This is a genomic window from Legionella resiliens (assembly GCF_021344005.1).
Classification (GTDB): Bacteria; Pseudomonadota; Gammaproteobacteria; order Legionellales; family Legionellaceae; genus Legionella; species Legionella resiliens.
On record NZ_JAJTND010000006.1, the window covers coordinates 1 to 57,671 of the forward strand.

Here is a 57,671-nt window from a genome sequence, read left to right on the forward strand (position 1 = left end):
TCCTCCTCCTCCGCCACCACCTCCTCCTGTATTGCCTTTAATTGCAGCTGGTGATTATCGCTTTACCGATGTGGAATCTGCTTTTCCGCTTTTAGCCGCGAGTATTGATGGGTTAAATTGGTTTTACCGTATTACAAGCCAATTCCCTATGCCTCCAATAGATTCGATAAATCAATTTACCCGATTGACAAGTGCAAGCTGTAACCTCAATGTATGTATTGCGGGAGGCCTCTATTTTTCTGATGTCACAAATTTTCCTTTATTGGCTCTAAGTACTGATAAGGGTGTTACTTGGTCCTATAAAATAACAAGTTCTTCTCCTGCCTTACCCGCAGGGACTCTCTCAGGAAGTTTTGCAGATGTAAGCTGTAATAGTAGCGTGTGTATTGCTGGTGGCAGATACTCCAGTACTGCAGAGTATCCTCTTCTGGCAACAAGTCTTGATAATGGGGCAACATGGCAATATACGCTTTCGGAGAATACTCCTAGTGCACCGAGTGACTTTAGTAATGGTCAGTTTAGTAGTGTTAGTTGCAGCGGGGGGACAACCAATAATGTTTGCGTAGCAGCTGGAAGTTATACTAACGCTGGATTTACAAGATTTCCTTTAATAGCAACAAGTATAAACCGTGGGCAGTCTTGGACTTATACAGTTTCGAGCAGCACCCCAACTTTACCTGAAAACACGGATGAAGCATTTTTTAATAGTGTTAGCTGTTATGGAACAACGTGCATTGCGGCAGGGCAACACTTTAATGGTGTAGAAGGTGTTGGATACCCATTACTTGCTTCAAGTACAAATGGAGGTTTAACCTGGACTTATAGAATTTTTAATGGTACACCCACCTTACCAAGTGATTTTACTAGTAGCGGTATATTTACAGACACCAGCTGCAGTGCAACTACTTGTGTGGCGTCGGGGCGATATATCAATACGGGAGGCAATTTAATACCTTTATTGGCTACCAGTACAAACAATGGTGTGACTTGGTCCTTTCGAATTTCCAGTAGTTCGCCAGCTTTACCTGCTGATTTCGCATCAGGATCACTTTCATCGGTAACCTGCTTGTCTAATAATTGTATTGCAGCAGGTAATTATACCGATATTGGCGCTGCTTTTTTACCTGAGCACTTTTATCCTTTATTAGCAGCAAGTAGCGATAATGGGCTTACCTGGACCTACAGAATTACTAGCAGTACACCAGGCTTACCCGCAGGATATATTGATGCTGCTTTTTTAAATAGTGTAAGTTGTAATGAACAAAATTGTATTGCTGCTGGTACTTATGGGAGTCTTGACGAACCAATATATCCTTTGGTAGCTGTAAGTAAAAATAGGGGAACTAACTGGACTTATGTCATTAATAGAGACTCCCCTACACTTCCTGGTGATTTTATCTCAGGTGGATTCGAAGCATCTGCAGCAGCAAAAATATCACCCATTATCCGTTCTTTATTAAGAAGTAGGTGAGCTCTAGATTAAAAAATCTCTGACCACTCTTTTAACTCAAGCAATCCTAAGTTAAAAGAGTGGTTTTTAATTGATCAGAAACATTGAGTTTGAAAAAGTTTTCCACAGATTGGATAGCCAATTAGATATCTTTATTTACAAAAAAATTTGTAGGAGCAGCCCTCACTTGCCTACAATAATATGTGGGCTTTTGAATCTAATGAAGCAGATTCAAAAAGACTTCAGTTCAATCGCACCATCGTTAATTTAGCAAATGCAACATTATCGAGTGAACAATCGTTTAGGTGGCCTTTTCAAGAATTACTGAAAAATTGCCACCAGTTGAAGTCTTAACTATTCAAAAAGAAAAGTAGAAAAGACACCAAGGAGGCTCGCACCCATATCAAATCAATAGGTGGAAAGTATAATTTTTTGTGGGTGCTGATAAGCACAGTGACAAAGGAGGTTTTTGAGAAATATAAGGCAAATTTTTTGAGGCACCCTGCTCCGCGACCAGGAATTTTGGATGTCCTCTTTGGGCGTGATAGTATTGCTACATTTAATCGAATACTTAATGAAATAATCAGTAATTCACTAAAAGAAGAGCATGACTTATTATAGGGGGAATCAACAGGCTCTAAGCTTTACCATGAATCAAATTGCCGCAAATAATATAATTAAATAGGGACTCTTCGTCCCCAACAACTGTGCTCAAATAACACAAAAACTCGACGTATATTTTACTTTTTTGCACTCTATGAAATATTAACTACACTTTAATTGATTTTCATAAACTAAAGGGAGATAGTTATGTTTAAAAAAATATTAGTCACATTCATGATAGTCGCTAGTTTTTCCTTGATGTCTTCGGCTTTTGCTGAGGTAGTAGAAGTAACGTGGCGTGATTCATTGAATTACGATCAGAAAAAGTTTGAAACCTGGTATGCAGAGCCTGGGAATGCAAAATTATGGAGTACTTGGTATACTCAATATCATACCGAACCAGAATTCGTCACATTTTGTAAACAAACATGGACTGGTACCTATTGTAAATAAAAACCAGCTTACCCACTAAGACTGCATTTTTAGTCTTGGTGGGCATTATGTACCCCTATTCTTTAATTATTAATCATTAAGAAACTCGCAAAGCAATCGTTGAAAATGATGGGTTCCCTGTTCTTTTGTAGGAGAAAACCGACCTGTCTCATAAAAACGAGAGCGAATTCCACGTTGAACCGACTCCACTACGGCTTCATCTTCACGTTCCACTTTATCCAAATCACCACCCGCCCCTTTACCTAACTTGGTTTCATCAAGCACATAGGTTAAAAATGAAACTTTTGTTAATCCAGGTCCTAATGGCTTCACAACATTTACAGAACATCCCCAAGGATAAAAATTAAGCATTGTATTTGGAAAAATCCAATAATAATAAGCCGCTACCTGTTTGCCATAGTCAGGAGAGTCTTTAGGTAAAATAAAGCTCTCTTCTCCATCACTGGCTAGAGCCAATTGCAAATTACAATAACGATAAAGTTCTGTGGTATAGGTGGTACAATCAATCACTTTTCTTAATGAATGATGAACAAAAGGGATGTGCAATGCTTCAAGATAATTTTCGCAATACAACGCCCAATGCGCTTTAACTAAATAGTCGCGTGAGCGATTAAGATCGAGACGCATTTTTTCCATGGGTAACCAGAAAAGGCGTTCTTTAATATCAGCAAACACTTCCTTAAAGGGTACTTGAGGTGATAAGGATGCGAAAAGAAATGGCTCAAGACAATCAAATGGAATTTGCGGCAAATTGTCCTTTGCGGTTGGAAAGTTGCAGGTCTTTTCAAATTCGGGCATATGTAGGAATTCACCGCAAAGATTAAATCGGCGTCCATGGTAGGAGCACTTAATTTTCTCAGCAGTACACGGTGCTTCAATCAAGATATTACCTCTATGGGTACATACATTGCTGAGGCAACGAAAGCGATCTTGTTCATCACGAACAAATAATAAAGGTTCATCCAACAATCCCGGCAATAAGGTAAAAGGCACCAACTGTCCATCCAACCGCAAGCTTTCTGTACTGCAACAAAACTGCCAAGTCCTGGCAAATATTTTTTCTTTTACGTGTTCAAAACACTCCAGAGACGTATAAAAATGAGCAGGTAAAGTGGAGGCTTTTGCTATATCGGGATCTACATAAAACTTATTCATGATCAACTTCCTTTTAAATATTCCTGCCATGCTTATTGGGCAGAACAACTTTGGCGATATTAAATCACCAATCATTCTTGTTATCCATATATCTTGTATATTCAGGAGCAAAACACTACTGACAAAAACTGTCAGCATGATCTTTTAAACTCAAATCTCCGTTAAATAAAAGGAGTTCTTTATGTATCTTGATCCCAATTTAATTATTTTTTATGTCGATGATCCTCGGGTTAGTACATCGTTTTATGAGCAATTACTTAACAGCCAACCTATTGAATCGTCGCCTACTTTTGTCATGTTTTTATTAAAATCCGGTATGCGTCTTGGTCTATGGTCAAAGCACTCAGTTGAACCTCGTGCAACCGCACTTGGTAACGGAGGTGAGCTTTCATTGCAAGTACGAGATGATCTCGTGATTGATGAACTTTATACGCTCTGGCATCAACAGGGGATCCAGATTGCCCAACCCCCGACGATGATGGATTTTGGTTATACCTTTGTGGCCCTTGATCCAGATCATCATCGTCTTCGTATTTTTTCATTGAATTCAGAGAAAAGTGTCTCTTAATCCAAGAGCGGAGCGCAGTGAAACCGGGGGTTCTAGCGATTATTTTATCGAAACTCCCAAGTTCCACTGCGATTAAGATTGATAAGCCTTACTCTTCGACTGTGATATCAATTTTTTTCTCAACTGCCATTTCCTTTTTAGGAATCGAAATTTCCAACACTCCTTGCTTGTATTTAGCACTTATTTTTGTATCGTCAGCAGTTTGCGGTAAGCTAAAGCGACGATAAAACTGACCTTGTGAACGCTCTATACGCGTGTAACCATTTTTGTTTTCTGTTTTTTCGAAGTGACGCTCTCCGCGAAGTGTTAAGATATTATGTTCCAAGGATATTTGAATGTCATCCTTAATCACACCAGGAATATCTGCAAGTACTAAAAAGCGCTCTTTTTCTTCTTTAATATCTACAGGAGTCGTCCATGTACTTGTATCTACTATAGAAGAATCTGATGATTGTCCTCTGAAAAAATTATCTAAAAATGAACCAAGTTCATTGTATACAGGAAAATAATCGCGTCTTACGATACTCATAACCACCTCCTAATCATTGTTTTACATACATATAAATAGAGGCACTTTATTAAAATTCAAGGAAATAGTGTATGAATTGTAAGATTAAGTTATCATCAATAAAAAGGAATGATTTTTTTATTTAAACAACGGAGCATCATAATGCAGCATCTGATAAAAATTTTGGCTTTAACATTCGGTTTTACTTGTTCATTTACTGGCTTTGCAAGTTCATCTACTACAGAGATGCCAATTTTAGGCAAAACATTAACTCAAGCAAAACAACAAAAAATGACTCCAAAACAGGCCTTGCAACGCTTGAAAGAGGGAAACCAGCGTTTTTTAACCAATACGCAAATGTCCAGAGATTATTTAGCCCAAGCACATCAATCTTCTTATGGGCAATATCCATTTGCAGTGGTCCTCAATTGTATGGATTCACGTAGTGTCCCTGAATTCATTTTTGATCAAGGTTTAGCTGATTTATTCACCTTGCGTGTGGCTGGAAATGTACTCAATGATGATATTTTGGGTAGCATGGAATATGCAACTAAAGTAACCGGAGCCCGGCTTATTGTAATCTTGGCACATACCTCGTGTGGCGCTGTAGCAGGTGCATGTGATGGGGTTCAACTCGGGCATTTGACTGATGTTTTAGATAAAATTAAGCCTGTTGTGCAAACAAGTATGCAAGAGCAAGGAACAAAAAATTGTACTGACCATAAATTAATTGATGCCATCGCCAAAGCCAATGCTTTAAGAGTTGTCAAAGAAATACAAGAAAGAAGCCCAATACTCAAAGATTTAATTAGTAAACAACAAATAGGAGTTGTGGCCGGCGTACATGATATCAAGACAGGTAAGGTACAGTTTTTTGAAGAGAAACGTTCTATTCCCAATTAAATAAAATGGAACCTGGGGGTAGCCGTAGCGGACCTTAAGCGATGCCCGCATTAGTTTTTACTCTCGACTGACAGGGAAAGTCTGCAAAAACCGGCATAAATTTTTTTAGCCCTACGTACCGCGCTTTATGCGCGGTATCCAAAGATCCTATTTAAAAAGAACCTAAAGCCGTGAATTAATTACTACAATTTTGGACCCATCTGCGGTCATCATGACTTCAACATGAAAAATACAATTATAATCTTCAGCTTCAATTACGTTTCTCTTCGAGCCATTGTATCGATTGTTTTCTAATATCTTTGAAATCTTTTTGGGCAGTGTAAAGTGCTTCGAGTGTATCATACAGAGGCTGTTTTTGATCTTTCTCGTTGATCAACCAAAACCCTTGGTGTTCATTATTTTCCACTTCATTGTTATACATTTCCCAATAAAGTATAAAAGGAACATTGGTTTGCAAAAACTTTATAAAGATATCACGATTCACCTTTTCATGTTTTTGGGGATTAAAACCAACAAGCTTCGCTTGAATACCACATTCACCTATAAAGACCCTGCGTCCGTTAATACCTGTCTTTTTAGGTAATTTATCTTCAATATAATTAAGCGTTTGTTTTATCACATCTACAGGTTCTTGTTGTACATCGTAGCTTGAATAAGAAACATAATCCACATTAGTCTTGGGCAATACTTTATTAACCACACGAGCTTTGTTAAAAACCATTGCATCTCGCACCCGATTTACCTCAGCATACAGGTAAACCTTTGCTAAGCTATTTGCCCCCACATCCTTGCGAGCATCTTCAACTGCTTTCTGTCTTATATTAAACCAATCAATCATTCCTTGTATTTTCTTTTGACTGGGTTCTATTTGATTTTTAGGGTCTATCAGATACCAATCCCCCTCCCAATTACCTAAATAGAATGTTCGCTCAAGCTGGGCATTACGAGTAAGCAATTTTTTGGCGAAACTATAAGTTTCTTTATATTCCTTTGCCTTATCAGGTGCAGATAAACCATTCTCCCAGATTTTCCCATCAGAGCGCCACCAGAAGAAATAAGTGTCAAAAGGCATATCCAAAATAGCATCGAGTACAGGTCCCTCTTTAGCTGATATTTTGATCATTTTAGAACCCATATCCAGAATTCTTTTCGCCTGCTCGACTACTGGATCATCGCTGGTAAAATGATATTTTGCGCCAATAGCTTGTGTACCAATAATTTGTTGTTTTAACAAGGAGTCCGAATCATTCGGAACTGCCTGGCTGTTAAATGATAATAATCCTAGCCACAATAAGAATACATATCCCGACTTGCTCATATAACTCTCCCCAGTTTAGAGGTTTTTAACGCATGATATAAAAATTAACCGTCAACAATTCCCTGCGTTAGCTTCGAGAAAAATAGAATAGGGTGTGATTAAGAGTAACTGATGAAGTTTTATCACATCGCTGAATTAAAAGTTCCATCAAGGTCCAACCCAGCCTCTCCCTAATCCTTTATCTCAGCGACTAACCTGTTTAATAATTTTTAACTAGGTTGCTGAACCAGCTCTCCAAATTATCCTGTGGAGAAGATAAGTCGCGAATATTGCTATCACTATAACCCAAATGATCAACAATCAGGCAAATATAGGTGTGATTTTAACTATTTGCAAGTGACACTTTGGGTTGATTGTGTGCTCATAGCATACTTCTAATGATATGCTATTTTTATCTTGGGAAAAGCGCTAATAAAAAAGATACAACCCCTTTTACTCCTGAGTTCATGATGAAGCCTCTGTTTCCACATAGAGTTTTTTAACAGTCAATACTGCAATAAAACAAAGAATTGCACTGAGGGTTAGATAAAAGCTGGGAGCAAGGTTGTTGTCTAATGCCTCAATTAAATAAGTAACAATAAACGGAGTTAAACCTCCGAAAAAAGCAAATGCGAGATTATAAGAAATAGCAATTCCAGTGTAACGGATAGATACCGGAAATAGTTCAACCAGTAAGCTGGGATAAACCATGATGGCACTGCTCAAAATAGCAAAAATAAATAAGGCAACAATAAGTGATAAAGTCGTTTGTCTGGATAAGGTAACGAATAAAATATAACTTAATAATATAAAACCCACTGCCCCAATTAAAAGAACCAACTTACGACCCAAACGATCAGCACACCAGCAAAAAAATATAAGTAACAAGGAATAAAAACCCAAATTAATCGTATTGAATAAAGTCGCTTGCTGTTTTGGATAAGCAAGAATCGTTGAAAGATACGTAGGCATATATAAAAATAATAGATTAATCATTACAGAGCCCAAACACGTTAAACCAATACCTTGTAAAATCTTTCGCCAGTATAAAGTGATTGCTTCGACAAAGGGCATTCGTGTATTTTCTGTTGAATTCTTAAATGCGAGAAATAAGGGACTCTCAGCCAATTGTTTACGAATGTAGAAACTGAATATCCCAAGTAATCCCCCAAGTATAAATGGAATACGCCAACCGAAACTCAATAATTGTGCGTTTGAAAGTTCATTCGTTAGAATTAAACTAATCATTGCGCCCAGAAAAATACCTAAATTGAGACAAGCAAAAATAACGCCGCAAGCAAGTGCCCTGGAGCGAGGATTTACGTGTTCGCAAGTAAAAGTTAATGCTCCTGGAATTTCCCCTCCAATCGATAATCCTTGCAATAACCGTAAAAAAATCAAAAGAATACTCGAAAAAATTCCTATGTGTTGATACGTTGGTAAAACGCCAATAAGAACTGTTGGAACAGCCATTAAGATGACCGAAAAAATAAACGTTTTTTTACGGCCGTATTTATCTCCAAAATGACTAAAAGCGACACCTCCTAAGGGACGGATCAAATAGCCAATGGCGAAAACGGCATATACACTCATCAATGAAGCCAATTTGTCGGTTTCTGGGAAAAAAATCTGACTGATTATCGGTGCGAAAATAACGTAAATTACAAAATCATAAAATTCCAATGCCCCCCCCAAAGAAGCAAGAAAAATAATTTTTCGTTCACTGGGTTTTAATTTTAACTCATGCACCTGCAAATCCTTTTTCATGGCAAAGCTGTAAAATAGCATAACTTTTAATTACGCTCATGATTTTTTTAAATCAGGAGCTTGTAGCTATCTTATTTCCCAATGGCTCTTTATCTTGAGTTTTAGTAACATCAATGAAAACTCATATTTCACCCAAGATGAAAAACCATTCTATTTCAGAGCAGATTATTCAGCGTGTGGAGGCAGCTCTTACTCAAGTGCAAATTGATGCTTATAAAAAAGTGGGCGCGGTGTGTATTCGCCAAATTCTAAGTCCTATAGAAATAGAACTACTTCAAACCGGCATTGAGCTTAACCTGAAATCCCCTAGTCCTAGAGTTAAAATTGCAAGTAAAAATGATGATCCGGGGCGATTCATTGAAGATTTTTGTACTTGGCAAACGAATCCTCATTATCAACAATTTATTTTTGAATCACCAGTTAGCCTCATTGCTGGTAAACTCATGCAGAGTAAAGAAACAAGACTTTATCATGATCATCTTCTGGTTAAAGAGCCAGGTACGCGGCAACGAACCCCATGGCACCAGGATCAACCCTATTACAATATTGCAGGAATACAAAATTGCAGTTTATGGATACCTGTTGATCCAGTACCTCATGCATCCACTTTGGAGTTTATCGCAGGCTCTCATTTGGGACCCTGGCTCATGCCTCGTTCTTTTATGGATAACCAGGCAAAATGGTTTCCGGAAGGAAGTCTCGCTGATCTTCCTGATATTGACTCAAAACGGGAAAACTACCCCATTATTGGCTGGGAAATAACTCCTGGTGACGTAGTTTGTTTTCATATGCTCACGCTTCATTCTGCAAGTGGAGTGAGCTGTAATCAACGACGAAGAGTATTCTCTGTACGTTTTCTTGGTGACGACATCACTCATGCACCACGAAAATGGATAACATCTCCCGATTTCCCAGGATTGAGCGAGCAGCTTCCAGCAGGAGCACCAATGGAGCACCCTTTATTTCCTGTCATTTGGGAGTATTGATCCGAGATTGATGAATGGGTCGTGCACATCCGTCCCTAAGCTGACGTTATCAGGAAGTAATAAAGATCTCATGTATAAACCTTGCACCAGAAGCCCTGGTGCAATAATTATTCAGGAGATGCTGTCCTTTAATCCCGAGCTTCTTTAGACAGCGCACCAGTTGCTGCATCAATTTTTATTTCAAACTCCTTACCCTGAGTGTCTCTCCCTGAAACTTCCCATTGGCCATCCTCTAACTCAATTTCTCGAATATCTGTATATCCTGCTTTTTCAGCTGCAGAAAGCGCCTGTTGAATGCTCACCTTAGGTGGAGTTGAATCAGCAAAAACAGTTGAATAGGCCAAGACCATTGATGTTAGAAGAATTGTTTTTGTTTTCATTTTCATTCCCTTAAAAAATGTTCACTGTTAAGAATTTATTTTTTTAATATAACATGTGGAATTTTCAATTCCAGTCAAACTATAGTAATCCAGCAATGTAAGCAAACTAGTTCGGCATATGAATTACATAAGTAACTATACCCCAAATCACTAAATCCTGCTCATCTTTTGGATTTCCAGAAAAAGCGGTACATGATCCCCTATCTTAGATAACCCTTCTAGATAACCCTTCACAGTCAACATTCCATCGAGTGCGGACTCTATTTTTTTGATCCGCCTTACACGATAGGAAAAAGGTATACTTAAAGAGTTGTAAATTTTTGCAATAAAAATTCTGTTTTTTTTCTTAAAAATGAGCAATACTTCTTTCTGAATAAATCGTGGTAAAACCTATGGTTAAAATAAGACCTTTTCTTAAATGGGCAGGTAGTAAATACAACTGTCTGGAAAAGATTATTCCCTTTCTTCCTCCGGGTAAACGCCTCATTGAGCCTTTTGCCGGCTCAGGTGTCGTTTTTATGAATACGAATTATTCTTCCTATCTGTTGGCTGAAAGCAATTTTGATTTAATCCATCTTTTTACTACATTACAAGGAAATGGAGACGCATTCATTAAGCATTGTGAAACCTATTTTAGCCCAGAATTCAACCGTAAAGAAAAATATTACCAACTCCGATCTAATTTTAATATATCGTCTCACTCACCAGAAAAATCTGCACTTTTTCTTTACCTAAATCGACACGGTTATAATGGATTATGTCGATATAACTCCAAAGGAATTTATAACGTTCCTTTTGGACTTTATAGTAAACCTTATTTTCCACATAAAGAAATGAAACTTTTTCATTTAAAAAGCCAACAGACAGAATTCATCCATAATGATTTCAGAAAAACGTTTGAGTATGCAGAGCGGGGGGATGTGATTTATTGTGACCCACCTTATGTACTTCTTTCAGAGAAATCACATCATTTACCCTACACCAAAAAATTGTTTACAACAGAAGATCAAATCGAGTTAACGGAGTTGGCCAAAGAAACAGCCGCTAAGGGTATTCCAGTTATTCTCTCTAACCATGATACTGAGTTTACTCGATACCACTATAGAAAAGCAGAAATTAAAAGTTTTCCAGTATCGCGTTTTATTAATTGTCAGGGATCGCTACGCCGGCCGGTAAAAGAGTTAATTGCAATATTTAATTAGGGCATGTTGACAATTCATCCCCACTGCCTACGTGCCGCGACTTGTTCGCGGCATCCAGCCCGATCTTGATCAACTGCAAATTTCTTCATATAGATCACGCTATTCTGGATTAAGATCCTCAATCAAATTTAACTTCCACTGCCTGCACCAATTTTTGAAATGTTTTTCCACGCCGAGCAGCTTCTACATACCGGCCGGTAAAAGAGTTAATTGCAATATTTAATTAGGGCATGTTGACAATTCATCCCCACTGCCTACGTGCCGCGACTTGTTCGCGGCATCCAGCCCGATCTTGATCAACTGCAAATTTCTTCATATAGATCACGCTATTCTGGATTAAGATCCTCAATCAAATTTAACTTCCACTGCCTGCACCAATTTTTGAAATGTTTTTCCACGCCGAGCAGCTTCTACATAGGTTTCATGAACCTCATAATAAACCAATTTAGGCCAGTTTTAGAGTTGTTCTTCCGAGGGATAATTGAGTAGATGATTTTTGTCTAATCAGTTCTCGAATTTCCTCACTATCATAAACTTTGTCTGTAATGGCGTAATCAAATTTAGGAGTTTTCAATGAGATTAGGAGTTGCTTTAGCATCATATACTTCACCGCCAGTCAATTCAAATCCAATCGGAAAGCCGCAAGCCTCAACTGCCATATGGATTTTTGTTGTATTGCCCACCAACGGATTTCCTAATGGCTTGATTTTCCTCTCCGACAGAATCCGAACTATTCGATGTCGCGAACAAGTCGCGGCACGTAGGCGGTGGGGATGAATTGTCAACATGCCCTAGTAGCCATTGATTAGGAGTTGCTTTAGCATCATATACTTCACCGCCAGTCAATTCAAATCCAATCGGAAAGCCGCAAGCCTCAACTGCCATATGGATTTTTGTTGTATTGCCCACCAACGGATTTCCTAATGGCTTGATTTTCCTCTCCGACAGAATCCGAACTATTCGATGTCGCGAACAAGTCGCGGCACGTAGGCGATGGGGATGAATTGTCAACATGCCCTAGTAGCCATTGTTCAGAGTTATCGTTGAATCCTGGAAAACTGCAGAGCGAAACGTTTTACAATTAATATAGCCTGGGGTCAGCCAGGCTACACTTTTGTATTAATGAATTGGCTGATCTTTATGGTCATGATCTTTGATAAAGAAAGCAAGAATAGTAACGAGTAATAATGAAAGTGGTAATATCGATAAAGCAACCTGATAATCGACTACTGTATAAATATGCTCTCCCTTTACAATACCACTATCACCAAAAGTATCCAGTAACTTACCAACAAGCGGTTGGAAAATAACACCCCCAAGGGTTACTATCATATTTGTTGCTGCAAATACCGTACCTGATAATTGAGCACCACTGCATTCCTTAGCCATGATAAATACGATAATTTCCGTTGCACTAAATACGCCATACAAAAACAATAAGACATTCAAGCTAACATAGGAAAGGCCAGGCCAATATAATACGATGCTAATGCAAATCAAGGCTAAAATTGCACCTAAGACCAAAGGCAGCAAACGTCTTCCTGTATGATCGGATAAATATCCGGCAATAGGAGCACCCACTGCCCAACCCAAAAAAACTGCAGAGACAGTTCTGGCAGCCTCAACTTTAGTCAAATTGTGGGCTTGCTCCAAATACGTTTTTCCCCATAACTCCCCAAATACAGACAATGAGGTATATAAACAAGCTCCGACAAAACCAATCACCCAAACCTCTGGAGCCATTAACACTTTAAGAACATTTCTAAAGAATTCAGGTAAAGGATGTTTATTTGACTGATGCCCTTCAGGACCATCACGAACCACAAGAAATATCAATACACTTAATCCACAACCTACAATGGCAATAAAGAATAATACATACTCCCAACCGATGCTCTCAGACCATTCAGTAATTTTCACTTCGCCATAAACAAGCCCTAACATTCCTAGGGTAGTCATGAGCCCCGCGACTAAAGAAAAATAGCGTCTGGGCAACCAATGTAACGCAAGAGACAATACACCGACAAAAGCAAAGGAAGAGCCAAAGCCTACTAAAAAGCGCCCTGCCCCTACCAAAAACATGGATGAAGTCAGGCTAAACATCCAGGAACCAACGGTACAACATATACAGGCAAATGTTAAAAGCCGTCTGGGACCAAACCGATCCATGAGCATTCCTACAGGCATTTGCATCGGTGAGTAGGCAAAATAATATAAGGCAGATATTTGGCCAAAAGTAGTCGCTGAAATATGCCCCAACGCAATACTCAGTTCGGTCTGTAAAACCCCAGGAATAATACGTAAAATAAACTCATAGCAATAAAAAATAGCCCCAACAAAGCATATAAATATGCCAAAAAGCAATTGTTTCCTTGAAACGGTATCATTTAGGCGCATGAGCGTGAGTTTCCCTTAAAAAGAAGGTTAATAAAGCAGCAATAAACATACTGATTGGTATAAAAGCCAGAGCAATACGGTAATCAGTCATGTTGTATAATTTATTAACATTATCCACAACCAACCCTGAAGGAAGTGAAGAATCACTACGTAAGGAATAACTGAAGTCTAATAGATGCCCTACTAAAGGTTGCAGCAACATACCACCTAGCATGACGATCATGTTGGTAAACGCTATTGCTGTACCTGCTGCTTCACCAGGACTTAACTCCCTTCCAACAGCGAATACAATCGCTTGCGCACTATAAAATAACCCCAGGAAAAACATGAGTATCTGTACATTAGTTTCACTTAAACCAGGGAAATACAGGATAACCAACATGAGTATAGTTGCAACACTGGCGCCTAAAAACATAGGAAGCTTTCTGCGCGCTATTCTGTCAGAGAAATACCCCATCAGTGGAGCGCCTACAGTAAAACCTAAGAAAAGTAATGAATTCGCTAAGCCCGCACCATGTGCTGATAGGCCATGAGCATTTCTCAAATAGGGAATTCCCCACAATTCAGCAAAAACAGTTGTAGGGAGATAAACCATACAGCCGTACAATCCATTAATCCATATTTGTCTGTTACTGATTATTATATTTAAATCAATAAAACCTGTTTTAAAATTGGAAACCGTACCGCTTTGTCTGTATCGCCCTTTTTTATCATGAATTCCTAACCATAATAAAAAGGTTAATACGATCCCAAAAAACGCAGTCATGTTTAAGGTTTTAATCCATCCTATTTGGGTAACAAAGAGCTCTAAAAAATTATCCCCTAGCATGGCACCTACTGTTCCTAATGCTGAAGTGATACCCGAAACCATAGCGAGCTTATTCTCAGGCAACCAGATTGTGGCAAGCTTTAATACTCCCACAAATGCAAATGCAGAGCCTAATCCGACTAAAAATCGTCCTGAAGCTGCAACCCAAAAAGAGGTCGTCCCGGTGAATAAAAAAGTTCCAATGACGCAAATCATGCAGGCAAAAGTTAATAATCTTCGAGGACCATATCGATCCATCATTATCCCTACAGGTAATTGCATGGGAACATAGGCATAATAATATATAGATGAAATATGCCCAAAACCGGTTGCTGACAAATTAAAATGCTCACGCAGAGCAGTTTCCATCGCACTGGGCGCTATTCGAAGCAAATATTCATAACTGTAAAACACGGCTCCAAGACCACAAATAAGCCATCCAATTAATGCGTAATTTCTCCGGTTTTCAGAAAGCAAAGTAATCTCCTTAACTATTTGGTTAAGCAAGGGCACACACTGTCTTCAATTCAACAGTTAAAGCCCTTAGCTGCATAATTCACCGATTATCCTGAACGCAACCCGATACATCTCATACGGCATACTGCTACACCTTGAGCCCTGCATTCAGGATGCTGCTTTATTCTAAATTACTACTTACTTGATTTGCGCCGCTTGCTATTGCAGCCTGAGCTACAGCAGCAGGCACTCGTTCTCTTAAACGAGGATCTATAGGCTTGGGAATAATATAGTTAGGACCAAAATCCCAATACGTTACACCTGGGTAATTATCCTTCACTACCTGGGGGACGGGCTCATGCACCAGTTGACGAATTGCTTCAACCGCAGCAATTTGCATTGATTGATTAATACACTTGGCACGTACATCCAACGCACCACGAAAAATATAAGGAAAACATAACACATTATTGACTTGATTAGGATAATCGCTACGTCCAGTAGCAATGACCAAATCATCACGTACTTGAAAAGCCAATTCAGGCCTAATCTCAGGATCAGGGTTCGATAAAGCAAAAATAACAGGCCTGGATGCCATTAATTTCAATAGATCGGCATCTAATAAATTAGGCTTGGCAACCCCAATAAAAACATCAGCATCAACCAGTGCATCTGCTAAAGTCCTACATTCAGTAGTACGTGCAAAAGCAAATTTATAAGCATTTAAATCAACTCGTCCCGAATGAATAACACCTTTGGTATCCAAAAGTAACATATTTTCTTTATGGGCACCCAAAGCTACAAGCAATCGCATGGAAGCAATTCCTGCTGCTCCTGCTCCAATACACACAATTTTTGCTTCAGATAATTTTTTTTGTTGTAATTCAAGAGCATTAAGCAAAGCTGCCGCAACAACTATTGCAGTACCATGCTGATCATCATGGAATACTGGAATGTTCAATTGCTCAATCAAAGCCTGTTCAATTTCAAAACACTCCGGAGCCTTAAGATCCTCCAGATTAATCCCTCCAAATGTAGGAGCAATACGTTTTGCTGTAGAAATAAAAGCTTGCGAATCGTGAGCATCAATTTCTATATCGAATACATCAATGCCGGCAAAACGCTTAAATAAAACTGCCTTACCTTCCATTACTGGCTTACTGGCAAGAGGTCCAAGATCACCCAAACCTAACACTGCAGTGCCATTAGTCATAACCGCGACTAAATTTCCTTTATTTGTGTAACGATACGCGTCTTCAGGGTTTTCTGCTATAGCAAGCACCGGAGCAGCAACACCAGGCGTATAAGCCAGTGACAAATCACTCTGAGAGTCAGTTGATTTGGTAACATGGACACCGAGTTTTCCAGGAGTTGGAAACTCGTGATAATCTAATGCACATTGCTTTAAAACTTCATTATCCAAAGTACTTACTCTCTTTCATGTGAAACAAAACTTAAGTAAGGTTTTAAAATCCTACTATCCATTGCCAATTCATTCTTATCCAAAGTGCCAGCCATAGGCACACAAACATCTGGCTATATACTCTTAAAAGTTGCAAGAGGAACAGCCATGAAATGATGGGATTGGGACAAGAATTGGACGTCAAGAACCTACAAGTACCGCAAATTAGCATTGCAGGAACAATCTGTCAATAAGTTATACTTCGAGTGAAATATAATAAAAAGGCGCAAAGATAATGCGCCCTTATTTCTTTTCTTCTTTAGCAGCTTGAGTAGAACGCTGGCTATAACGATCGCGGAACTTCTGAACACGACCCCCAGTATCCACCAATTTTTGCTTACCAGTATAAAAAGGATGACATTGTGAGCATACTTCAATGTTCAAATCTTTGCATAATGTTGAACGGGTTTCAAATTCCTCGCCACAGCTGCATGTTACCTTAACTACTTTATAATCTGGATGAATTGATGCCTTCATAATACTACTCTCTTAGTTTTAAATGAGTATCGCCACCTGAACTCAATGCCAAGCACCATACTCGATACAAATGACGCAAAACAATAGCAGAAAAATTTCTGTAAAGCAATTTTTATCAAATCGGATTGATCTCATCTTGCATTATTTGTTTATAAGAACCCTTATAATCAAATGAATCCATAATTAATGATAGCACTAAGATGATGGATAACCTTACACCTGTCACAAAAATAACAATTAGTCACCCATCCATGAGACAACATATGCCAAAGCCCACCATGGGCACTACAACTGTAGTAAAATGAAACTCAACTTGCTTCGTCCCCCAAAGTTCCGACACAGAAATACATTCGCAGAACCCTAATGGAAAACCATTAATTATTCCACTCAATTATTTTTATGTAAAAAGTCTATATTTCAATCAATTGGTAACAAATTAGCAAGGTATGGTCTACGCTTATAAAAACAAATTAATTTAACAGGAGTTAAAATGAAAAAACTGGCACTTTATAGGCTCGAAACACCTAATGACCTGGATATAAAAGATCGTCGCAAAATTGCCGAGGCGGTTAACCCACTCTTGGCTGATACATTTGCGTTATTCGTTAAAACCAAGAATTTCCATTGGCATATGACTGGCCCTCATTATCGTGATTATCATCTCTTATTAGATGAACAAAGCGACCAAATTTTTGCAATGATCGATGTTTTAGCAGAACGTGTACGCAAACTCGGAGAAAAAACAATCCATTCTATCGGGCAGATCAAGGAATTGCAGACACTTAAAGATGTTAACGAAACCTTATCAGCAGATGACATGCTGAATAATCTTCTGGAAGATAATAAGAGTTTTTTAAAAAATATGAGAAAAGTTCATGAAGTGTGCAGCAAAAGAGATGATTTTGCCACTACCAGTCTCTTGGAAGTTTATATTGATGAAACAGAACGACGAATTTGGTTTTTATTTGAAACGTTACAAAATAAATAAAAAAGAACTGCCAAACAAGCGTGTAGAAGCGGAGCGGAAAAAAATCAATGCTGATACATTTTTTCCTTCAAATTCCGCTCGCTTCACCGTACACTATGAATTTACATTAAAATCCAGTTCAACCCAAACCGGTGCATGATCAGAAGGCCTTTCTACTTTGCGTGGTTCTTTATCAATAACGGATTGCCTACATAATCCATTAAGCGCTTTACTTAATAATATATGATCAATACGCAAGCCCCGATTTCGTCTGAAAGCACCTGCACGATAATCCCACCAACTAAATACTTGCTCATCCTGCATAAAATTTCTAAAACTGTCATGCAATCCAAGATGTAATAATTGGGTAAACGCTTCTCGTTCGGCGGGACTTACTAACACAGACCCCACCCACTCCGCAGGATCATGAACATCACGATCTTCAGGAGCAATATTAAAATCGCCTACTACGGCCACATTAGGAAAAACACTCATTTGTAGTTGAATAAATGCGGTAACCTTTTGCAACCAATTCAGCTTGTATTGATATTTATCCGAAGTGAGCTCTGAACCATTAGGAACATATAAATTGATCAAACGAATACCCGCAACAGTAACCACCAAAATGCGCCGCTGAGGATCATTAAAATCGGGAATATCCGTGAGGACATCAGAAAAAGGATATCGACTTATTACCGCCACACCGTTATAAGTCTTCTGTCCTGAAAATGCCACATAGTAGCCTTTCTCAGTAAATGCGGTCACAGGAAAATTTTCATCAAGCAGCTTCGTTTCCTGTATGGCAAGAACATCCATCTGATTCGAATCAAACCATTCTAATACTTGCTCCTGCCTTACCTTTAATGAATTCACATTCCAGCTTGCTAATTTAAGCACACCAGTCTCCTTTATATTCAATCAGCAAAGGAGCATGATCAGACAGGCGCGCTTCTCGAAAAATACGACTGCCGACTACATCCCCTGTAAGACCAGGAGTTACTACCTGATAATCAATTCTCCATCCTACATTTTTTTCCCATGCACGTCCTCTAAAAGACCACCACGTATATTGATCTTCTTCCTGATTATGCACACGAAATGCATCAATAAACCCCATAGTTCCAAACAACTCATCCATCCATGCACGTTCCTCAGGTAAAAATCCTGAATTCTTTTGATTGCCACGCCAATTTTTCAAATCGATTTTTTTATGAGCAATATTATAATCCCCACACAAAATTAACTCTCGTCCCTCATTTTTCAATCGCATTAAATGTTCGGCAAACTGTTCGAGGAAATTGTATTTCACCATCTGGCGTTCATCACCACTAGTACCTGAAGGTAAATAAAGGGATATTATACTGAATTTAGGATAATCAAATTGAATATATCGTCCTTCATTATCGCAATAATCAAAACCCATACCTTTCACGATACGACTTGGTTTGTGGCGAGCGTAAATTGCCACCCCGCTGTATCCTTTCTTTTGAGCTGAATAATACTCACAAAAATAATCACGAGGATAATACAGCTCTTCCGGAATTAACTGTTCAGGTTGAGCCTTCGTTTCTTGAATACAAACAAAATCAGCATCTTGCATTGCAAGCCACTCGTAAAATCCGTTACGTGCTGCTGAACGTATACCATTGGCATTAAAACTAATTACTTTCATTTTTTTCACTCAATTTTATTATAGTCTGGATGAATGCGTATCTTGGAAATCACAGCCAATATGCTTGGGGCTTCACTTCCCAAGCTCAACTAATCGCTCACTTTTTTCTATCCAACTTAAGAGCAGCTCGTGCCAAACGCTCACCTAAATGCTTGGCTAAATTAATTTCATCCTGACTCAGAGGTCGATCATTTGCCACACCCGAAACATGGGTTACACCATAGGGTGTTCCCCCGCTAACCGTATCATTTAAAGACGGTTCAGAATATGGAACCCCCAATAAAATCATGCCCTGATGCAACAAAGGCAACATCATACTAAGCAAAGTAGTTTCCTGACCACCATGCATGCTTGCAGAAGAAGAAAAAACACATGCAGGTTTATCTACTAAATCACCTCCCAACCACAAAGATGAAGTGCTATCCAAAAAATACTTCAAAGGAGCAGCCATATTTCCAAAACGAGTAGGGCTCCCTAAAGCAAGACCATGGCAATGACGTAAATCATCCAAGGTTACATAAGGTGCACCATTATCCGGAATTGCTTTATCTATTGCTTCACACGTGGCTGAAACAGGTGGAACCGTTCTTAAGCGCGCTTCAATCCCCTCAACACGTTCTACCCCACGTGCAATATATTGTGCTAATTGTGCTACAGAACCGGTTCGCGAGTAATATAAAACCAAAACATAAGGATTAGACATCAAACAACTCCATTATCTTATACCTAAAAAAGCAACAAGCTAAAGGTGATCCGCTACAAACTCAAATGCTTCTTTTCGGTTAAAATTTAAAATCATACTTTAATTGGTCTTCCAATTTTTTTTCAATAAATTTAATTCGTTGATGCAAAGATCCTCCTTTTTCAGGTTTTAGTGTCTTCAAATCAGAAACAATATCATCAGCAGAGTCATAATAATTCTTAACTGACATATTCGCGATAATTTTACTTACTGCCCTGACATGGTGTCTATTCCAATGTCCTGAAATCATTCGCCCAATAAACGAACCGAATAAACAATTTTCTTTGGTATAATCTATAAGCAACGCTTTGATTCTTCTATGATTGGAATCCCCTTTGATTTTATTCCAAATCTCTGCATAAGCATCTGGGAAATCTAAAGTAGGTTTTGAACGATTAAAAAAAGAATATAATTTTACATCAACACTCGAAAAAGAAGAACGAGAACCATAAGTTAGTGAATTATTTACTCCTTTCTCTATAAGCTCAAGATCCCCACTTATCATTGTAGCAATAGAACTCGAATTATGTGACATTTTTTTCTCCTCCGTGAGAACATCTGTTCTTTTGACCTACAGTTGAATCACATACCAAAATTCCAGCTGAATCAAGCCCCATCAAAAATTGAATCAGAGAAGGCAAATTGTCATAATAATTTTCCTTAATTTTATTAGACAGGTTTATTATACCAAGCAACCTTGATTTTTAGAAATAAAGGCCTATCTCATTGAATTAATTAATTTTTTTATTTAAATAAGCGTGGAATCACAACCATGGGAGATGTGGAATCCAGAGTTGAAAAAAGTTCATGTGTTTTTATGAAACCCGAGTTTCGCTGGGTTACACTCGGGTTATTATAGTTTAAAGAATATAGCGGGCTAAATCTTCATCCGCTACGAGCTGTCCGAGATTTTTCTCAACATATGCTTTATCAACATGGACGGACTCGCCTGATTTGTCTGTTGCTTCAAAAGAAACAACTTCCAATAATCGCTCCATAACGGTATAAAGCCTACGCGCACCAATATTTTCTGTACGCTCATTCACTTGCCATGCTACTTCGGCAATACGTCGAATTCCTGTCTCATCAAATGTTAATGTTAAACCTTCGGTAGCCATTAAAGCACAGTATTGCAGCGTCAATGATGCTGTAGGTTCAGTAAGAATACGTACAAAATCATCAACAGAAAGAGCGGATAACTCAACACGTATCGGCAATCTACCTTGCAATTCTGCAATCAGATCGGACGGCTTAGCTACATGGAACGCCCCAGATGCAATAAATAAAATATGATCTGAACGAATCATGCCGTATTTGGTCGTCACCGTTGTTCCTTCCACTAAAGGCAATAAATCTCTTTGTACGCCTTCACGAGAAACATCTCCTCCTCCCGCATTTTCAGTACGTCGCGCCACTTTATCCAACTCATCAATAAAGACAATACCATTTTGTTCCACATTCTCTATGGCACGAGTCTTAATGTCATCTTCGTTAATTAGTTTAGCAGCTTCCTCTTCACGTAAAATTTGCATGGACTTACCAATAGTCATTTTTCGGGTTTTCGTTCGATGAGTACCCACTTGTTGAAACATTGACTGTAATTGGTTTGTCATCTCTTCCATGCCTGGAGGAGCCATAATTTCGATGCCTATTGGTGTTGCTGAAACCTCTATTTCAATTTCGTTCTCATCGAGAATGCCCTCACGCAATTGCTTACGAAAGACTTGCCTTGCGGTACTGTCTTTTTCACTTGGGGTTAAGCTGCCCCGTGCAGGAGGAAGTAATACATCAAGGATACGCTCTTCAGCTGCGTCTTCAGCCAAATGCTCTACCTTCTTCATGGCAAATTCACGTTCTTGTTTTACCGCAATATCCGCTAAATCACGAAGAATAGAGTCTACATCGCGTCCGACATATCCTACTTCAGTAAACTTTGTTGCTTCTACTTTGATAAATGGAGCACGAGCCAATTTAGCCAAACGCCGAGCAATCTCTGTTTTACCTACACCAGTTGGTCCAATCATAAGAATATTTTTGGGCATGATTTCATTACGCAAAGCGAGATCTTTAATGTTCATACGCCGCCAACGATTACGTAATGCAATTGCTACTGCTCTTTTCGCATCATCCTGGCCAATAATATACTTATCCAATTCTTGGACAATTTCGCGAGGAGTCATCACCTCTCGGATAATCTCACGAGGAGATATCGCCTTGTTGTTATTTGTTGCCATGATTTAATTCTTCTATAGTTAAATTGTTATTGGTATAAATACAGATATCTCCAGCAATAGTTAATGCTTTGCGCACTATATCCACAGCAGATAATTTTGTATTTTCCATCAATGCTCGCGCAGCTGCTTGTGCAAAAGGTCCACCCGAGCCAATAGCAATTAAACTATGCTCAGGCTCGATTACATCACCATTACCTGTAATAATTAGGGAAGATTTGATGTCTGCTACAGCAAGTACTGCTTCAAGTCGGCGTAATATTCTGTCTGTTCGCCAATCTTTAGCAAGCTCAACTGCAGCACGTACCAAATGGCCTTGATGCATTTCCAGCTTGCTCTCAAAACGTTCAAAAAGAGTAAACGCATCCGCGGTACCACCGGCAAAGCCAGCAATTACCTGGTCTTTGTAGAGGCGTCGCACCTTACGTGCATTACCCTTCATCACGGTATTACCTAAAGTTACCTGGCCATCGCCACCGATAACCACTTGATTTCCGCGTCGTACTGAAAGTATGGTTGTCCCACGAAATTGTTCCAAAATTAAATCCTCAAATCAAACCGGAACTCCGTACATGGGGATGATAAACAAAAAAACAAGGGGGCTCAAAATGAATAATTATTCATTGAGCATCCTCAAATACTCTATACATTATTGAGAATATCCATAGAGATTAGACCCTAGATGAAAAAGGATACCCCATGGGATAGATTTTCTAATCCAAGATGTTGTGCAATGCTTTGGCCAACATCAGCAAAGGTATCACGCCGTCCGATAAAGCGGCTTTTAAGACTCGGACCATATACTAATACTGGAATATGTTCCCTTGTATGATCTGAACCAGGAAAAGTAGGATCACAACCATGATCCGCAGCAATTACAACCAGATCATCAGGCTTTAATAATGCATGAAGTTCCGGAAGACGTGCATCAAACTCCTCAAGCGCATGAGCATAACCAATTACATCACGTCGATGACCGTATGAGGAATCAAAATCTACAAAATTAGTAAAAATCAAACTCCCATCAGGTGCAGTCTTCATTGCGCTTAAAGTAGCATCAAATAAGGCCATATTACCGTCTGCCTTAATGACTTGAGTGATGCCTTGATGCGCATAAATATCGGCAATTTTCCCTAGAGTAATGACTTCACGACCGGCTTCTTTCAAGTAATCAAGTAAGGTTTTTGCAGGAGGTAGCGTCGCATAATCCTTACGATTTGCTGTTCGTTTGAATGTTCCTGGTTCACCAATAAATGGTCGAGCAATAACACGGCCGATCTGATATTCATCTACTAAGGTACGAGCGATTTCACAGATATCATATAAACGCTGCAAACCAAAATATTCCTCATGAGCTGCAATTTGAAACACACTGTCTGCAGAAGTATAAACAATGGGTTTACCACTTCGGATATGTTCTTCGCCTAATTCTTCAAGAATAGTCGTTCCAGATGCGTGCTTCTCACCAAGTACTCCGGGCAACCCAGCACGTTGAATCAATGCATCAATTAATTCTTTTGGAAAACAAAAGGGTTGGTCGGGGAAATAACCCCATTCAAAAGTAACTGGAACCCCGGCTAACTCCCAATGCCCGCTTGGAGTATCCTTACCTAAGCTCTGTTCTACCGCATAACCATAATAACCCAAGGGTTCAGGAAAAGTGGACAATTCGACAAAACGTAACCCGCTGCTGGCTAAGGCTGCATGATAAAGCCCTAATTTAGCCAGATTGGGCAAAGTTAATGGCCCTTGACGCAGCCCTTCCCTGTCACTTTCACCGCGCTCACACGCTTGATGGATATGAACAAAAGTATTAGCACCGGCATCCCCATAACGAGATGCATCCAAGCTCGCACCTATTCCAAAGGAATCCATGAGTAATATACAAACTCTCCCTGTCATCTTAGCCCTCAATATGTTCGCAACGTGTTTCGTTTAAACCCAAAAGAATAAAAAAAGCAATTAATAAACCTACAGGTAAAATAATTGCGGCATATTGATATGCACTGAGTAGATATACGGGAGTACCGTTTACTATATGCATCCCGCCATGGCTCGTTAATAAATAACTGAACATATTTTGATACACAATATAACCGCCTTGCGTCAATATTGAAATGACACTTACAGCAGTCGCAGTCATTGCAGGAGAACTACTTTCAGCCACTAAAGCATAACTAATCACTTGTGCTGAAGTAAAGAAACCTAACAAGAAAAACAAAAATGCCATTGTACTATAAGAAACCGGGAGGTAAAGCACTGCGAGCAAAGTTAATAAAGATGCAATCACCCCTATTTTCATGGGTAAAACCCGTAACCCCATTCTATCAGATATCCAACCCACCAGAGGCGAACCAATAATCGCCCCCAAAAATAACATGCCATTTACCATGGACGCTTGTGCAGAGCTAATATCTAATCGTTGCACCAGATATAAAGTACCCATCATGGCTCCAAATACAGCGATGGCCATATTCATTAAACTGGCATAGAATGCTGCCCGCAAGTATTGGGTATTTAAATAAGCTTTTTTAGCAGCCGAGATGACATTAATTGGTTTAGCAGCTTGCTTTACTGCAACTTGTGGTCTTTCTTTTATCCAAAAAAACATCACGACCAACATGACGAAACCAAGAATTCCCACATTTTGCACTGCCTGACGCCATCCAACCAAAATAACTAATTGAGTCAATGGATATTGAGCCAACATGCCTCCAGCCATTGCCATGGTCACTATAGCTCCAGTCACCAAAGCCATGCGCTTTGGTGGAAACCAATGAGATGCTAAGCGCACTGGGCCCAAGAAACAGAAGGCACTGCCTATGCCCGTAATAAACCGGCAAAATAAAGCCATATAAAATGAATGAGAGTAAGCTAACAGAAAAGTACTGGCAACACACAAAAACATGGCAATTAACAATGTATTTTTAATCGAGAACCGATCAAGCACAAGTCCCGCAACAAAAAGGAACAATACATTAGAAAGATAGTAGATACTTGATAACCAAGCCATTCTATCGGCCTGTATCTGAAAATCTTGCATGATGTTTGCGGCGATGGACGCAAACATATTCCCCTGAATAAACTCATAAAAAAAGAATAAAGTCGCAGCAAAACATACCATCCAGGGCAATAATGACGATTTAATCTCGTTATATCCTTGAAACTCATCCACCACTTGCATTTTTACTCCTCAGCTTTACCGCTTGCAATTTGTTTCGCGGGTTAATAATACGGCGATTAAAGCCAAAACTGTAGTTATAGGGAACATCCACATGGCATATTGAAAATCTGCCACAGAATAAGTTGTCGCTGTCACATCAGCATGATGCGCGATTAACCAACCATAGAGCACCTGTCCTACTCCTCCGCCACCCATAATAATTACTGAGGCAATACCTGTCGAGGCACCTGTGTTTTCAGCAGAATTGCTTTCAGCGATTAAAGGATAGGAAATTACCTGTGTGCTTGTAAAAAAGCCTAAGGCAAAAAATATAATGCTCAAAGTAGTTTGTGATAAAGCCACATCAAGGAATAACGGAATGACTGTGATAAGTGTCGCAATGGCCCCTAATACCATCAGGGGCTTACGTCGACCTTGGGTATCAGATAACCATCCTGCCAAGGGACAGCCTACGACACTACCCATAAAAATTAAACTGACAACATTGCTGGCAGCCATTTCAGGTAAATGATGTACTGCTTGTAGGTAACTAGCACCCCATAAGGCACATAAAACCATAATCGGCAAATTAAGAAAGGAAGTATAAAATCCTGCTAACCAATTTTGTGGATTGGATAACGCCTTGATAAATCCAGAAATTACTTGTTCCTGATTGGTAAATGTTTTCATTGGTGAGTCTTCAGGTTTATCGCTAACCATCCAATAAATCCAAAGCAATAATCCAGCACCTACTGCCCCATCGATTAATAAAGCTTTGCGCCATCCAAATAATTCATGGAGATAAGCAAAAGGAGTATGTGCCATCATGCCACCAACAAAAGCCATAGTCACTAAAGAACCAATGACAAGAGCCTGCCTTCTTGGTGGAAACCAATGTGATACCAATACTACACAGGATAAAAAACAAAATGCATTACCTATTCCTGAAAGAAAATGACAAAATGAAGCGACAATAAATGAATGGGTTAAAGCAAAACCTACTGTGCCTAAAACACAAACAAACATGGCGCTTAAAATCACTGTACGTGTGGAAAAGCGATCCAGGATAATCCCTGCTGGAAGAAGAAATAGGATATCCGCCCACAAATAAGCACTGGACATCCAGCTTAATTGAGTCGCATCAATATGGAAATCCTCTCGCAAGGGTTGATTGATTACATCAAAAATATTGAGCTGGAAAAATTCGTAGAAAAAAAATAGTCCAGCTGACAGGCACACCACCCAGGCCATGAAGTCACCACGGGGCACAAAAGTTCTCGAATCCACTGCAAGAGATTGCGACACAGTTACTCCTTATGGCATAAAAAATTGCGCCCGAGTATATCAAAATTCCAAATGAATTGGTATCTTTATTGAACAAGCCCAGAACCTAAGTACTGAATCTTCTACACACCGCTGAAAACTAGTCCATCCCTACTCCAACTTCCCGCGGCTTGTCCGCGGGATCCAGAGATCTGTGCTAAAACACTGGACCCCGCGGACAAGCCCTGAGCGCGGTACGTAGAGAAATTTAAAGCAGTACGTAGAGAAACTTAAGTGGTACATGATAAATTTAAAAAACTGACGATCGTTCAGGGTCTGTTTACCTTCGGTATCGTCAGTTTTGAGAAACCTCCACTAATTTTTTCGCCTACGTACCCCCCCCTTAATTTTTTCGCCTACCTACCGCGCTTTATGCGCGGTACGTAGGAAAGCGGTACGTAGAGAAACTTAAGTGGTACATGATAAATTTAGAAAACTGACGATCGTTCAGGCACAAGCCGCGGGGAGTAACATAAATGTGATCAGGAGAAAGAACCTAAGTACTACAAACAGAAATTCATTCAAAACAATCCTTTTTCTCTGGTTGTGATTACTCAACTGCCTTACGTACCCTTCCTACAAAAATTCTTTACCCAAACCGGAATACGCATCAATAAATAAGGCTTGTCCCCCGAATACACGCGTTGAATAAAGATCATTTTGGAGAACACATCCGGCGAAACCTCATGTACATCGTGCGGCTTGATTGCAAAATAATTTTCTCGGTTATTGTCCAGCAAAGCGCAGAGTTCTTCATTATGAAAAGCAAATTTTCCTCGTCCTCTTGAGTAAAATTGGGCCGAGAATTCAACTTTGAAATCCCAATAAATAAGATAACTTCCTGGAACTGGATGTTGTTTTAGCCATGCGGCAACTACAGACTTTTCCGTTTTGGAAACCGCTTTGGGAACTATATTAAATGCAAGGGTTATCCCCAGGGCAAATACACCAACAATAATTGAAAGTCCTGTGATAAGTTGCTTTGCTTTTGCTGCAACACCAACACGCTCCCAATATTCCACAAAAAACACCGAAAAAGCAGGGAGACTAGGAAAAATATAAGTGTAAATAATGTTCCTGGAAAAAGTAAAAAAGACCAGCGGAATTACCGTACAAAGAAAGAAAAAGCTCAGCCATCCATCTTTGTCGATAAATACTTTACGTGGATTATGTCTGTATTTAATAAACCAAGCAGCGCCTAAGAGACACCAAGGGAAAATACCCACTACTGCATAAACCCAAATCATCCCCCAAAGTTCTTGATGGGCATAACCATACTTATCACCCGTCCATCCTGGCTTTAAAAATCGATTAAAATTCTCACCCACAATAAAATAATTTAAAAAACCAGGCGTGCGTATTTCTGCCCAAATGTACCAGGGAAGCGCAATAATAAGCATCAATAAGACACCTTTTATCCAAGGCAATCTTTCCCATAAATTACGCCATTGATTCCGTAGTAACACCCAAAAAAATATCGGCATGCCTGATAAAACAATAGCAACAGGACCTTTTGCTAATAACCCTAATCCCAAACCTATAAAAAAAATATAAGACCAGAGCTTGTTCCCCTCAACGATTGCCCGCCAAAAAGCAACTAACACTAAAGTAATGCAAAATACTAAAGACGGATCGGTCATTACGGTTCCTGCATCAACGAAAAAATCCAAAGCTCCTGCAAGAACTAAAATTGTGATCGTTGCAATCACAGATCCACTACGCTTTTTAGTTAAATCCCAAATAAGCCACAGTGTTGCCAAAGATAAGAGTAAGCCAGGCAAACGAACCGCAAACTCATTAATCCCAAAAAGTTTCATTGAAAAAGCAGACAACCAGGTAGACAAAGGCGGTTTTGCCCAAAAAGGAACACCGTAATCATGTAACGGAGTCACCCAATTCCCGGTTTCCAACATTTTGCGGGCAATCTCTCCGTAACGTGCCTCAGACACATCGTTTAGAGGGATAAAACACATGGAAATAATACGACAGACAAGCAGAAAGAGTAATGCAAAACGTGCATTATTAAAAAATTGATTATTCAACTGTTTATCGTTTTCAATATTCAAAACAGACCTCGTTAAAAATTTCCCCTCTTGCATTTATGCAAGGCGTATAAAATACATGCGCTTATCCGAGCTATCTTGATGAAGCACTTATCAAAAAATGACAGAATATTACCCATTATTTCAATTAATACAATTTTTTTATGTTTGTTGAGAAAAAAATAAACCAATTTTAATACCCAATAAAGAGATTAACATAATGAATTTTCTTAGGTTTTATTAAAAGACTAAAATGTATAATGAAAATACATGACGAGCGGTTTACTTTAGTTTACACTGAGGCCTTGTAAGACGAACTTACATTATCAATCCATTGGAAATTTGGAGGCTAACATGACGTTTGTACTAAAGGATTTAAGTGAATTAAGAAAACTTTTTGACCATGCCGTTAGTGTCTATTTAAGACGCGAGAAAAAAGGAAAAATTGAAGACCTCCCTGACAGAAGAAAATTCGAACTTCAATTTCTGAGTTCCATCCTCGAAAAATTGGAAGAACAATCAAAAGAACATTCCGTCCCAGCTGCAAATCTTGTGTTTTATGGTGCAATGTACACTACATTACAAGACATCAGAAATAATCGGAAGACCGGGGAATCATTCGGACTAATTTATGATGACCTAATTGATATCATAGGTATCAGTGATGAGGTAAAAGAAGAAGACAAACCTAACTTATATCAAATTGCTAAATTCTATACCGCTTTGAATGCATTCCTGAATCAAGTTTTTATAGAGAACGATTCTCGTAAAGGCTTTGCAAAAAACCATATGTTGACTACTGTTCCAACCGAGAACTTAAGCAAATTGATTCACACCTCTTATCAATTGGAAAATGAAGCTCAGAAAGCAATAGTTGCTTCCTTTACCACTGATGGACAAACTGCCCCCGAACTCAGCAAATACAAAGCATCTAAAAGGTCTCCAGCCTCTGCAACCATTCGATTTGGTGGTTGGGATAAACTCAATGCTGATCTTGATGAGTTAATCAAAGATGAATTGGCAGATAAAAATGTTTCCAAGATTGAAAAGTTATCAAAAGAGCGTATCGCTCAACTTCATTTTTTGAACGCCATAAGAAATACCCTGAAAACATCTGCAGTCGAAGAAGAAGAGAAAGTTGCTATCCTCGCTGGAGCCATGCACCTAGTTCGTCAACAGATTATAATTGAGTGTGACAGTTCATATCTTAAGAAAAAGGAAAATTCTGTTATTTTCAAAGGGTTAAACAAGCTTCTTGCGATAGATGTTGTAAGCCAACAAGATGTTGAGTCCTTAGTTACCTCAGCAACTCAATTTATACAATTTATGACAGTAGATCCGAAGCAAAACGGCAAAAAAGCAATTCGTACTAACCATATTTTTTCAACAATTGCAGATTTTAATTTAAAGGCTACTTTTAATTTGTTAATTGACATGATATTCACTCGTCGCACTGCGGCATTAGACGAGGTTGTTGAGGAGTTTAAGAAAGAAACTAAAGCAAAAGAAACTAAAGTGCCTGAAAAAACTAAAGGAGGTTACTTAGCCTCAGCTTTAGGTTATTTTAGATCCAAGAAAGAAGATGATTCAGAAGAGGAAGAAGAGAGCCTAGAGTATAAAAGTGGCACTCCTACAACCAAATAATTCTAGTCATCACGTTTTTTAACTTGACTCTCCGATAAGGCGGCAAATTATTTTCATTTTCCGCCTTATTTTAATAAGCGCTTCGCTTCAGATAAGCCATTTAAGCTAATTTTTGTTACAATATCATTTTTTCCAATTTGTTTTACCTTCTACTCATGAAAATTAAATTAATTATTAAAGAGATATCGTTTGTCCTAATACTTTTTGTAGTAAGTCAAAGTCTCAGTTTTGCGTTTGGGCATAGCGGGAAGACAGCTAACAACAGCAATAGTATTACCCATTCAAAAAACCAATCTCCAGAGGAGCCCAACGAGAGGAAAAAAGAATCCTCTAGAGCATTGCCTTTTGTACATAAAAAAACGGTATCCATAACCATTGATGATCTCCCGTTTGTTGGAGAGTCTCGAAACTTTCATTTGAATATGATGATCGATACCATGACCAAGGAGCAAATACCGGCTACTGGATTTATTATTGCCAGTGAAGTGCGCAAAAATAACTGGGAAATATTACACAAATTTCGCGATGCCGGTTTCGGATTGGGCAATCACACGCTCACCCATGCCAATTTGAATAAAATGGATACTGAAGAATACATTCAGGAAATTCAAGAAGCAGACAACATTTTACTTCCTGTTTTAACTGAACCTAAATATTTTCGTTATCCTTACTTAGCCATGAGTTCTGGACAAAAAAAAGAAGATATTCTCTGTTATCTTGCACAAAAAAATTATCATGTAGCCCCAATTACTATAGATTCCAAAGATTTTGTCTTTAATCAACGACTGTTATCCGTACCCGAGATAAAGAGACGTGCCTACCTTGAGGAATTGAAGCCCTTTTATCTTGATTTTATTTGGCAACAAACACTTCGAGCTGAAGAACACAATCAATTTCATCAAAATACCGAACAATCGCAAATTTTATTGATCCATGCCAATTTACTCAATGCCTATGTTTTACCCGATCTTATCAACCTGTATAAACAAAATGGATACGAATTTGTCAATTTGGAAGAAGCATTGAAAACCTTTAAATCTCCAACTCAATGTTCTCGACCTCATACACTTGCACAAAACAAAAAACGACATCAGCAACTGAAGGTCGCACGTAATGTAGATATTGAGGCATTTATTGAATGGGATTAAACCTAAAAAAACAGTTGGAGTTGTAGCGAGCAGAGTACTACTGCTTTTTCTAGATTAAAGATAAGCAAAAAACACGAATTGAAAAATGGATACATTGTTGCAGGAACTATTCTATCCGTATTAAACTTTTCTTTTCATATTAAGCTCAAAAGCATAAATTTTGGTAAAATTTTAGTCTTAACCTAAACTAAATATATAGATACTTAAAAACGGATTGCTCTTACAGGGACGGAACTTTGAAATTCATGCCAGCTAAAAAGACAGCGTTCACCTTAATTGAACTTTTGGTGACCTTATTGGTACTTTGCGTCACTTTGGTTATAGCAATTCCCTTCTTAAGCGGTATGCTTATGAATAATCGCCTAATAGCTTATACAGATATGTTTGTGAACGCGCTTAATTATGCGCGCCACAGCGCGCTTAACGGATCAATGAACGTCATAGTTTGCCCCTTCGGGGCACCACAATCCACCACTTGTGGCGGAAGTTGGAACGCCGGATGGATAGTAGCAACCCAACCCACAGTAGGTGCAAGCACCTTATTGAAAAGCCAGCAACTTTCACCTTCAGATCCTGTCCTTTCAGGCAACGTTGCAAATGTAGTCTTTGATTCTCATGGAGTGACTACTACTCCAAGTAATTTTAAATTTTGTGACAGCAGAGGAGGAGCATTTGGACGTTCTGTAGAAGTATTGGCCACTGGATATGTCCAATCAAGTACCACACCCGGACAAGCCGTTTGGGATAACAGTGCGCTTACATGCCCTTAATGGAGGTTATTCATGAATCATTCGGGGAAATACAGCACACAACAAACAGGAATGTCATTAATCGAGGTCCTCGTTGCACTCGTGGTCATGGCCGTTGGCTTGTTAGGCATAGCAGGTATGTTAATCCTGTCAAGTAAAGCAAATAATTCAAGTTATGCCAAACAACAGGCAGTACAAAGTATTTATGACATATTTGACAAAATTCGTGCTAATTCGCAAGCGGCAATTAATGGCAACTACAATATCAGTAATATCAACAGCAGCGGCTCGCCGACTCCACCATCTCCGCCAGGAGTCATGTGCAATCAATCTCCTTGTTCGAGTGCTCAATTAGCGGCATATGATACATGGTATTGGCTTACCCGTGATGTAAGCAAATTGCCAAGGGGCAGCGGTTCCATCACTTCATCTCCTGCCCCTGGGACAGGTGGAAATACACTGATTACTGTAACTGTGCAATGGGATGACAGCCTGGCACAAAATCTTGTGGGTGCAAGCAGCGCTCCTGCTCCTAACCCGAACTATGTCCAACTAATCGTACAAAGCCAATTATGAATAATTATAAAGCACATCAACATGGTTTTTCCTTAGTCGAATTAATGATTGCAGCAGTTATTGGTCTTTTACTCAGTTATGCAGCGATACAAATTTATGTGACCCAAACTCAAATCTATAGAGTGACAAACTCACAATCTCTGATTCAAAGTACAGAAAATGCTATTGCCAATCTAGTCACACCGATTATTCGCTCCGCAGGGTTTATGGGTTGTGGATCACTTAGTACCTCAATCTCTAATTTAAATGGTGGTGGTTCCCCCCCTATTGCCTCACTCAATACTAATTCAACCTTACTCACTGGTTACAATCGAAATGGAGCAACAATTACAATTAGCCAAGGCAATCCTGCTAATGACACCAACTCAGGTAATTGGACACCTTCCTTGGATTCATCATTAGCAGGAAATGTTCAAAATACGAGTGATGTCCTAGTTGTTCTCGGCGCAACTCCTGGCAGTTTTCCTGTCTCAATCACCACGATTGATTCAGGCAGCGACTCCTTTACAGTGCAAAGCATGAGCGGTATTAATCTTGCTGCTGGACGATTCGCTGGGATATCTGATTGTATTAAATCCACTGTTTTTCTTGTGACTAATATAACAGGAACAACGATTAGCCATGGTTCAGGTACAGGACAATATGAAAATTCTTCTTCTACTTTTAGTTCAAACTATCAGGCAGGAGCCCAATTTATTCCGCTTCAACAAACCGCTTTTTTTGTGGGACAAGGACAAGGTGGACAAAGTGCATTGATGCGGGGGATTTTAACCAGTACAGGGTGGACAATCCAACCTCTTGTTCCTGGGGTTTCAGTAATGAAAGTACAATATGGCATAGGAGGGAATGGTTCAATTTCTCAGTATGTCTCTGCCAATGCTGTTCCAAACTGGGCTCAAGTTTATGCAATTCGCCTGGGTTTTTTAATTGAGGGAAAAGTTGCTTCCGGCAATCTGAATACTACTCAATATAATGTATTAGAGACTTCAGTTACCGTCCCAAATGACAATCGACTTCGTCATGTATATGAAATCAATATTGCGTTAAGGAATGCGAGCTCATGAATTTTATTTCTCAAAATACAAAGTCTGCTCTCCCCAACAGCAATATAATTATTTCCAACTTCGCTGTAGGGAAAAAAGTACAAGAAGAAAAGAAATGCGGAGCTTCAGTATGCATGCCAGTACATAAGAACTCCCTAGAAAAAGTAATTTCAGTGCAACAAAAAGGCTATATCTTGTTAGTGACCATGATTTTACTACTTGTTCTTATATCCTTGGCACTTACAGCAATATCAATAAATACAACACAAACACGAATCGCCGCCAATGCTACTGATACCGAAATCAGTTTGGAAAAAACTGAAGGGGCTTTAAATGAAGCGATTAATAAACTACTCAATGGAACCTACACTTCCACAAGTTTCATGCAGAATGGCAATGGATTATACATACTAAATCCTAGTGACCCACCTTTATGGAAGACAGCTAATTGGTCCAGCGCTTCATCAGTAATCCTCAGCTTCCAAGGATATTCCAATTCACAGTCGAGTTACATTATTGAGCAACTACCCTCGATTGTTCAGCCAGGACAAAATATGAAAACACCCACTCGTGTATATCGAATTACTGCACGTTCGGTAGGTGCCAATGGGAATACAATAGTGATGCTACAAAGTACAGTACAAATACAACAATAGGTAAAACGAATGATGAATAATGCACGAAAACACGGATTCACCTTAATTGAAGTAATGATAGCCGTACTTATTATAGGCATACTGGCTACAATTGCCTATCCTTCCTATGTCAGTTTCGTGCTCAAATCACGTCGTTCAGATGCGATGGCCACATTAGCACAAGATCAGATCATTCTGGAACGGTGTTATTCACAAAACTTTTCTTATAACGCTCCTTGTGCCTCGTTACCTCCATTTCCGCAAACATCGGCTCAAGGTTTCTACAGTATAACCTTATCTAATGTAGGAGCTACAACATATACACTCACAGCAACACCAATTGGGAGCCAGGCGGAAGATGAAACCTGTGCCAGCATGACAGTAGATCAATCGAACGCAAAAACCGCAGTAGATTCATCAGGAATTGCACAAACCATTTGTTGGAATCCGACATAATAGGAATCCAGGTACCTAATAAAAAATTTACTTTACAAAGAAAACTCGATTCTCTACTATCCAACTCAACGGAAAGTCCAACTTAAAAATAAAATGGAAATTTTTTGCTTTTTCACAGGCATACTTTATCTATATACCTTTAATCATTCTTTACCCTTAATTACCTTGCTCTTCTTTTTTCTCAGTCCAAAGTATTCCTTAATTCTGTTTTTTATTTTAGGTGTTGCGATGGCAGGAATGCATCAAGCCCTTGTTTCACCCAAAGGAATACCCAAGCTCACTCTACTCCCTAAAGTAACCGTGCAAGGAACAATTGCATCGACTCCTAACCAAGATTTTACCAAAACCCAATTTTTATTTGCCCTTGAACGATATAATCATCATCCGGCACAAGGATTAATCCAATTATCCTGGTATACTAATGCACCAAAATTGCATGCAGGACAACGCTGGCAATTCACGGTCAAATTAAAAAAACCTCGGAATTACCTTAATCCTGGAAGTTCAGATTATGTAGGCATGCTTGCCGCACGACATATTCAGTGGACTGGCTATATACTCTCCAAAAACAATCAAGTGTTCCCTGAGGCAGAACCACATTTTAATTGGCTTCTCTTGCGTGAACATTTGGGAGCTAAACTCAGCCAATTAGCACCCAACCAATCCACTGCAGGCGTTGTTGAAGCATTGACTTTAAATTTAACTACCCATATTAGCCAGAAAAATTGGGATCTATTTAGACGTACGGGCACCACCCACCTTTTTGGGATCTCGGGAGAACACATTGCATTGGTATCGGGGATAATTTATTGGCTGGTTCGCTGGCTATGGTCTAAAAGCTCCCGATGTTGTTTGTTTATCCCAGCTCCCTATGTGGCCAGCATGAGTGGTCTTTGGGCTGCTTTATTTTATGCCTTTTTAGCAGGGTTTGCTCCACCGGTACAAAGGGCATTAATCGGGTGTTTCTTTTATACGCTCTACAGCTTGGGGAAACAACGTTTTTCCACTTGGCAAATATGGCGTTATGCCTTATTTGGCGTTTTATGTATTGAACCACATGCCGTATTTATGCAAGGATTTTATTTTTCATTTCTTGCGGTAGCGTGTTTGCTTTTAACTCAACAACGTTGGCGATTAAAGGGTTACAAAGGAAAGTTAGCCTTACAATTAAGCTGCTTAATTGGGCTCATGCCCTTAACCCTATACTGGTATTCTTATGGTTCAATTAACGGCTTTATTGCAAATTTATTTGCTATTCCTCTCGTTGGTCTTTTGATCGTCCCCTTAGCATTAATCACGATGACCCTTTGTTCATGCAGGATTACTGCTCTTTTAATGAAACTCTTATCGTTGTTGATTGCCTTGTTATTTAAAGGATTGTACTTGGTTGAACATATAGCAATCATGAACATTAATGGGTCTATTTCCCATATTGGGTTGGTTGTTATATTAATGGGGGCTTTGCTGATGTGGGTTCTACTGCCAATTAAACCCTTTCAATGGATTGCACTGTTATGGATACTGCTCCCATTTTTTCCGCCCCGTACTGTATCATCTCCAGGAGAAGCACTGATTGATATTTTGGATGTTGGCCAAGGTTTGGCAATTGTCATTAGAAGCCAACATCATACCCTGATTTATGATACTGGAGATCGATTTTTTCAAGGTAATGATCTAGGGAAAATGGTGATTTTACCCTATCTTAAAACCTTAGGAATAAAAAAAATTGACTTTGTGGTCATTAGCCATCCGGATAAAGATCATCGTGGCGGACTCGACTCGCTTGAAAAAGAAATACCAGTGGATCAGTTATTAGTCAATGATCCACATTACTATGATCATGGTGTGAGATGTCATGATTACCCGCAGTGGGATTGGAATGGTGTTTCTTTTCGTTTCTTGCCGATTACTGCTCACTTTAAGAATAAAAATAATAATTCGTGTATTCTACAAATAAGCACCAAGGCTGGAAAAATATTATTAACAGGGGATATTGAAAAAATAGCAGAAGATTATTTAGTAAAAACTTATGAAGCAGAGCTTGCTTCGGATGTTCTGATTGTCCCTCATCATGGCAGTAAAACCTCGTCTTCTTATCGATTTCTACTTGAAGTTGCGCCACACTATGCCATAGCTTCTTTAGGTTTTGATAATCGTTTTCACTTTCCTCATGCTAAAACTTTGGCAAACATGAAATCATTGAATATCCCCTTTTTTAGAACAGATCAGTGTGGCATGGTACGACTTGCCTTGCCGGCTCAAGGTGAAATAAAAAAACCTATTTGTTTTAGCGGTCTTGATGTAATCTAAGCAAAATGCAGCATGGATACAGTGAACCTATCAATCCTGGATTTTCTCTTCGTTTCACGCGTACGAAAATACTTGCGCTGCAAAAAACTCCCACTAAAATTCAATGCCTGAATTTCGGTCGCACTTTTTTTAAAAAAAGCTATAGTAACTATTGAAATAACTGTTTGAGCGATTCATGTTAACTAAAGAATATTATCAGGCCTTACTTGCTAAAGACTCTAAATATGAAGGTGTATTTTATGTTGGAGTTAAATCGACCGGAATATTTTGTCGACCTACCTGTCCTGCAAAAAAACCAAAATTTGAAAATTGTGAATTCTTTCAAACAATTCAAGAAGCACTCCTTGCTGCATATAGACCGTGTAAGCGCTGCCAGCCGTTGTCCTATCCGAATCAAGCTTCCAATGTAATTCAAAAATTGGTTGCGGCTGTAGAAGCCAACCCTGAAAAGAGATGGAAGGACAGGGATTTTGCAGCATTAGGAGTGGATACATCAACTGCACGCAGGCAATTTAAAAAGCGCTTTGGGATGACCTTTGTTGCTTATGCACGTGCACGAAGAATGGGTATAGCCATGAAACAAATCCGTGAGGGCTCAATAGTGATTGAAACACAACTTAATGTAGGGTACGGATCCAGCAGTGGTTTTCGTGATGCTTTTTCTAAAATAATGGGTGCAGCACCTTCGCAGCTGACAAAACATTCTAAGGTTTTGAAAGCATCCTGGTTCGATTCACCTCTTGGACCAATGCTGGCAGTAGCTGATGAAGAAGCTTTATATCTCTTGGAATTTGTTGATAGAAGAGGCTTGGAGCGTGAAGTAGAGCGGCTGAGAAAGAAGATGAAAGCAGCCATTATCCCAGGAGATCCTTCGCCAATTCGTTCAATTGAAAAAGAGCTTAAAGCATATTTTGCAGGGACTCTAAAACAATTTAGCACCCCAATACAGATGCTGGGCAGTCCTTTTCAAAAAATGGCTTGGCATGCTTTAACACTTATTCCATATGGGGAAACGAGAAGTTACGCTGAACAAGCTCAAGCACTAGGAAAACCCACTGCTTACAGAGCCGTTGCCAATGCTAATGGTGCAAACTCACTTTCGCTAATTGTTCCTTGTCACCGAATCATTAATTCCAGTGGCAATTTAGGTGGTTATGGCGGAGGGATAGCTCGTAAGCAATGGCTTATTGAACATGAACAGAAAAATAAGTAAATACGTCACTCATTCACTAAGTGGCCTCGATGAAGCTTAGCGAAACTGGGGAAATAATATCCACGCTTCACTATGCCTCTACCAGGCTACCCCAAACTAGGAGCGTCCACCAAAAAGTTTGGTCAATGAAAGAGTAAAAGAAAATGGAGATGGATTAAAGCCACTGTTTTCTTCCGAATCATGACTTACTCCTTTCTCTTCTACATATTTTTCTTCTTTTTCTTTTTCATCTTTACCACGTAATGAGGGTTTTGGTGTTGGAGTAAAAGCAGATAAACGAGTAGGTTGATTCTGTAGCTCCAAATTAGGAGCATATGCTTTAGGAAGTAGGTTTCGCTTGACTAATTCTTTGATAAACGTATCGCGGACAATTAATTCATTTTTATTTAGCGTTATCGTGAAGTCATCCACCGGGACACCTTCTTTTTCTAAGGCAATTTTAAATTGTTCAAAGGCCTTTTTCAGTGTCTGAATAAGTTCCCGAATTTCTTTTTCATCTAATAAAAGGCTGGGTTTAGGACGAATCGTTATTACTCCTCGCTTACTGTCATGACTAAACAATAAAAACTCAGCCATTTCTTCCAAATCAAATAAGTCGAGTTTTAAGGAGTCTTGCACAGTTACTTCTGCATCTGCATACAAATCCAATGGCATGCTCTCGAAAGCCTCTTTATTGTTCATACTCATACTGTGTTGTGCAGATGTTTTGCTTTGAGTTTCAAGGAGATTGTCGCTATTTGAGCCACTGCCACCGCCACCGCCTGATCCACCAGGTCCTTTGCACTTGCACACAGGAAGTTTGGCGGCCTTACATAGACCGCAAGGATTTTTTTCTATGAGGGCTTGTATGTCATCTGGTGCAGCTTCTTGCGCTGCATGTTGTAAATCGGGCATCTATCCACCAGTCACTTATCATAATGCTAAAGAATTTATAATAGCAGCAGGCATATCACCTTTAGACATCCGAAACTATTATTTACATTTTCTTAACCATTTATTTCTTCTATAGACACTGCGCTTTCCACCGAACCATGATTAAGAGTGCAGAACGTACCTCTCTTTATTTCAAAAATCCGATATAAGTTCAACGGTAATAATAACGAATGCAAAACAAAAATCGGATAAAGGTTACTCCCAAGAGCATAAAGAATAAATGCTACATTGGAGCAGATTGCGAGAAGACGTAATGTCAAAATCCTTTTGACATAGAAAGTCGCTAAAACCAGGCAACAGGCAACATAGCCAATAATTTCGATCGTTGATTCCATTTCAACTCCCAACTTTACAATCCATTCCTATTCAACATACACCTAGTATGCGAGACTCGCAAGTAGCCTTGGAATTGGAATTCGATAAAACGAAGCAAAATATGCTTATAAAATAAGCAATAAATAAGTCAGTTAGATTTCTTGGTTTTTCTGCTCAGAACGATGAAGGTAATGGGGTTACTGAAGAAGGGAGCGAGGATATGTAAATTCGTTCATTTACAAAAGTAATTGATTCTCGCTCAAATGTTGTTTTTATTGCGGAAAGCACCTCATCTCGTACGGTTGCTAAATCATTTTTTGACCAATACAATACTTTAAGCTCAATGCAAAAAAATAGCCGAATAGGAGTAGAAATAAAGCAAAAGCAAAACGCTCCCAATCCAGATGTTTCAGATATTCCAATGTGTTGTTCATAGGGAAACCTAAAGTCGCCGAAAACCATCAAATAGTATCAATTTTTACCCATAGATACTATCAACCTGTGGTAATCTTTTGAGATGAGCGTCTTAGGATAACCCGACTGTTTTTTACTTATTATGCATTTTAAAAAAACCGCAGACTCAGGCCACAAGTTTAAAAAAACATTACTTAATTAATAACAGGAATCTTGATACCAGCAATGTCCATATTGATTACATACACGAACAGATTGACACTCAGGATAGTAATAATCGTTGTAGTAAGGAACTCCAATGACAACACCAGGTCCCACCCAACCGCCGCCCCAGCCCCCATAATAGCCGCCGCGCCAACCACCGCCATGATAATAGCCGCCATGCCAGCCGCCACCATGATAATAACCACCGTGCCAGCCGCCATGCGCAAAACTTGCTCCAGCAGTAAATAGGCCAAGAGCAAAAACTACTGCACGCATCATACTACTCATAGAATTTCTGCTCATAATAATTTCCTATTTTCTAATAATTTATAGTTTAATTATATCGTAAATTCGCTTTAAAAATAGTGGGTTTGTTGATTTTTTGTAACCTTTAACTCTATATTTGAAATACCTCTAATAAAGAGAAATAATAAGTTCCTCTTTCATATTTAGGGCAATTAATGCAGCTTACTCAATTTACTGATTATTCATTACGCGCTTTAATTTATATTGCGATAAAACAAAATACATGCACCATTAATGACATTGCTACAGCCTATGCAATTTCACACAATCATCTAATAAAAATCATCCATAATTTATCTAAATTAGGAATTGTTAAAACAATTAGAGGAAAAAATGGCGGCATTATCATGGCTGAAAATCCCGCGGAAATTAATCTCAAAACACTTGTTTTGCAGCTTGAACCTCACTTTGATTTAGTACCTTGTTTTAATAAAGAAGCAAATTGTTGCATCGCCCCAATCTGTAAATTACGAAAAATTCTCATTGATGCACAAAGTGCCTTTTTTGCGATCTTGGAACAATTTAGCTTGGCAGATATTATTCAAAACAAAGTGGAACTCTACCCATTACTCAATCTTGCTCCTAAAGGAGAAAATCTCGATGCACAAAATAAAAATCAAGCGAATTTATGAAAAACCTGATTACGCAGACGGGTATAGGATATTGGTTGATAAGTTATGGCCTCGCGGAATTAAGAAAGAGACAGCTGCTATAGACTTATGGCTCAAAGAAATTGCCCCAAGCACTGCATTACGCCAATGGTTTAATCATGAACCTGATAAATGGCAAGAGTTTCAAAAACGCTATGCTCAAGAACTCACAGAGAAACAAGAACAACTCGCAACGATTACTTCTCAAGCAAAAAGTCAGACTGTAACTTTGTTATACAGTGCTCAAGATGCAAAACACAATAATGCTCAGGCCTTACTTGAGTTAATTCATGCAGAAAAAAATAATTAGAATTGGTACTATTTTAAAGTTGTATTTAAAATGAAACTTTATTATCATTATCTCACTTGTATCAGCGGGTAGTAGTGATATGACTGAGCTGAATAAAACACATATCGAAAAGCTTGTGACTCATTTTTACCGAAAAGTACAAAAAGATAAGATCCTTGGCCCAATTTTCAATGATACAGCACAGGTTGATTGGGATGAACATATCCCCTTGCTTTGCCAATTTTGGAATAGCATTATGTTGAAAACTCATGAGTATCACGGTAATGCTTATCAAAAACATATCCTATTAAAACAACTCGCCCAAATTGAGGAAGCACATTTTGTCCGTTGGCTTAATTTATTCCAGGAAGAAGCGGTAAATCATTTGCCTATGAATGCTGCCAAGGACATTTTTCAAAAAGCCTCCTTCATCGCAGAATCTTTAAAATATGGGATGTTAGGCCAAGGAAAAAGAGTTAATGAATATGATTAAACCACTAACTCGTGATATCCTCATTACCTTAATTATTAAGTTTAGCTTATTGATTTTATTATGGATAATTTGTTTTAAGGATGTGGAAAGATCACATCAAAGCAATGAACAATGGCTGTTAGGTACAAGTCAACAAAAGGAATATATTCTTCCTAAAGAAAAATGAACAGAAAATCCCCAATACTTTCTTATAGATAAGCAGGGCGATTGAGCAAAATTTTATCAATACAGTATATGACATGTGAGGTGAGCAATGATTCCTGGTAGTGATCTGGTCGATCTTTCCCGTTTACAATTTGCTCTAACAGCGCTTTATCATTTCCTTTTTGTCCCACTGACATTGGGCTTATCGCTAATTTTAGCGATAATGGAAACAATCTATGTAATGACAGGCCGAGATATTTGGCGACAGATGGTCAAATATTGGGGAATTCTCTTTGGTATTAATTTCGTTTTAGGTGTAGCTACCGGTCTGACTATGGAGTTCCAATTTGGTACCAATTGGGCCTATTACTCCCACTATGTTGGCGATGTTTTTGGTGCCCCACTGGCTCTTGAAGGACTTATGGCTTTCTTTTTAGAAGCTACCTTTGTCGGTTTGTTTTTTTTCGGCTGGGACAGATTAAGTCGCTTTCAACATATGTGTTGTACCTGGTTACTTGCTTTAGGTACAAATCTTTCTGCATTATGGATTTTGATTGCTAATGGTTGGATGCAAAATCCTGTTGGAGCAGAGTTTAACTTCCACACGATGCGGATGGAGGTTACCGATTTTGTTGCAGTGATGTTTAATCCGGTCGCTCAAGCCAAATTTGTTCATACTATTAGTGCTGGTTACGTCACAGGGTCAATTTTTGTCTTATCCATTAGCGCTTACTTTTTATTACGGGGCAGAAACATCCAATTTGCCAAGCGCTCTATAACTGTGGCTGCAAGCTTTGGACTTGCATCTGCTTTAGCTGTAGTCGTATTAGGCGATGAAAGCGGTTATCTTGATAATCAAAATCAAAAAATGAAATTCGCAGCAATCGAAGCCATGTGGCATACCGAAAAAGCCCCAGCAAGTCTTACAGTTTTTGGTATTCCTAATGAAGAAACAATGAAAACTGATTATGAAATAGAAATCCCTTATGCATTGGGATTAATCGCAACACGCGCATTCACGGAGCCCCTACAGGGTATTTCTGAATTGATTGAACAAGGAAAAGAACGAATCAAAGAGGGTATGCTTGCTTATGAAGCATTAACACGATTACAAAAAAATCCTAATGACGAGCAAGCAAAAGCTGATTTTACCGCACACAATAAATATTTAGGTTACGGTCTACTCTTGAAGAAATACACTGAAAATGTAGTTGATGCAACTGAAGATCAAATTAATCAGGCAGCCCATGATCTAAAGCCTCGAGTCACTCCTTTATTTTTCTCATTCCGTATCATGGTTGCTTGCGGATTCTTCTTCGTTTTCTTATTTGCAACAGGCTTCTACCTGTCCATGAAACGTAAATTACACACTACCCGTTGGTATTTGCGAATGGCATTCTATTCACTGCCACTACCTTGGATCGCCGCAGAGTTAGGTTGGGTAGTGGCAGAATACGGACGTCAACCATGGGTAGTCCAGGATATCTTACCTACCGCGATGGGTACATCCAGCATAAGCACTACTCAAGTATTAACATCCATAAGCGGATTCATTCTCTTTTACACAATTCTTGCCATAGTTGAAATTTTCTTGATGGTAAAATACATCCGTCTTGGCCCTGATAATATGGCGCACTAGGAGATTCATTATGCCTTTGGACTATGAAACATTACGAATTATATGGTGGATCCTGCTCGGTGTATTGCTCATTGGTTTTGCAGTCATGGATGGTTTTGACCTGGGTGTTGCTATGTGGCTGCCCTGGCTTGCAAAAACAGATATAGAACGACGCATATTAATTAATACCATCGGTCCAACCTGGGAAGGAAATCAAGTCTGGTTTATTCTCGGTGGTGGCGCTATCTTTGCTGCCTGGCCAGCCTTATATGCCCTCTCCTTCTCGGGTTTTTATTTTGCGATGCTCCTGGTTTTGTTGGCGCTCATCTTGCGTCCCGTTGGTTTTAAGTACCGTTCAAAATTAGAAAATCCTCGATGGCGCTCATTTTGGGATTATGCTTTATTTGTTGGTGGCTTTGTACCTGCACTTATTTTTGGCGTGGCTATTGGCAATGTATTACAAGGTGTTCCTTTTCATTTTGATGAATATTTGCGACCCTTCTACACAGGCAGCTTCCTTGATTTACTGAATCCTTTTGCCCTGCTGTGTGGTTTGTTGTCTGTGTTGATGCTTGCCATGCATGGTGCTTTTTTTCTTAACTTAAGAACCGAAGATCGCATTCAAAAGCGAGCCAGAACTGCAGGAAAAGTATCTGCCCTACTGAGTTTATTGATTTTTATAGGCGCTGGAATTTGGCTTCATTATGGTATTGATGGTTACAGTGTGACAGGAGTTTTAGCTCATGATGGTCCATCAAACCCGCATTACAAGTCAGCAATTCGACTAACAGATGCTTGGTTTTCCAACTACCGCGCTCTGCCCATAACTTTATTTGCTCCAGGAATCGGCATGATTGCGGCATTATTAGCATTAATTACTGCAAAACATGTTAAGACAGCTTTTCTTTGCAGCGCCCTTTCAGTAGCTGGCATTATCGCTACTGTAGGTGTCAGTATGTTTCCATTTATACTGCCCTCTTCGACTAATCCTGGACAAAGCTTACTGGTCTGGGATAGTTCTTCAAGTCAGTTAACTTTGTTTATCATGTTAGTAGGAACCGTTATTTTATTACCGTTCATTTTGCTTTATACCGCATGGGTTTATCATGTATTGCGAGGAAAAATAACTGAACAAACAATTACTAAAAACCAAGATACAGCTTATTAGGAGGTGTTTATGTGGTATTTTTCCTGGATTTTGGGTACCGGCCTGGCCTGTTGTTTTGCGATCTTAAATGCAATGTGGCTTGAACTGGACGACTCGAAAAATGAGTCAAAGTAAGTTAGGCACTTGGTGCTATCTGTTAGTGACACGTTAAGAATCTTGGGAAACGTCAGAGTTGAGTGCAAGTTGGATGTAATGATTCTCCAAAGCATGCAGCCATCCTATAATCCTACCCAACGAATAAATTCATTGTGAGCATTTAAATTAACTGATGAGTTTCCTTCAAAATAAACAGTGAAACTGTTCGCAAGGGAATTGTCTCTGACTAAATTGCCATTGATTTTGACTGCCTTGATTTTACCTAAATTGACAAACTGCATTTGCGTCTCATAATAACCGCCCCGGACTACTTTTAGAACCGGTATTACAAAACGAATGGCATTAATACCTTCTTCTTGACCTGTACTATCTGAATTAGTGTGATGAGACAAATAAAAAAGCTCTTGAGCATTCAGTGCAATGTATTCTGCATTATTAATCTGACGTCGTAACATTCGTGTCAATGGGGCTGTCGTATGAAATACCCGTTCATATGTATCTGCCGAAATGACTGTAACCGGTTTAGTTTCTGCATGTTTACTGCCTTTATATCCACTACCTACAAATAAAATAGCATCACGTTGTTCATCAGGTGCAGTATCAGGTACTTGTATGGTCAAGGAATTCGTATATTGAGGCGTGGAATTTTTATCACAATTTAAAAATTTTGATTTAGCAAACCATGTATCGCTAGGATAATAAATGACTAATAAAGATTTATCTTTTATGATATTAATAATTGCTTGAGAGTTCACCAAAGGAAGTGCTGGACATCCCCAGCTTCGTCCAGGTCTTCCATATCTTTTAATAAAGTCTTCTTCTACATACCACCCAGAATGCATTACCACGGCGCGTCCAGATGCATTATCGTTAAAATTACGGTCCAAACCATCTAAACGTAATGAAAGACCATCTCGACCATAATAAGCTTGTTGTGTTTGATAAACCCCAATACTACTTGCTTTGCTGTTGTGTTTATTAGAAAAGAAATTGGTCAATAAAGCACCGGATTTGATGCCATGCGACACATAAGTATGAAACAATAATTTTTTGGCTTTTAAATCAAACACCCAGAAACGTTTTTCGTTTGAAGGTAAAGAATAATCGATAATCGTTAAAATATGATTATGTTCCACATTATATTCAGTAGCACACCTAAGAGTAGAGAGTACCTTGTCGATCACGAGCGGATTTAATTGAGGTGCTTCATGAGTTAACAGCATTTTAATAACATTTAATGATTGGTCATTAATTTGTTCTGGCTCTGAAAAGGGGGTGATTTCGCTGATGAAACGAATATCACTCTTAATTGCTTGTGTATGGGGAAACTCCAATGGCAATTGTGGAAAAGAGGTTACAGTTACTGCTAAAAATAATAGCAGAAGAGCACTCATGATTTGTCCTTTTTTCTAGTTGTTCAAATCCTGTATTTTTAATATAGCTCAAATTTTTTAATACAACGGATAATTTTAAGAGATAAGAAATGATTTATTTTTAAATAGGCTGGATATTTTAAGAACGATGGGCTTTGCAGCCCAAACTCAATTGATTACATTGTTTTTACTTGAGACTCTTGCGCCCTTTCCTGATTTGGCTCATATTTGTAACAAATACTCGTTAATGCATTGGCGAAATACAACGCAGCATTTCCTGCACTCTCAGCGAGCGACTTCGAAGAGCAACCTAATGTCGCTGCAGCATAAACCGTGCCCAAACCCATAATATTAAAAGCGGCATTTCCTATACTGGTCAATGCATTGTCATTTTCACTGAAGGTAACTACATTAAGCGCAAGCGCTGCTACCTCAAAACCATTTTCCCAAACAGTTTCCGGATCAGAAAACATCCTGTACGCGGTCATCATGAGAAATAGTCCGTTTGTCGCTTGCATGGCTGCACGCCATTTATTTTCCTTATTAAAAAAACCTGGCATTTTTAATCCTCCTGGAAGTAGTTAGGTTTGATCGAACTTTAAACATGGCGTCCAGAAAAATCAAGCACTTTATTAAATTGATTATTCAGGAAATTCAAAAACACAGGTAATCTGGAATATATCTATGAATTTTTTCAGAAATAAAATATCAAACAATTAAAAACAAGCTAAAATGGATTGTTCTTCATTGAGTACTTTTTCATTCGTTTGCTCTCTAAGAGGTAGCGGTTTTGCGGCAAACAAATGAGATAAATTGTTCATTAACAAACGCACGGCACGCTTGTTCGGATGAATGTGATTTTGTTTTTCTCGGCGTATCTGCTGTTCCTCTGCAATAAATTGGCTTTTTATTTGAACCTTAATCGAATCATTCAAATTTGGAATAAGTTCAATTTGGCGTATTCCCCCATCCACAATATTTTGATACTCCCCTACTAATCCATCCACTTTAATTTTCCAAGCAGCGGCATCATCAATCATCTTTGCAGTTCTCGTTTTAAAGAAGGAAAAGTACTGGGCGAGGAAATTAGAAATTTTCACGAAAAAACCATCATGTAGTTTGATGAATGCGCTCAAGGTTTGGCTCTTCGCCTGAAGATCCCGCAGAAAAGATGAATTTTCTTTTACAGTAGCAAATAGCCTAGAACTAGCTTGCACCGATTCTTTCATTATCTCATTTGCCTTTTGTAACAAAGCGAGTCGTTCAGAACCTTCTTGTGCAATCAATAGTTTTAACGCTTCGTCTTGATTAAAAAAACGATTATTTATGGCAGTAATCTGGTGCTCTTTTTTCTTTAGCTTTTCTCGTAAGTCCAGCAAACATGTATTTGCCAGATTTTTAAGTTCCGCTTTGCAGGTGCTATCCAGGGTAGCTGGGAGAGTGGAGGCAATCATGCTTTGCAATACTTGGGGTGTGGTAGTGCGATAAACAACCTTTATTGGTGAAGTCACCCAGCTCACTCGCTGAAGTACTTCTGAAGAAAGATCGGGAGATTCAACAATGTTTTTTAATTGCTTTATTTTTTCAAGTAATTGTTGTTTTGGGTCTTCTTCGGCAGTTTCTAAAAGAACTTGAAATAACTGCGCATGTTCTTCTATAAAATCTAAAAAATCTTTTCTTGCAGTGATTTTCTTATCATTTTCTTCTGCAAATAAAAGTAGTTTATTTACTGCTTCTATTTTGGCTTCTAAATCTGCCTTTTTACTCCGCTGTTCAATAAGACTGAAAATACCTGATGAAACTTTTTCTATATCTGCTTCAAGTGCATTAAGGCTTTCATGAATGGTTCGTTTTACAGTTGTCTCTGGCAGATGAAATTTGGGCACAGCAGGAGCAGGGCGCTTGGTATTATGTAACCCTCTTTGAAGTTTTGCGCTGTTCACAGGCTTAATACCTAATACTTTAAGATAACGTTCACTCAAGAGATCTTTAAAAGGTTTTAAAGGATCAGGTACAGTATCGTTCGTCATTTTTGCTGATTGCCCTGCCTTTAACTGTTCCATTCTTTTTTCTACTTGGAGTAAAAAAAGATCTATCTTAGGTTTGATTTGTCCAAGATCTACAAGAAGAGAAACTACAATTTGCGCTTTCCAATTCCCCTCTATTTGGGCAATTGCTAGTTTGATAATATGGAACAACATATAGGAGGACAGAAGAAATGTTTTATATTGATTTTTATCGGTAAAAGGAATACTGTCCAAAGTGATTAATTTCTCAATATCTCCAAGTAGAGCAAAAATATTACCTGCGGTATTATCTTTCCAGTTATCATATAAAGTGGATATAACCTCGCTGGAGTGGGTCAGTAATGCTAATTCTTTATCAGCATCCTCAGGCAGTTGTGCAATTGCTTCATCGATAAACAGCTTGACAAAAACGGCTGTTCCCCATGGGCGTGCATTATATTGATCAAAGTCGTTATATTTTGTCTGCGCATTCGCTTTGATGGCTTCAAGATTATCTACTGAATTAACGTAATTGCTAATAAGCAAAGCTGAGTTCAGCGCGTTTTGTTCTGCATAGAATCTGGTCCCACGCCATCGTTTGAAACGTTCCTCTTTACTCAGCATAGTGAGTCCAACGAATTAGTTAATCGATCCTTAAAATCCATTCTACAAAAACGGAAATTAAAATAAAACCATAATGCTCTAATAAAGTTAAAATTGAGAAAAACGAATAATATCAGCGAAATAATGCAAGTGTTTTTAAAATCAGCTATTCTAAATTTAAATACCTTAGGAGAAGCGGCATGCCATCAAAAAAAGGAATCTATCTTTTTACTCTAATTGGCTTACTGCTTGGATTCGCACTTGATGGGTTAATTCGCCATGAAATTACTAAGCTATTTGATTACACCTTAATCAGTCTTTTTGCTCTTTTATATGGATTGGCTTATAACGAAAAAAATTGTTTTCGCTTAGTCGCAAGCAGTTTCATTATCGCGCTGTTCCTGTCTTTACCCTTGCTTCCTATAGAAGCTCGTTATACTTCCTTACCTCTTGAACATTGGATTACATTTCTGGGCGCTTTCCCGTTATTTGTCTATGTGGGGCACTCATTTCACTATGCATTCCATCATGATAATACCTGGCGTATCAGTTATAACAGCTTATTTGCTGCGGTATGGAATACTATTCTTTTGCTTTTTGTTGCTTCTTTATTTTCTGCCTTAGCCAATGTACTTATCCTGTTAGGCTCTTTTATTTTCAAAACTGTAGGTAATGATTTTTTATGGAATTTATACTCCAATAATTTCCATTTTCAATTGATTTCCCATGTTACTTTATTTTTTATAGGATTAGGGGTTGGTCAGCAAAACATCAAAATTATCTATAGCTTGCGCTTTTTACTATTACGCATGATGTACTATTTATTTCCTTTCTTAGCATTGATTAGTATTGTGTATTTTATACTTTATCTAAGCCATCTTCTCAGTGGGGGTGAAGAATACGTCAATCCCCTGATTATTTTAATCCCATTAGCTGCATTAGGAATTATATTCTTTAATGCATACTTTCAAGACGGGAGTGTGGAATCAGGAGCTCCATCCTGGCTTAAGCTATTACTCCGTTTTTATCGCGTGATTTTATTCCTTTTGGTTTTAATGATGACTTATAAAATTTTCCAATCTTATTCTGTAGACGTTAATGTCGTCATTTGTATCATCACGGGGATTTTATACAGCCTGACTTATGCAATCACAGCCTGGTTCCCTGAAAATATGGAGCAAAAATGGGTGCGCATAGGCAATATTAGTTCTGCATTATATTTTATAATTATTCTTTTTTTATTCAATCTGCCTTATATGCCAATAATATTTCAGGTAGGATCCAATAATAGTTAGGGGGAAAGCCCCCTTTTCTTTTTTACTCTATATCTGGGGTAGGCCTAATATTTCCAAATCGTGAATTTTCCTCAACCACCTGATTGACAAACGTATTTCCGTAACCAATCCAGCAACCTTTTTTAATGGTCGTTCCTGGACCAATAGTGGTCGCCATACCTATGAAAACATTGTCTTCAATAATTACCGGCGCAAGAAAGAGTAAACTACCAACATCAGAGTGACAACTTATTGACACTCCACTCGCAAGAGTGACATTTTTTCCTATAGTGATTAATGGGCAATCAACTAAATCTATGTCAAAAGAATTTACAATTTGAAAGGAAACTTTAGCTCCTAATGCACGCCAATAAAAAAACTTAATCACATTGAATGTTTGCAACAAAGGGGTTAAACCTACTACTTTAGCAGAACGAGCAAGTGCAAAATGACAAAACCAGGCAATAGTCATCTGATTCATTTCACGTTTGTATCGGCCCGGTTTCAAGCGGGGCAAACACAGCCTAATTACTGCGATAATCACGATAAAAGAAGCAAATAAAACAAAAGGAGCGACCAGAAGAACGAACCAAGTGTATGCATAGCCATGATAAATAAATAAACCCGTTACGCTAAAAGCAACAACACTAGGCATCAAACTAAATAAGATGGATACCAGGTCAATCATAAGAAGCATAGAAGTAGTTAATTCAGTTTTTCCCGGAGTTTTTTTTGACTTGGTTTTATTCTTCTCAGTCATAACATGATGTTCCTTTTTTTATAATAGCTTGGCGTAGGCGAAATCATAACAAATTTTCCAAGTGATCCGGAGACATTGAAATTCATTTTTCCGTAATTACTTGCTGAGAAATAAGCTTTGGTTTGGTCTGCGCGTGACTATCCGCTAATAATTCATCTTTTGGCACTTGGAATAAAACTATAGGCAGTACTTCTTTGGTACTCACGCCGTGGGCATAAGGTTCACTAATTTGCATTAAACGTTCGTGCATCTGTACCAATATGGAATCAGATATTTGAGTTGTATCGTCTGTAACAAAAACAATCCTATTCCCCAAACTATTCCGGGCAAAATACCAGTGAGGCGCTACATCAAAAGAAATCTCGCACAACATTTCCTGCAACTCTTGGCCAGAAACAGAACAACTTTCCAATTTAAGCATTTGCGTTTTATAACAAAATTCAAGCTTTGGTGCTTTATTTAAAAAATCGATACATTTCACTACATCTTTTAGCTGGTAACGGACAAATCCCATAGCTGTAGTTAAAAAAACTTCATAATTTTTGCCTTGCTCTAATTCCCAAGATTGTAACAGGTTTTCTTTTTTAATCGGCTTTCCTTCTTCAATAAACTCAGCAATATGTGCGCCAGGATGCAAAATACCCCCAATCTGATTGTCAATTGGGACAGTAAGCCAGCCTTCTGTAGCGGAAAAAGTGCCATCAACCATCTCAATCCCAGGTCCTAATAACTTGTGTAATTGTCGTGCAGGATATTCACAAAGACTTGAAATCCAACATCCAACAACAGTCAATGACGGCCAAAACTCTTTGAATGTGCTTGGATCTTGGTGTGTCAATTGACGCAAATAACGCTGACGTTTCTTTGTAACCTGAAGCGGCGGCAAAAAGTCGGGAACGACTTTTTCACCTAATAAAAAAGGTAAAAAATACTTAAAATTTGTAAGACAACGCTCAAATAAAGCATCAATAACCATGGGGGTCACGGCAAATATTGCACTCAGATCAGATGCTAAAGCATACAAAGCAGACCATTGCATATAGACTTCCGAAGTATCGAATACTTCATTAGGCATTGCATAAAAACGTTTAATAAAAGAAGGCAAATTACGGTAATTAAAATTGCTAATCCAGCCTGAAGGAATGCCGCCTGGTGACGTTCTATGAGAATCTACTGCAGCCAAATACAGTATCTTTTCTCGAAACAATCCATGAAAACGCTGAGTCAATGTATAAATATAAGGAGGCATGGTGCGCTGAAACTGTCTCTGAAAAGATTGAGTAATTGGAAAAAATTTTCGAACACCGGCTGTTCCTGAAGTTTCTGACCAAAAAAGCAGTTTTTCTCCATTAAAAGGCTGTATAAGACTGTATTGTGCTGCCAAAAGATCTTTTTCATAATCTTCATAGGTTGTAATTGGAAAATCATCCAGATTTGACGTTTGGAGATTTTGTAATAAAGGAGGCCAATAAGCAGATTTTTTTAATAAAGGTACAATCTCTTGATTCCACAGCCTGTCACGGGAACGATCGGGGTATTTGGTATCTTCAATAAAAGCCTGATATTTTTTTCGGGTAATTGCTGCAATTAATCTTCTTTTCCAATTCATTCCCATAGCCAAAATGAATACGATACGAAATGATAACCGCAAAAACTAAAGTTGGCCATCGGGTATTTTAATTGGAATCATAGAGAGCATTTTATTTTGCTCATAAAACAGAACTAAATGCTCTGCCATAGACTCTTGCAACTTAGGCTCAATGTTTACACGCCCATTTAATTTATTAAGAATGAATTGAATTGCCAAATTAAGCCAGTCCAAACCCAGTGATTCTCTAGCCATTAATTCCTGATTATGATACCAAAAATGCACACAACAACTTGCTGCAAAAATCCAGCAATAGTGCTCCGCCAAACGAAAAGCAGTAAGGCTGCGTGGGTCAAATTGCTTTTTCTCTTGTAAAGCAAGGATTTGTCTATCCAAGCGCTTTAACTCCCTTCGAATCGCTTTGATTAATGTATTGATTTTTTTCGATTCCAGCACAGATAAACCCGCCAAAATATCGTCCTCAGTAGGGGTGAAAAGACCTAATCGCTCCAGAGATAACTCTGGACAAATACTATTGAGGTTAAAAATCCCCTCCAATTTTTGTAACTGACTCGGAGGACAATCTCCTCTCATTCTCACTTGGGGCACTAAATTACCAGCAATCACCGATAAATTGACCTGACTACTCCCATCAAATAAACCCACCACTTGGATATCACGTCTGATTTTTTGAAGCATAGCCCACTCTGTTGTACGTAAATAAGCACGTGCACCCATTACTGTGCTGCATTCTTCAACGATTCCTTCCGTTATTTTGGGAATGAGAAATTTAACAATAGCAGACCAAAAAGATAATTTTTCAGGGATCACCGATGCAGCACGAGCAACTGCTATGGCAGTACAATCTGCAATAAGCAACTGGGTAAACTGCTCGCCCAAGCGCTGTTTTACCACGGGAATTTCATACGCGGTTTTCCCATACAAGTGTCTTTGTAAACTAAAAGAAAGCGTTAGTCGCAAGGCAGTATCTGCTGCACCCACAGAAAAGGAAGCACATAAAGTACGTGAAACCTGTAAGGTTTTATAAATGATTTCCAAACCACGTTTTTCGCCCCCAATCAACGCATCATGAGGCAACAAAACTTTGTCTAAAGAAAAGCCGCTTATGTCCAATCCCCTGACCCCATGCGTAGGGAGTTTTGGTGTTGGCATAAAACCCGATTGAATTGCCGATTTATCGAGAAAAAAAACAGAAAAACCTAAAGGGCCCCCTCGCTCATGAGTACGGCAAAGAAGAGTGACACTTTGCCCCTGAGTAGCAAAATTAATGCACCACTTTCTCCCAGATAGCTCCCATCCATTCTTGCAAGGTTGAGCGGCTACCTCATTCGCCATGATATCAGAACCATGCTCTTCTTCGGTTAAAGCACATGCGGTAATTTCACCTCGACGTAACGACTCTACCAAATCTTTTTTCTGACGTTCATTTCCTGCTATCCAAAGAGGTAAGGAACCCAAAAATGACAAACCCAAAGCAATACCAGTAGTTAAATCACGTCTACATAGTGATTTTGCTAAAAAAAACGCGACATCAAGCGAAACAAAACGCCCGCTAAGGTGTTGAGGGATTAGGTATTCCATAAATCCCCACTGCTGAATGAATCTGATTTGCGGCCAGGCAAGCTCTTCTTGCTCATCATAGTGCAAGACTTCTTGAAAATTTATGGGGTAACTATCCTGTTTTGCAGGATTTCCCAAATAAGCTTCGAATGAATTAATTAATTGCAGCAAATCATGGTAAGAAGACATAATGATCCTTACTAACTGTAGCGTTCCTCCTTCCGAAGGGAAGAGGTACTTATCAGAATGAAAGAAACTTGCGTTTTTCCCTCCCCCTAACACTCACTGCCATTAAGTTAAGTGGATGTTTCTTCGCCTACGTTCCGCGACTTGTTCGCGGAATCCATAAATTTGACTCTGTAGCTGGATCCCGCGAACAAGTCGCCGGACGTAGACGAACTAATTTTTCTATACAATAGAATGTCGCGCAATCGCCACATCATCCATTTTGCGATCTAAATACGCCAAATATTGAGCCAATCTTCCCCGTATTTGTTGAGGAACAATAATTTCATCGATTAAACCAGACCTATATGCCTCCACTAAAGAAGGATCAAGATTGTGCGCATCATTCACTTGATGTTTCATCTCAACAGATACTTGTCCATCAGTACTTTGAATTTTTTTCGTAGTCTCTTTGCCCATCACGCCAAGTGTTGCAGTCTCTAAAGCCAAAACCAAATCTCCTTGTTGAGACGCAGTTTGCATCAGTAGAAATGCTGCAGCGCCATAACATTTCCGAACAATCACACTCATCCTGGGTACGCGAGTCTGCATCGCAGCACATAGCCTTGCTCCATGCTGCAATAATCCTTTTTGCTCTTCGCGTTTTCCAGGCATAAATCCAGGAACGTCAATTAAAGTAAGCACTGGAATACGGTATGCATCACATATCCGAATAAATTTAGCTGATTTTTGCGCCGCATCTGAATCAATGGCTCCACTAAAACGAATACTCTGATTTGCCACAATGCCCACCGCATATCCATGAATGCGTACAAAAGCACAAATGATAGCCTGGCCATAGGCGCTTTTGTATTGCCATACTTCAGAGTTATCTACAAGTGCTTGAATTAATTCGAGCATATTAAATGGCACTCTCGGGTCCGTCGGTATATTGGGCAAGCGATGCAAAGGCTCCTGAGCGGAGCGTACAGGAGGACATTCCCCGCTATGTGAAGGAAAAAAGTTGAGCATCGTTTTAACATGATTGATTTGCGCGCTGATGCTGTCATCAACAAAATCAGCAATGCCAGTAGTACTCGCGTGCATCGCTGCCCCCCCTAATTCACTCATACTGACTTTTTCACCAATTGCTTGTTGCACTACCATAGGGCTGGTTACCATCAGATAACTACGGTGCTTGTTAAAAAAAAGTAAATCCATCAATACTGCAGAATAAGCAGGTGCACCAAGAGTTGGGGCCACAAGCACCGCAAATTGCGGAACCATACCGGATAAGTTGATATTACGTGCGATAATTTGCGTGTACTCATCACCACTTAATAAATTTTCTTCCAAAGAAATACCGGGAGACGCTAAAAAAGCGATAATAGGAATCCGTAAATCTTTGGCTCTATCCATGAGGCGCACAATTTTTTTTGCGCCCTGGCTGGTAATGTACCCTCGGTTCACGGAATTATTATGGGCATATACTGCTACAGGCCTTTGATTCACTTGAGCTAAACCCGTAATCACTTCAGCCCCAAATTGCAAATGAGACTGATTATTTATGGCATAATCTGTAAGTAATGGAAGAAAACTGTGTTCATCAATAAGATTTTCTATCCATTTCATCGTGGTTTTATCAACAGACGATGAAGACATATTGACACTCAACTTTTAATTAAAATTTATATAAAATATACACTTCGTCATTACTGGGGTCAATTTTCCTAAAAAATCAGCTATAATTTAGGCTCATTGAATTCATAGTGTAATCGAAATAAAAGCAAACGAAAAAACAATTTAAAGGTAATGTATGGAAATTTTGCATCCCCACATCCGTTTTGATATTACAGCTGCATCTCGTGTTCTTCCTGATTCTCCACCAGTTACTAATCTGGAAATTTTACAAAACTTTCCACGAACTTCAGGTCACACTTTATCCTTTTTAGAAAAATTTGCTGAAAAAATTGGTGAAGAATTTGGTTTTTATTCCCGTTATTGGTGCCATAAACCTTGGGAATCTTTAGATAAGTCTAGAGAGTTGACTGCTGAATCTTTAGCTACTGAAGCATTACAAAAACTGTTAGCGGATTATGACTCAAAAAAAATACACGCTCTTTTATTGGGCTCTACTACCAATAAACGATTTACAGGCTCACAAGCTGCAGCGGTTCTTGGAAATTTAGGAATAGATGCTCCAGCTTATGATTTAAAAACTGGCTGCTCGACCTCCTTATCCACACTTCATCTTGCCTATGCCTTAATGGCCCTGGGTTACACTAATGTGATAGTCAGTTGTGCCGAAACTTTATCCAAAGTAATCGATCCGGAAAATGAAAAAACATGGATAGGATTAGCCGATGGGGCAGCAGCCTTGCTGATGGAAAAAAAGGAAACCGGTGCATTCGCTGTTGAAAAAACCTTTTTTTCTACAGAGGGAAAATACGTTGAAGCCTTTACCACTCAGGGTGTTTTCCCCCCTACCAAAGAGCAAATCGACACTATAGGCTATCATTTGATTGGTGATGAATCCCTAATGAAAGAACTGGCCTATGCTAAGTACAAGCACATGCTGGATCATTTATTACCTACTGAAGAAGATAGAAAAAACATCACCTGGATTATTCCTCATCAAGTGAATCGCAAATTAATTACTCAACTCCTCCAAGAGTACCAAATGAGTCACAAGGCAATCATTTGGGATTCAGATACGATTGGAAATGTTGGTGGTGCTTCTGTTCTTTATTCTTTGGCAAGAGCAGTCGAAGAAAAGATTTTTGATAGGCCTGGAAAAATACTTATGATGAGCGTTGGAGGCGGTCTCTCTTATGCAGGCCAAGTCTTGCAATTCCATAGGGATGTTTAATGAGTAAAGAGATTTTCAATTGCCTATCCCTAATGG

General features: G+C 38.9%; 56 protein-coding genes and 3 pseudogenes (1 of these 59 running past the window's edge). 26 read left to right on the plus strand and 33 right to left on the minus strand.

The genetic code is table 11. The features are described from left to right. Together LXO92_RS15375 and LXO92_RS15380 are read left to right on the plus strand one after the other, a co-directional pair. Nucleotides 1-1,471 (plus strand): sialidase family protein (locus LXO92_RS15375; protein ID WP_233291545.1); only part of this gene is annotated, 1,471 nt, incomplete at its 5' end. 789 nt (nt 1,472-2,260) lie between these two features. After that, nucleotides 2,261-2,506, plus strand: a complete 246-nt coding sequence (locus tag LXO92_RS15380) for a hypothetical protein (protein ID WP_182350397.1) — start codon at nt 2,261-2,263, stop codon at nt 2,504-2,506. A 69-nt stretch (nt 2,507-2,575) separates the two neighbouring features. Here LXO92_RS15380 and LXO92_RS15385 read toward each other — a convergent pair whose 3' ends face one another. Next, the gene (locus LXO92_RS15385; protein ID WP_182350398.1) at nt 2,576-3,661 is read right to left on the minus strand and encodes an SRPBCC family protein; all 1,086 of its coding nucleotides are present in this window, start codon (nt 3,659-3,661) and stop codon (nt 2,576-2,578) included. A gap of 181 nt (nt 3,662-3,842) precedes the next feature. On the opposite strand from LXO92_RS15385, the gene LXO92_RS15390 reads away from it, so the two are divergent. Then, entirely contained in the window at nt 3,843-4,229 is a 387-nt protein-coding gene (locus LXO92_RS15390; RefSeq protein ID WP_232891281.1) for a VOC family protein, read from the plus strand. Between the two features lie 88 nt (nt 4,230-4,317). Here the strand turns inward: LXO92_RS15390 and LXO92_RS15395 are convergent, their stop codons facing one another. Further along, complete coding sequence (locus tag LXO92_RS15395; protein WP_232891282.1) at nt 4,318-4,758, minus strand: Hsp20/alpha crystallin family protein; 441 nt, start codon at nt 4,756-4,758, stop codon at nt 4,318-4,320. A 141-nt stretch (nt 4,759-4,899) separates the two neighbouring features. On the opposite strand from LXO92_RS15395, the gene LXO92_RS15400 reads away from it, so the two are divergent. Further along, complete coding sequence (locus tag LXO92_RS15400) at nt 4,900-5,640, plus strand: carbonic anhydrase family protein (protein WP_232891283.1); 741 nt, start codon at nt 4,900-4,902, stop codon at nt 5,638-5,640. Nucleotides 5,641-5,890: 250 nt separating this feature from the next. On the opposite strand, the gene LXO92_RS15405 is transcribed toward LXO92_RS15400, so the two are convergent. Beyond that, nucleotides 5,891-6,958, minus strand: coding sequence for a hypothetical protein (locus tag LXO92_RS15405; RefSeq protein WP_232891284.1), 1,068 nt, complete (start codon nt 6,956-6,958; stop codon nt 5,891-5,893). 444 nt (nt 6,959-7,402) lie between these two features. Then, nucleotides 7,403-8,686 (minus strand): MFS transporter, encoded by a 1,284-nt coding sequence (locus LXO92_RS15410; protein WP_232891285.1) that lies wholly within the window; start codon nt 8,684-8,686, stop codon nt 7,403-7,405. A 155-nt stretch (nt 8,687-8,841) separates the two neighbouring features. On the opposite strand from LXO92_RS15410, the gene LXO92_RS15415 reads away from it, so the two are divergent. Further along, the gene (locus LXO92_RS15415; RefSeq protein WP_232891308.1) at nt 8,842-9,690 is read left to right on the plus strand and encodes a phytanoyl-CoA dioxygenase family protein; all 849 of its coding nucleotides are present in this window, start codon (nt 8,842-8,844) and stop codon (nt 9,688-9,690) included. Nucleotides 9,691-9,818: 128 nt separating this feature from the next. Here the strand turns inward: LXO92_RS15415 and LXO92_RS15420 are convergent, their stop codons facing one another. Next, nucleotides 9,819-10,070, minus strand: coding sequence for a PepSY domain-containing protein (locus LXO92_RS15420; RefSeq protein WP_232891286.1), 252 nt, complete (start codon nt 10,068-10,070; stop codon nt 9,819-9,821). Nucleotides 10,071-10,462: 392 nt separating this feature from the next. Between LXO92_RS15420 and LXO92_RS15425 the strand changes: the two genes are divergently transcribed. After that, a complete protein-coding gene (locus LXO92_RS15425) occupies nt 10,463-11,272 on the plus strand; it encodes a DNA adenine methylase (protein WP_182350405.1) in 810 nt (269 codons plus the stop codon). 326 nt (nt 11,273-11,598) lie between these two features. On the opposite strand, the pseudogene LXO92_RS15435 reads toward LXO92_RS15425, so the two are convergent. The 7 genes and pseudogenes from LXO92_RS15435 to rpmE all read right to left on the minus strand — a co-directional run. After that, nucleotides 11,599-11,716, minus strand: a pseudogene (locus tag LXO92_RS15435) (GIY-YIG nuclease family protein); the annotation flags it as partial. Further along, nucleotides 11,698-11,983, minus strand: a pseudogene (locus LXO92_RS15440) (transposase); the annotation flags it as partial. The pseudogenes LXO92_RS15435 and LXO92_RS15440, both read right to left, overlap by 19 nt. A gap of 102 nt (nt 11,984-12,085) precedes the next feature. Further along, nucleotides 12,086-12,206 (minus strand): annotated as a pseudogene (locus tag LXO92_RS15445) (IS5/IS1182 family transposase); the annotation flags it as partial. Between the two features lie 185 nt (nt 12,207-12,391). Continuing rightward, a complete protein-coding gene (locus tag LXO92_RS15450) occupies nt 12,392-13,669 on the minus strand; it encodes an MFS transporter (protein ID WP_182350406.1) in 1,278 nt (425 codons plus the stop codon). Further along, entirely contained in the window at nt 13,656-14,954 is a 1,299-nt protein-coding gene (locus tag LXO92_RS15455; RefSeq protein WP_182350407.1) for an MFS transporter, read from the minus strand. The genes LXO92_RS15450 and LXO92_RS15455 overlap by 14 nt, the downstream gene beginning before the upstream one ends. A 160-nt stretch (nt 14,955-15,114) precedes the next feature. Then, nucleotides 15,115-16,356, minus strand: coding sequence for a malic enzyme-like NAD(P)-binding protein (locus LXO92_RS15460; protein WP_182350408.1), 1,242 nt, complete (start codon nt 16,354-16,356; stop codon nt 15,115-15,117). A gap of 282 nt (nt 16,357-16,638) precedes the next feature. Beyond that, complete coding sequence (rpmE, locus tag LXO92_RS15465) at nt 16,639-16,872, minus strand: 50S ribosomal protein L31 (RefSeq protein ID WP_058517521.1); 234 nt, start codon at nt 16,870-16,872, stop codon at nt 16,639-16,641. Between the two features lie 490 nt (nt 16,873-17,362). Here rpmE and LXO92_RS15470 point away from each other — a divergent pair, with 490 nt between their 5' ends. Further along, on the plus strand, nt 17,363-17,860 hold the full coding sequence (locus LXO92_RS15470; protein WP_182350409.1) for a Dps family protein: 498 nt from the start codon (nt 17,363-17,365) through the stop codon (nt 17,858-17,860). A 93-nt stretch (nt 17,861-17,953) separates the two neighbouring features. Here the strand turns inward: LXO92_RS15470 and xth are convergent, their stop codons facing one another. The 10 genes from xth to LXO92_RS15520 form a co-directional block, all read right to left on the minus strand. Next, on the minus strand, nt 17,954-18,736 hold the full coding sequence (gene xth / locus LXO92_RS15475; RefSeq protein ID WP_182350410.1) for an exodeoxyribonuclease III: 783 nt from the start codon (nt 18,734-18,736) through the stop codon (nt 17,954-17,956). Beyond that, nucleotides 18,729-19,511, minus strand: a complete 783-nt coding sequence (locus tag LXO92_RS15480) for an exodeoxyribonuclease III (RefSeq protein ID WP_182350411.1) — start codon at nt 19,509-19,511, stop codon at nt 18,729-18,731. Before LXO92_RS15480 ends, xth begins: the two co-directional genes overlap by 8 nt. 97 nt (nt 19,512-19,608) lie before the next feature. Then, on the minus strand, nt 19,609-20,214 hold the full coding sequence (gene wrbA, locus LXO92_RS15485; protein ID WP_182350412.1) for an NAD(P)H:quinone oxidoreductase: 606 nt from the start codon (nt 20,212-20,214) through the stop codon (nt 19,609-19,611). A 79-nt stretch (nt 20,215-20,293) separates the two neighbouring features. Then, nucleotides 20,294-20,788 carry a DUF5617 domain-containing protein gene (locus LXO92_RS15490; protein ID WP_182350413.1) on the minus strand — a complete coding sequence of 165 codons (495 nt, stop codon included), beginning with the start codon at nt 20,786-20,788 and terminating at the stop codon, nt 20,294-20,296. A 325-nt stretch (nt 20,789-21,113) separates the two neighbouring features. Continuing rightward, nucleotides 21,114-22,487: an ATP-dependent protease ATPase subunit HslU gene (hslU, locus tag LXO92_RS15495; protein WP_182350414.1), complete on the minus strand. Its 1,374-nt coding sequence runs from the start codon at nt 22,485-22,487 to the stop codon at nt 21,114-21,116. Further along, nucleotides 22,474-23,022 (minus strand): ATP-dependent protease subunit HslV, encoded by a 549-nt coding sequence (hslV, locus tag LXO92_RS15500; RefSeq protein WP_182350415.1) that lies wholly within the window; start codon nt 23,020-23,022, stop codon nt 22,474-22,476. Before hslV ends, hslU begins: the two co-directional genes overlap by 14 nt. A gap of 140 nt (nt 23,023-23,162) precedes the next feature. Then, nucleotides 23,163-24,386, minus strand: a complete 1,224-nt coding sequence (locus LXO92_RS15505) for a phosphopentomutase (RefSeq protein WP_182350416.1) — start codon at nt 24,384-24,386, stop codon at nt 23,163-23,165. 1 nt (nt 24,387) lies between these two features. After that, nucleotides 24,388-25,668: an MFS transporter gene (locus LXO92_RS15510; RefSeq protein WP_182350417.1), complete on the minus strand. Its 1,281-nt coding sequence runs from the start codon at nt 25,666-25,668 to the stop codon at nt 24,388-24,390. Between the two features lie 15 nt (nt 25,669-25,683). Further along, nucleotides 25,684-26,952 carry an MFS transporter gene (locus tag LXO92_RS15515; RefSeq protein ID WP_182350418.1) on the minus strand — a complete coding sequence of 423 codons (1,269 nt, stop codon included), beginning with the start codon at nt 26,950-26,952 and terminating at the stop codon, nt 25,684-25,686. Between the two features lie 581 nt (nt 26,953-27,533). Beyond that, nucleotides 27,534-29,036 (minus strand): ArnT family glycosyltransferase, encoded by a 1,503-nt coding sequence (locus LXO92_RS15520; RefSeq protein ID WP_182350419.1) that lies wholly within the window; start codon nt 29,034-29,036, stop codon nt 27,534-27,536. A 330-nt stretch (nt 29,037-29,366) separates the two neighbouring features. Here LXO92_RS15520 and LXO92_RS15525 point away from each other — a divergent pair, with 330 nt between their 5' ends. The 9 genes from LXO92_RS15525 (at nt 29,367) to LXO92_RS15565 (ending at nt 38,786) form a co-directional block, all read left to right on the plus strand. Then, a complete protein-coding gene (locus LXO92_RS15525) occupies nt 29,367-30,656 on the plus strand; it encodes a hypothetical protein (protein WP_182350420.1) in 1,290 nt (429 codons plus the stop codon). A 155-nt stretch (nt 30,657-30,811) separates the two neighbouring features. After that, nucleotides 30,812-31,804 (plus strand): polysaccharide deacetylase family protein, encoded by a 993-nt coding sequence (locus LXO92_RS15530; protein ID WP_232891287.1) that lies wholly within the window; start codon nt 30,812-30,814, stop codon nt 31,802-31,804. A 245-nt stretch (nt 31,805-32,049) separates the two neighbouring features. Continuing rightward, complete coding sequence (locus LXO92_RS15535) at nt 32,050-32,574, plus strand: GspH/FimT family protein (RefSeq protein WP_182350421.1); 525 nt, start codon at nt 32,050-32,052, stop codon at nt 32,572-32,574. Nucleotides 32,575-32,586: 12 nt separating this feature from the next. After that, nucleotides 32,587-33,129, plus strand: coding sequence for a type IV pilus modification protein PilV (pilV, locus tag LXO92_RS15540; RefSeq protein ID WP_182350422.1), 543 nt, complete (start codon nt 32,587-32,589; stop codon nt 33,127-33,129). Next, nucleotides 33,126-34,193, plus strand: a complete 1,068-nt coding sequence (locus LXO92_RS15545; protein WP_182350423.1) for a PilW family protein — start codon at nt 33,126-33,128, stop codon at nt 34,191-34,193. Before pilV ends, LXO92_RS15545 begins: the two co-directional genes overlap by 4 nt. A 113-nt stretch (nt 34,194-34,306) precedes the next feature. After that, a complete protein-coding gene (locus tag LXO92_RS15550) occupies nt 34,307-34,828 on the plus strand; it encodes a pilus assembly PilX family protein (RefSeq protein ID WP_232891309.1) in 522 nt (173 codons plus the stop codon). Nucleotides 34,829-34,837: 9 nt separating this feature from the next. Next, a complete protein-coding gene (locus LXO92_RS15555; RefSeq protein WP_182350425.1) occupies nt 34,838-35,263 on the plus strand; it encodes a type IV pilin protein in 426 nt (141 codons plus the stop codon). Nucleotides 35,264-35,356: 93 nt separating this feature from the next. Further along, entirely contained in the window at nt 35,357-37,573 is a 2,217-nt protein-coding gene (locus tag LXO92_RS15560; protein ID WP_232891288.1) for a DNA internalization-related competence protein ComEC/Rec2, read from the plus strand. A 175-nt stretch (nt 37,574-37,748) separates the two neighbouring features. After that, nucleotides 37,749-38,786 (plus strand): bifunctional transcriptional activator/DNA repair enzyme AdaA, encoded by a 1,038-nt coding sequence (locus tag LXO92_RS15565; RefSeq protein ID WP_182350427.1) that lies wholly within the window; start codon nt 37,749-37,751, stop codon nt 38,784-38,786. Between the two features lie 96 nt (nt 38,787-38,882). On the opposite strand, the gene LXO92_RS15570 is transcribed toward LXO92_RS15565, so the two are convergent. The 4 genes from LXO92_RS15570 to LXO92_RS15580 form a co-directional block, all read right to left on the minus strand. Continuing rightward, a complete protein-coding gene (locus tag LXO92_RS15570) occupies nt 38,883-39,680 on the minus strand; it encodes a hypothetical protein (protein ID WP_232891289.1) in 798 nt (265 codons plus the stop codon). A gap of 92 nt (nt 39,681-39,772) precedes the next feature. Beyond that, nucleotides 39,773-40,054: a hypothetical protein gene (locus LXO92_RS15575; protein ID WP_182350429.1), complete on the minus strand. Its 282-nt coding sequence runs from the start codon at nt 40,052-40,054 to the stop codon at nt 39,773-39,775. Nucleotides 40,055-40,339: 285 nt separating this feature from the next. Continuing rightward, nucleotides 40,340-40,468, minus strand: a complete 129-nt coding sequence (locus LXO92_RS17170) for a hypothetical protein (protein ID WP_255465984.1) — start codon at nt 40,466-40,468, stop codon at nt 40,340-40,342. 178 nt (nt 40,469-40,646) lie between these two features. Further along, on the minus strand, nt 40,647-40,955 hold the full coding sequence (locus tag LXO92_RS15580) for a hypothetical protein (protein ID WP_182350430.1): 309 nt from the start codon (nt 40,953-40,955) through the stop codon (nt 40,647-40,649). 158 nt (nt 40,956-41,113) lie between these two features. Here LXO92_RS15580 and LXO92_RS15585 point away from each other — a divergent pair, with 158 nt between their 5' ends. From LXO92_RS15585 to cydX, 7 genes are all read left to right on the plus strand, one after another. Beyond that, on the plus strand, nt 41,114-41,590 hold the full coding sequence (locus LXO92_RS15585; protein ID WP_182350431.1) for an Rrf2 family transcriptional regulator: 477 nt from the start codon (nt 41,114-41,116) through the stop codon (nt 41,588-41,590). Continuing rightward, nucleotides 41,559-41,918: a DUF488 domain-containing protein gene (locus LXO92_RS15590; RefSeq protein WP_182350432.1), complete on the plus strand. Its 360-nt coding sequence runs from the start codon at nt 41,559-41,561 to the stop codon at nt 41,916-41,918. Before LXO92_RS15585 ends, LXO92_RS15590 begins: the two co-directional genes overlap by 32 nt. Before the next feature lie 79 nt (nt 41,919-41,997). Next, nucleotides 41,998-42,390: a group III truncated hemoglobin gene (locus tag LXO92_RS15595; protein WP_232891290.1), complete on the plus strand. Its 393-nt coding sequence runs from the start codon at nt 41,998-42,000 to the stop codon at nt 42,388-42,390. Beyond that, complete coding sequence (cydP, locus tag LXO92_RS15600) at nt 42,377-42,556, plus strand: cytochrome oxidase putative small subunit CydP (RefSeq protein WP_182352905.1); 180 nt, start codon at nt 42,377-42,379, stop codon at nt 42,554-42,556. The genes LXO92_RS15595 and cydP overlap by 14 nt, the downstream gene beginning before the upstream one ends. 87 nt (nt 42,557-42,643) lie before the next feature. Beyond that, entirely contained in the window at nt 42,644-44,173 is a 1,530-nt protein-coding gene (locus LXO92_RS15605; RefSeq protein WP_182350434.1) for a cytochrome ubiquinol oxidase subunit I, read from the plus strand. A 10-nt stretch (nt 44,174-44,183) separates the two neighbouring features. Then, on the plus strand, nt 44,184-45,320 hold the full coding sequence (gene cydB, locus LXO92_RS15610; RefSeq protein WP_232891291.1) for a cytochrome d ubiquinol oxidase subunit II: 1,137 nt from the start codon (nt 44,184-44,186) through the stop codon (nt 45,318-45,320). Nucleotides 45,321-45,329: 9 nt separating this feature from the next. Further along, on the plus strand, nt 45,330-45,434 hold the full coding sequence (gene cydX / locus LXO92_RS15615) for a cytochrome bd-I oxidase subunit CydX (protein WP_058460063.1): 105 nt from the start codon (nt 45,330-45,332) through the stop codon (nt 45,432-45,434). 104 nt (nt 45,435-45,538) lie between these two features. On the opposite strand, the gene LXO92_RS15620 is transcribed toward cydX, so the two are convergent. The 3 genes from LXO92_RS15620 to LXO92_RS15630 form a co-directional block, all read right to left on the minus strand. Beyond that, nucleotides 45,539-46,810, minus strand: a complete 1,272-nt coding sequence (locus tag LXO92_RS15620; protein ID WP_182350436.1) for a murein L,D-transpeptidase catalytic domain family protein — start codon at nt 46,808-46,810, stop codon at nt 45,539-45,541. Between the two features lie 155 nt (nt 46,811-46,965). Further along, the gene (locus tag LXO92_RS15625; RefSeq protein WP_182350437.1) at nt 46,966-47,349 is read right to left on the minus strand and encodes a hypothetical protein; all 384 of its coding nucleotides are present in this window, start codon (nt 47,347-47,349) and stop codon (nt 46,966-46,968) included. A gap of 156 nt (nt 47,350-47,505) precedes the next feature. Further along, nucleotides 47,506-49,419, minus strand: coding sequence for a hypothetical protein (locus LXO92_RS15630; protein ID WP_232891292.1), 1,914 nt, complete (start codon nt 49,417-49,419; stop codon nt 47,506-47,508). A gap of 179 nt (nt 49,420-49,598) precedes the next feature. Between LXO92_RS15630 and LXO92_RS15635 the strand changes: the two genes are divergently transcribed. Continuing rightward, a complete protein-coding gene (locus LXO92_RS15635) occupies nt 49,599-50,693 on the plus strand; it encodes a hypothetical protein (RefSeq protein ID WP_232891293.1) in 1,095 nt (364 codons plus the stop codon). A 22-nt stretch (nt 50,694-50,715) separates the two neighbouring features. Here the strand turns inward: LXO92_RS15635 and LXO92_RS15640 are convergent, their stop codons facing one another. The 4 genes from LXO92_RS15640 to LXO92_RS15655 all read right to left on the minus strand — a co-directional run bounded on the left by LXO92_RS15640 (nt 50,716) and on the right by LXO92_RS15655 (nt 56,428). Next, nucleotides 50,716-51,432, minus strand: a complete 717-nt coding sequence (locus LXO92_RS15640) for a DapH/DapD/GlmU-related protein (RefSeq protein ID WP_182350440.1) — start codon at nt 51,430-51,432, stop codon at nt 50,716-50,718. 82 nt (nt 51,433-51,514) lie between these two features. Next, nucleotides 51,515-53,041 (minus strand): GH3 family acyl-acid amido synthetase, encoded by a 1,527-nt coding sequence (locus LXO92_RS15645; RefSeq protein WP_182350441.1) that lies wholly within the window; start codon nt 53,039-53,041, stop codon nt 51,515-51,517. A 45-nt stretch (nt 53,042-53,086) separates the two neighbouring features. Continuing rightward, nucleotides 53,087-54,790 carry an acyl-CoA dehydrogenase family protein gene (locus LXO92_RS15650; RefSeq protein ID WP_182350442.1) on the minus strand — a complete coding sequence of 568 codons (1,704 nt, stop codon included), beginning with the start codon at nt 54,788-54,790 and terminating at the stop codon, nt 53,087-53,089. 219 nt (nt 54,791-55,009) lie between these two features. Beyond that, nucleotides 55,010-56,428 (minus strand): acyl-CoA carboxylase subunit beta, encoded by a 1,419-nt coding sequence (locus LXO92_RS15655; RefSeq protein WP_182350443.1) that lies wholly within the window; start codon nt 56,426-56,428, stop codon nt 55,010-55,012. Between the two features lie 154 nt (nt 56,429-56,582). Between LXO92_RS15655 and LXO92_RS15660 the strand changes: the two genes are divergently transcribed. Together LXO92_RS15660 and LXO92_RS15665 are read left to right on the plus strand one after the other, a co-directional pair. Next, on the plus strand, nt 56,583-57,635 hold the full coding sequence (locus tag LXO92_RS15660; protein WP_182350444.1) for a 3-oxoacyl-ACP synthase III family protein: 1,053 nt from the start codon (nt 56,583-56,585) through the stop codon (nt 57,633-57,635). After that, nucleotides 57,635-57,671, plus strand: the 5' portion of a protein-coding gene (locus LXO92_RS15665) for a fatty acyl-AMP ligase (protein WP_182350445.1). The gene runs 1,709 nt beyond the window's last position; 37 of the gene's 1,746 nt are visible here — the first part of the coding sequence; the start codon lies at nt 57,635-57,637; its stop codon lies off the right edge, out of view. The genes LXO92_RS15660 and LXO92_RS15665 overlap by 1 nt, the downstream gene beginning before the upstream one ends.

Excerpts from the sequence above, each read along its gene's own strand:
- LXO92_RS15650 (WP_182350442.1), bottom strand. The coding sequence starts at position 54,790 with ATGTCTTCTTACCATGATTTGCTGCAATTAATTAATTCATTCGAAGCT.
- LXO92_RS15625 (WP_182350437.1), bottom strand. The coding sequence starts at position 47,349 with ATGCCAGGTTTTTTTAATAAGGAAAATAAATGGCGTGCAGCCATGCAA.
- LXO92_RS15660 (WP_182350444.1), top strand. The coding sequence starts at position 56,583 with ATGGAAATTTTGCATCCCCACATCCGTTTTGATATTACAGCTGCATCT.
- LXO92_RS15505 (WP_182350416.1), bottom strand. The coding sequence starts at position 24,386 with ATGACAGGGAGAGTTTGTATATTACTCATGGATTCCTTTGGAATAGGT.
- LXO92_RS15425 (WP_182350405.1), top strand. The coding sequence starts at position 10,463 with ATGGTTAAAATAAGACCTTTTCTTAAATGGGCAGGTAGTAAATACAAC.
- LXO92_RS15545 (WP_182350423.1), top strand. The coding sequence starts at position 33,126 with ATGAATAATTATAAAGCACATCAACATGGTTTTTCCTTAGTCGAATTA.
- cydP (WP_182352905.1), top strand. The coding sequence starts at position 42,377 with ATGAATATGATTAAACCACTAACTCGTGATATCCTCATTACCTTAATT.
- LXO92_RS15620 (WP_182350436.1), bottom strand. The coding sequence starts at position 46,810 with ATGAGTGCTCTTCTGCTATTATTTTTAGCAGTAACTGTAACCTCTTTT.
- LXO92_RS15590 (WP_182350432.1), top strand. The coding sequence starts at position 41,559 with ATGCACAAAATAAAAATCAAGCGAATTTATGAAAAACCTGATTACGCA.
- LXO92_RS15405 (WP_232891284.1), bottom strand. The coding sequence starts at position 6,958 with ATGAGCAAGTCGGGATATGTATTCTTATTGTGGCTAGGATTATTATCA.
- LXO92_RS15400 (WP_232891283.1), top strand. The coding sequence starts at position 4,900 with ATGCAGCATCTGATAAAAATTTTGGCTTTAACATTCGGTTTTACTTGT.
- LXO92_RS15560 (WP_232891288.1), top strand. The coding sequence starts at position 35,357 with ATGGAAATTTTTTGCTTTTTCACAGGCATACTTTATCTATATACCTTT.
- LXO92_RS15580 (WP_182350430.1), bottom strand. The coding sequence starts at position 40,955 with ATGAGCAGAAATTCTATGAGTAGTATGATGCGTGCAGTAGTTTTTGCT.
- LXO92_RS15470 (WP_182350409.1), top strand. The coding sequence starts at position 17,363 with ATGAAAAAACTGGCACTTTATAGGCTCGAAACACCTAATGACCTGGAT.
- LXO92_RS15595 (WP_232891290.1), top strand. The coding sequence starts at position 41,998 with ATGACTGAGCTGAATAAAACACATATCGAAAAGCTTGTGACTCATTTT.
- LXO92_RS15640 (WP_182350440.1), bottom strand. The coding sequence starts at position 51,432 with ATGACTGAGAAGAATAAAACCAAGTCAAAAAAAACTCCGGGAAAAACT.
- LXO92_RS15565 (WP_182350427.1), top strand. The coding sequence starts at position 37,749 with ATGTTAACTAAAGAATATTATCAGGCCTTACTTGCTAAAGACTCTAAA.
- LXO92_RS15535 (WP_182350421.1), top strand. The coding sequence starts at position 32,050 with ATGCCAGCTAAAAAGACAGCGTTCACCTTAATTGAACTTTTGGTGACC.
- cydX (WP_058460063.1), top strand. The coding sequence starts at position 45,330 with ATGTGGTATTTTTCCTGGATTTTGGGTACCGGCCTGGCCTGTTGTTTT.
- LXO92_RS15420 (WP_232891286.1), bottom strand. The coding sequence starts at position 10,070 with ATGAAAACAAAAACAATTCTTCTAACATCAATGGTCTTGGCCTATTCA.
- cydB (WP_232891291.1), top strand. The coding sequence starts at position 44,184 with ATGCCTTTGGACTATGAAACATTACGAATTATATGGTGGATCCTGCTC.
- LXO92_RS15635 (WP_232891293.1), top strand. The coding sequence starts at position 49,599 with ATGCCATCAAAAAAAGGAATCTATCTTTTTACTCTAATTGGCTTACTG.
- LXO92_RS15555 (WP_182350425.1), top strand. The coding sequence starts at position 34,838 with ATGATGAATAATGCACGAAAACACGGATTCACCTTAATTGAAGTAATG.
- LXO92_RS15525 (WP_182350420.1), top strand. The coding sequence starts at position 29,367 with ATGACGTTTGTACTAAAGGATTTAAGTGAATTAAGAAAACTTTTTGAC.
- LXO92_RS15380 (WP_182350397.1), top strand. The coding sequence starts at position 2,261 with ATGTTTAAAAAAATATTAGTCACATTCATGATAGTCGCTAGTTTTTCC.
- LXO92_RS15490 (WP_182350413.1), bottom strand. The coding sequence starts at position 20,788 with ATGTCACATAATTCGAGTTCTATTGCTACAATGATAAGTGGGGATCTT.
- LXO92_RS15585 (WP_182350431.1), top strand. The coding sequence starts at position 41,114 with ATGCAGCTTACTCAATTTACTGATTATTCATTACGCGCTTTAATTTAT.
- LXO92_RS15630 (WP_232891292.1), bottom strand. The coding sequence starts at position 49,419 with ATGCTGAGTAAAGAGGAACGTTTCAAACGATGGCGTGGGACCAGATTC.
- LXO92_RS15450 (WP_182350406.1), bottom strand. The coding sequence starts at position 13,669 with ATGCGCCTAAATGATACCGTTTCAAGGAAACAATTGCTTTTTGGCATA.
- LXO92_RS17170 (WP_255465984.1), bottom strand. The coding sequence starts at position 40,468 with ATGAACAACACATTGGAATATCTGAAACATCTGGATTGGGAGCGTTTT.
- LXO92_RS15570 (WP_232891289.1), bottom strand. The coding sequence starts at position 39,680 with ATGCCCGATTTACAACATGCAGCGCAAGAAGCTGCACCAGATGACATA.
- LXO92_RS15655 (WP_182350443.1), bottom strand. The coding sequence starts at position 56,428 with ATGTCTTCATCGTCTGTTGATAAAACCACGATGAAATGGATAGAAAAT.
- LXO92_RS15510 (WP_182350417.1), bottom strand. The coding sequence starts at position 25,668 with ATGCAAGTGGTGGATGAGTTTCAAGGATATAACGAGATTAAATCGTCA.
- LXO92_RS15550 (WP_232891309.1), top strand. The coding sequence starts at position 34,307 with ATGCCAGTACATAAGAACTCCCTAGAAAAAGTAATTTCAGTGCAACAA.
- LXO92_RS15390 (WP_232891281.1), top strand. The coding sequence starts at position 3,843 with ATGTATCTTGATCCCAATTTAATTATTTTTTATGTCGATGATCCTCGG.
- hslU (WP_182350414.1), bottom strand. The coding sequence starts at position 22,487 with ATGGCAACAAATAACAACAAGGCGATATCTCCTCGTGAGATTATCCGA.
- LXO92_RS15605 (WP_182350434.1), top strand. The coding sequence starts at position 42,644 with ATGATTCCTGGTAGTGATCTGGTCGATCTTTCCCGTTTACAATTTGCT.
- LXO92_RS15415 (WP_232891308.1), top strand. The coding sequence starts at position 8,842 with ATGAAAAACCATTCTATTTCAGAGCAGATTATTCAGCGTGTGGAGGCA.
- wrbA (WP_182350412.1), bottom strand. The coding sequence starts at position 20,214 with ATGTCTAATCCTTATGTTTTGGTTTTATATTACTCGCGAACCGGTTCT.
- LXO92_RS15395 (WP_232891282.1), bottom strand. The coding sequence starts at position 4,758 with ATGAGTATCGTAAGACGCGATTATTTTCCTGTATACAATGAACTTGGT.
- LXO92_RS15385 (WP_182350398.1), bottom strand. The coding sequence starts at position 3,661 with ATGAATAAGTTTTATGTAGATCCCGATATAGCAAAAGCCTCCACTTTA.
- LXO92_RS15480 (WP_182350411.1), bottom strand. The coding sequence starts at position 19,511 with ATGAAAGTAATTAGTTTTAATGCCAATGGTATACGTTCAGCAGCACGT.
- pilV (WP_182350422.1), top strand. The coding sequence starts at position 32,587 with ATGAATCATTCGGGGAAATACAGCACACAACAAACAGGAATGTCATTA.
- LXO92_RS15530 (WP_232891287.1), top strand. The coding sequence starts at position 30,812 with ATGAAAATTAAATTAATTATTAAAGAGATATCGTTTGTCCTAATACTT.
- LXO92_RS15575 (WP_182350429.1), bottom strand. The coding sequence starts at position 40,054 with ATGGAATCAACGATCGAAATTATTGGCTATGTTGCCTGTTGCCTGGTT.
- LXO92_RS15645 (WP_182350441.1), bottom strand. The coding sequence starts at position 53,041 with ATGAATTGGAAAAGAAGATTAATTGCAGCAATTACCCGAAAAAAATAT.
- rpmE (WP_058517521.1), bottom strand. The coding sequence starts at position 16,872 with ATGAAGGCATCAATTCATCCAGATTATAAAGTAGTTAAGGTAACATGC.